Source organism: Enterobacter sp. 6722112 (assembly GCF_058661685.1).
Window position 1 is genome coordinate 55,082 of record NZ_JBZWGR010000004.1, and the last position, 47,688, is coordinate 102,769.

General features: G+C 47.3%; 48 protein-coding genes and 2 pseudogenes (1 of these 50 running past the window's edge). 12 read left to right on the plus strand and 38 right to left on the minus strand.

Going from position 1 to position 47,688, the window contains the following annotated elements:
- From AC4OVU_RS00705 to AC4OVU_RS00775, 15 genes are all read right to left on the minus strand, one after another.
- Nucleotides 1-1,121, minus strand: the 5' portion of a protein-coding gene (locus tag AC4OVU_RS00705) for a glycosyltransferase family 4 protein (protein WP_491928578.1). The gene continues 28 nt to the left of window position 1, outside the view; the window shows 1,121 of its 1,149 coding nt (coding positions 1-1,121); the start codon lies at nt 1,119-1,121; its stop codon lies beyond the left edge, outside the window.
- Between the two features lie 8 nt (nt 1,122-1,129).
- Entirely contained in the window at nt 1,130-2,137 is a 1,008-nt protein-coding gene (locus AC4OVU_RS00710) for an NAD-dependent epimerase (protein WP_159197265.1), read from the minus strand.
- Nucleotides 2,138-3,259: a glycosyltransferase gene (locus AC4OVU_RS00715; RefSeq protein WP_159197266.1), complete on the minus strand. Its 1,122-nt coding sequence runs from the start codon at nt 3,257-3,259 to the stop codon at nt 2,138-2,140.
- A 326-nt stretch (nt 3,260-3,585) separates the two neighbouring features.
- Entirely contained in the window at nt 3,586-4,143 is a 558-nt protein-coding gene (locus tag AC4OVU_RS00720; protein WP_491928579.1) for a serine O-acetyltransferase, read from the minus strand.
- Entirely contained in the window at nt 4,130-5,080 is a 951-nt protein-coding gene (locus AC4OVU_RS00725; protein WP_159197268.1) for a WaaS/CpsH family glycosyltransferase, read from the minus strand. Before AC4OVU_RS00725 ends, AC4OVU_RS00720 begins: the two co-directional genes overlap by 14 nt.
- Nucleotides 5,080-6,039, minus strand: coding sequence for an EpsG family protein (locus AC4OVU_RS00730; RefSeq protein ID WP_159197269.1), 960 nt, complete (start codon nt 6,037-6,039; stop codon nt 5,080-5,082). The genes AC4OVU_RS00725 and AC4OVU_RS00730 overlap by 1 nt, the downstream gene beginning before the upstream one ends.
- Nucleotides 6,036-7,454, minus strand: a complete 1,419-nt coding sequence (locus AC4OVU_RS00735; RefSeq protein WP_159197270.1) for an oligosaccharide flippase family protein — start codon at nt 7,452-7,454, stop codon at nt 6,036-6,038. Before AC4OVU_RS00735 ends, AC4OVU_RS00730 begins: the two co-directional genes overlap by 4 nt.
- 8 nt (nt 7,455-7,462) lie before the next feature.
- On the minus strand, nt 7,463-8,008 hold the full coding sequence (gene rfbC, locus AC4OVU_RS00740) for a dTDP-4-dehydrorhamnose 3,5-epimerase (protein WP_159197271.1): 546 nt from the start codon (nt 8,006-8,008) through the stop codon (nt 7,463-7,465).
- A gap of 6 nt (nt 8,009-8,014) precedes the next feature.
- Complete coding sequence (rfbD, locus tag AC4OVU_RS00745; RefSeq protein WP_491928580.1) at nt 8,015-8,887, minus strand: dTDP-4-dehydrorhamnose reductase; 873 nt, start codon at nt 8,885-8,887, stop codon at nt 8,015-8,017.
- A gap of 12 nt (nt 8,888-8,899) precedes the next feature.
- A complete protein-coding gene (rfbA, locus tag AC4OVU_RS00750) occupies nt 8,900-9,769 on the minus strand; it encodes a glucose-1-phosphate thymidylyltransferase RfbA (protein ID WP_159197273.1) in 870 nt (289 codons plus the stop codon).
- Nucleotides 9,766-10,836 carry a dTDP-glucose 4,6-dehydratase gene (gene rfbB / locus AC4OVU_RS00755; RefSeq protein WP_159197274.1) on the minus strand — a complete coding sequence of 357 codons (1,071 nt, stop codon included), beginning with the start codon at nt 10,834-10,836 and terminating at the stop codon, nt 9,766-9,768. Before rfbB ends, rfbA begins: the two co-directional genes overlap by 4 nt.
- A gap of 223 nt (nt 10,837-11,059) precedes the next feature.
- The gene (locus AC4OVU_RS00760) at nt 11,060-12,019 is read right to left on the minus strand and encodes a polysaccharide biosynthesis tyrosine autokinase (protein WP_252404820.1); all 960 of its coding nucleotides are present in this window, start codon (nt 12,017-12,019) and stop codon (nt 11,060-11,062) included.
- A gap of 7 nt (nt 12,020-12,026) precedes the next feature.
- Complete coding sequence (locus AC4OVU_RS00765) at nt 12,027-13,166, minus strand: ISAs1 family transposase (protein ID WP_491928581.1); 1,140 nt, start codon at nt 13,164-13,166, stop codon at nt 12,027-12,029.
- 93 nt (nt 13,167-13,259) lie between these two features.
- Nucleotides 13,260-13,889, minus strand: a complete 630-nt coding sequence (locus tag AC4OVU_RS00770) for a hypothetical protein (protein ID WP_491928582.1) — start codon at nt 13,887-13,889, stop codon at nt 13,260-13,262.
- 155 nt (nt 13,890-14,044) lie between these two features.
- Entirely contained in the window at nt 14,045-14,401 is a 357-nt protein-coding gene (locus AC4OVU_RS00775; RefSeq protein WP_491928583.1) for an ISAs1 family transposase, read from the minus strand.
- Nucleotides 14,402-14,772: 371 nt separating this feature from the next.
- On the opposite strand from AC4OVU_RS00775, the gene AC4OVU_RS00780 reads away from it, so the two are divergent.
- Both AC4OVU_RS00780 and AC4OVU_RS00785 read left to right on the plus strand, forming a co-directional pair.
- Nucleotides 14,773-15,752, plus strand: a protein-coding gene (locus tag AC4OVU_RS00780; protein WP_252256598.1) for an IS5-like element IS5 family transposase whose coding sequence is annotated in 2 segments (ribosomal slippage) — nt 14,773-14,944 and nt 14,944-15,752 — 981 coding nt in all. Because the reading frame shifts where the segments join, the coding sequence is not laid out codon by codon here.
- A 169-nt stretch (nt 15,753-15,921) separates the two neighbouring features.
- Nucleotides 15,922-16,227 carry a hypothetical protein gene (locus AC4OVU_RS00785; protein ID WP_000534920.1) on the plus strand — a complete coding sequence of 102 codons (306 nt, stop codon included), beginning with the start codon at nt 15,922-15,924 and terminating at the stop codon, nt 16,225-16,227.
- 1,205 nt (nt 16,228-17,432) lie between these two features.
- On the opposite strand, the gene AC4OVU_RS00790 is transcribed toward AC4OVU_RS00785, so the two are convergent.
- Together AC4OVU_RS00790 and sopA are read right to left on the minus strand one after the other, a co-directional pair.
- Nucleotides 17,433-18,404, minus strand: coding sequence for a ParB/RepB/Spo0J family plasmid partition protein (locus tag AC4OVU_RS00790; protein WP_097502826.1), 972 nt, complete (start codon nt 18,402-18,404; stop codon nt 17,433-17,435).
- Nucleotides 18,404-19,570 carry a plasmid-partitioning protein SopA gene (sopA, locus tag AC4OVU_RS00795; RefSeq protein ID WP_491928584.1) on the minus strand — a complete coding sequence of 389 codons (1,167 nt, stop codon included), beginning with the start codon at nt 19,568-19,570 and terminating at the stop codon, nt 18,404-18,406. The genes AC4OVU_RS00790 and sopA overlap by 1 nt, the downstream gene beginning before the upstream one ends.
- A 740-nt stretch (nt 19,571-20,310) precedes the next feature.
- Between sopA and AC4OVU_RS00800 the strand changes: the two genes are divergently transcribed.
- A complete protein-coding gene (locus AC4OVU_RS00800; RefSeq protein WP_097502825.1) occupies nt 20,311-21,321 on the plus strand; it encodes a RepB family plasmid replication initiator protein in 1,011 nt (336 codons plus the stop codon).
- A 952-nt stretch (nt 21,322-22,273) separates the two neighbouring features.
- On the opposite strand, the gene AC4OVU_RS00805 is transcribed toward AC4OVU_RS00800, so the two are convergent.
- Together AC4OVU_RS00805 and AC4OVU_RS00810 are read right to left on the minus strand one after the other, a co-directional pair.
- Entirely contained in the window at nt 22,274-23,254 is a 981-nt protein-coding gene (locus AC4OVU_RS00805; RefSeq protein ID WP_000019403.1) for an IS5-like element IS5 family transposase, read from the minus strand.
- 259 nt (nt 23,255-23,513) lie between these two features.
- Nucleotides 23,514-23,801 carry a hypothetical protein gene (locus AC4OVU_RS00810; protein WP_491928585.1) on the minus strand — a complete coding sequence of 96 codons (288 nt, stop codon included), beginning with the start codon at nt 23,799-23,801 and terminating at the stop codon, nt 23,514-23,516.
- Nucleotides 23,802-24,122: 321 nt separating this feature from the next.
- On the opposite strand from AC4OVU_RS00810, the gene AC4OVU_RS00815 reads away from it, so the two are divergent.
- From AC4OVU_RS00815 to AC4OVU_RS00825, 3 genes and pseudogenes are all read left to right on the plus strand, one after another.
- The gene (locus tag AC4OVU_RS00815; RefSeq protein WP_197377785.1) at nt 24,123-24,827 is read left to right on the plus strand and encodes an IS6-like element IS26 family transposase; all 705 of its coding nucleotides are present in this window, start codon (nt 24,123-24,125) and stop codon (nt 24,825-24,827) included.
- 53 nt (nt 24,828-24,880) lie between these two features.
- Nucleotides 24,881-26,356: pseudogene (locus AC4OVU_RS00820) on the plus strand (Tn3-like element Tn5403 family transposase); the annotation flags it as partial.
- 409 nt (nt 26,357-26,765) lie between these two features.
- Complete coding sequence (locus tag AC4OVU_RS00825) at nt 26,766-27,506, plus strand: phosphoribosyltransferase (RefSeq protein WP_006687066.1); 741 nt, start codon at nt 26,766-26,768, stop codon at nt 27,504-27,506.
- A gap of 326 nt (nt 27,507-27,832) precedes the next feature.
- On the opposite strand, the gene AC4OVU_RS00830 is transcribed toward AC4OVU_RS00825, so the two are convergent.
- From AC4OVU_RS00830 to AC4OVU_RS00880, 11 genes are all read right to left on the minus strand, one after another.
- Nucleotides 27,833-28,123: a hypothetical protein gene (locus tag AC4OVU_RS00830; RefSeq protein WP_243644927.1), complete on the minus strand. Its 291-nt coding sequence runs from the start codon at nt 28,121-28,123 to the stop codon at nt 27,833-27,835.
- Between the two features lie 363 nt (nt 28,124-28,486).
- Nucleotides 28,487-29,491: an IS110-like element IS4321 family transposase gene (locus tag AC4OVU_RS00835; protein WP_080491134.1), complete on the minus strand. Its 1,005-nt coding sequence runs from the start codon at nt 29,489-29,491 to the stop codon at nt 28,487-28,489.
- Nucleotides 29,492-29,569: 78 nt separating this feature from the next.
- Nucleotides 29,570-30,127 carry a recombinase family protein gene (locus tag AC4OVU_RS00840; RefSeq protein WP_003100847.1) on the minus strand — a complete coding sequence of 186 codons (558 nt, stop codon included), beginning with the start codon at nt 30,125-30,127 and terminating at the stop codon, nt 29,570-29,572.
- On the minus strand, nt 30,121-30,492 hold the full coding sequence (locus AC4OVU_RS00845; protein WP_003100853.1) for a hypothetical protein: 372 nt from the start codon (nt 30,490-30,492) through the stop codon (nt 30,121-30,123). The genes AC4OVU_RS00840 and AC4OVU_RS00845 overlap by 7 nt, the downstream gene beginning before the upstream one ends.
- Complete coding sequence (locus AC4OVU_RS00850) at nt 30,489-30,989, minus strand: hypothetical protein (protein WP_003100856.1); 501 nt, start codon at nt 30,987-30,989, stop codon at nt 30,489-30,491. The genes AC4OVU_RS00845 and AC4OVU_RS00850 overlap by 4 nt, the downstream gene beginning before the upstream one ends.
- A complete protein-coding gene (locus tag AC4OVU_RS00855) occupies nt 30,986-31,312 on the minus strand; it encodes a hypothetical protein (protein ID WP_003100858.1) in 327 nt (108 codons plus the stop codon). The genes AC4OVU_RS00850 and AC4OVU_RS00855 overlap by 4 nt, the downstream gene beginning before the upstream one ends.
- A gap of 254 nt (nt 31,313-31,566) precedes the next feature.
- Nucleotides 31,567-31,923: a cupin domain-containing protein gene (locus tag AC4OVU_RS00860; RefSeq protein WP_003465043.1), complete on the minus strand. Its 357-nt coding sequence runs from the start codon at nt 31,921-31,923 to the stop codon at nt 31,567-31,569.
- On the minus strand, nt 31,913-32,314 hold the full coding sequence (locus AC4OVU_RS00865; protein WP_001293886.1) for a HepT-like ribonuclease domain-containing protein: 402 nt from the start codon (nt 32,312-32,314) through the stop codon (nt 31,913-31,915). Before AC4OVU_RS00865 ends, AC4OVU_RS00860 begins: the two co-directional genes overlap by 11 nt.
- Nucleotides 32,311-32,601, minus strand: coding sequence for a nucleotidyltransferase family protein (locus tag AC4OVU_RS00870; RefSeq protein ID WP_001247892.1), 291 nt, complete (start codon nt 32,599-32,601; stop codon nt 32,311-32,313). Before AC4OVU_RS00870 ends, AC4OVU_RS00865 begins: the two co-directional genes overlap by 4 nt.
- A gap of 125 nt (nt 32,602-32,726) precedes the next feature.
- Entirely contained in the window at nt 32,727-33,431 is a 705-nt protein-coding gene (locus AC4OVU_RS00875; protein WP_001067855.1) for an IS6-like element IS26 family transposase, read from the minus strand.
- 77 nt (nt 33,432-33,508) lie between these two features.
- Nucleotides 33,509-33,925 (minus strand): hypothetical protein, encoded by a 417-nt coding sequence (locus AC4OVU_RS00880; RefSeq protein WP_001142362.1) that lies wholly within the window; start codon nt 33,923-33,925, stop codon nt 33,509-33,511.
- Between the two features lie 534 nt (nt 33,926-34,459).
- On the opposite strand from AC4OVU_RS00880, the gene stbA reads away from it, so the two are divergent.
- Nucleotides 34,460-34,846 carry a plasmid stabilization protein StbA gene (stbA, locus tag AC4OVU_RS00885; protein WP_001039464.1) on the plus strand — a complete coding sequence of 129 codons (387 nt, stop codon included), beginning with the start codon at nt 34,460-34,462 and terminating at the stop codon, nt 34,844-34,846.
- Nucleotides 34,847-34,985: 139 nt separating this feature from the next.
- On the opposite strand, the gene AC4OVU_RS00890 is transcribed toward stbA, so the two are convergent.
- The 4 genes and pseudogenes from AC4OVU_RS00890 to ltrA form a co-directional block, all read right to left on the minus strand.
- A complete protein-coding gene (locus tag AC4OVU_RS00890; RefSeq protein WP_020956880.1) occupies nt 34,986-35,954 on the minus strand; it encodes an IS5 family transposase in 969 nt (322 codons plus the stop codon).
- A 1,106-nt stretch (nt 35,955-37,060) separates the two neighbouring features.
- Nucleotides 37,061-37,369 (minus strand): annotated as a pseudogene (locus AC4OVU_RS00895) (replication initiation protein); the annotation flags it as partial.
- Nucleotides 37,370-37,378: 9 nt separating this feature from the next.
- A protein-coding gene (locus AC4OVU_RS00900; RefSeq protein WP_223811526.1) for an IS1 family transposase occupies nt 37,379-38,076 on the minus strand; the annotation gives its coding sequence in 2 pieces (ribosomal slippage) (nt 37,379-37,827 and nt 37,827-38,076; 699 coding nt in all).
- A gap of 151 nt (nt 38,077-38,227) precedes the next feature.
- Nucleotides 38,228-39,715, minus strand: a complete 1,488-nt coding sequence (gene ltrA / locus AC4OVU_RS00905; RefSeq protein ID WP_023300763.1) for a group II intron reverse transcriptase/maturase — start codon at nt 39,713-39,715, stop codon at nt 38,228-38,230.
- 405 nt (nt 39,716-40,120) lie between these two features.
- Between ltrA and umuD the strand changes: the two genes are divergently transcribed.
- Together umuD and AC4OVU_RS00915 are read left to right on the plus strand one after the other, a co-directional pair.
- Entirely contained in the window at nt 40,121-40,552 is a 432-nt protein-coding gene (gene umuD, locus AC4OVU_RS00910; RefSeq protein WP_000776034.1) for a translesion error-prone DNA polymerase V autoproteolytic subunit, read from the plus strand.
- Nucleotides 40,552-41,823, plus strand: coding sequence for a Y-family DNA polymerase (locus AC4OVU_RS00915; RefSeq protein WP_004118291.1), 1,272 nt, complete (start codon nt 40,552-40,554; stop codon nt 41,821-41,823). Before umuD ends, AC4OVU_RS00915 begins: the two co-directional genes overlap by 1 nt.
- An 81-nt stretch (nt 41,824-41,904) precedes the next feature.
- Here the strand turns inward: AC4OVU_RS00915 and AC4OVU_RS00920 are convergent, their stop codons facing one another.
- Nucleotides 41,905-42,879, minus strand: coding sequence for a ParB family protein (locus tag AC4OVU_RS00920; protein ID WP_000064120.1), 975 nt, complete (start codon nt 42,877-42,879; stop codon nt 41,905-41,907).
- The gene (locus AC4OVU_RS00925; protein ID WP_000368714.1) at nt 42,879-44,084 is read right to left on the minus strand and encodes an AAA family ATPase; all 1,206 of its coding nucleotides are present in this window, start codon (nt 44,082-44,084) and stop codon (nt 42,879-42,881) included. Before AC4OVU_RS00925 ends, AC4OVU_RS00920 begins: the two co-directional genes overlap by 1 nt.
- A 414-nt stretch (nt 44,085-44,498) precedes the next feature.
- Here AC4OVU_RS00925 and AC4OVU_RS00930 point away from each other — a divergent pair, with 414 nt between their 5' ends.
- Nucleotides 44,499-44,768, plus strand: a complete 270-nt coding sequence (locus tag AC4OVU_RS00930) for a hypothetical protein (protein ID WP_000339857.1) — start codon at nt 44,499-44,501, stop codon at nt 44,766-44,768.
- A 356-nt stretch (nt 44,769-45,124) separates the two neighbouring features.
- Here AC4OVU_RS00930 and AC4OVU_RS00935 read toward each other — a convergent pair whose 3' ends face one another.
- A complete protein-coding gene (locus AC4OVU_RS00935) occupies nt 45,125-45,991 on the minus strand; it encodes a replication initiation protein (protein WP_004118283.1) in 867 nt (288 codons plus the stop codon).
- Between the two features lie 534 nt (nt 45,992-46,525).
- Here AC4OVU_RS00935 and AC4OVU_RS00940 point away from each other — a divergent pair.
- Nucleotides 46,526-46,630: a hypothetical protein gene (locus AC4OVU_RS00940; protein ID WP_032409716.1), complete on the plus strand. Its 105-nt coding sequence runs from the start codon at nt 46,526-46,528 to the stop codon at nt 46,628-46,630.
- Nucleotides 46,631-46,758: 128 nt separating this feature from the next.
- The gene (locus tag AC4OVU_RS00945) at nt 46,759-47,016 is read left to right on the plus strand and encodes a hypothetical protein (protein ID WP_491928586.1); all 258 of its coding nucleotides are present in this window, start codon (nt 46,759-46,761) and stop codon (nt 47,014-47,016) included.
- A gap of 57 nt (nt 47,017-47,073) precedes the next feature.
- On the opposite strand, the gene AC4OVU_RS00950 is transcribed toward AC4OVU_RS00945, so the two are convergent.
- A partial coding sequence (locus AC4OVU_RS00950) for a site-specific integrase (RefSeq protein WP_491928587.1) occupies nt 47,074-47,688 on the minus strand: 615 nt, incomplete at its 5' end.

The following is a 47,688-nucleotide window of genomic DNA, read 5'->3' on the forward strand; positions in this document are numbered from 1 at the left end:
TCTTTATCTTCCAAACATTCTTTGACCGCATTAAGGTATTTATGAATCACTATCTGCTCATCAAACTCACGTTCAATCTTCAAGCGACTTTGACGCCCCATATCTAAGCGTTGCTCATGAGTCATTTGAATCATTAATTCCAATTTTTCAGCCAAGCTCTCTGTACTGCGTAACTCACACAGGTAACCGTTTATGCCATCATCAACAGTTTCGCGGCAGCCAACATTATCGGTAGTTACAATAGGTTTGCCCATAGCTCCGGCTTCAAGCAACGACTTAGGAACGCCTTCGCGGTAGAAGGATGGCAATACAATACAATCAACTTTCGCGATATCCTCTTCAACGCTATCAGATACGCCAAGGTAATTCACAATACCCTCATCAACCCATGCTTGCATTTCAGATTCGGTGACAGCTGACGGATTATTTACTCCAACAAAACCGAGTAGTTGAAACTCAACACCGAAGCCATACTTAGCTTTAAGTGTTCTAGCAGCGTCGACGTAATGCCCAATACCTTTGTCATAGAGCATACGAGCAATTAATAAAAACCGGACAACGCCATCGTCAGCAGTTGACTGAAGAGTAAAACGAGTTAAATCTACACCAGAGCCTGGTAACCTATCGGTAATCGAAACATCTGCAAGTTTGTTATCTAAGAATAGCTTCCTATCATCTTCATTTTGGAAGAAGATCTTATCGGCTTTGCGTTGACTAACTTTGTAAAGAAAACGAGCTAACTTTGCAGTAATGGATTCATTAATGAAAACCATACCCAAACCAGCAATATTGTTCACTGATTTAGACCCGACAAAATGCCCAGCTAACGTACCGTATATGTTGTTCTTAGGAGTGAAGTTAAGTAACACATCAGGTTTCACACTCTTAAAGATTTTAATAAAGGAGAAGAACGTACCGATATCTTTAATCGGATTTGTCCCACCTTGGTCAATGTCGATATTACAAAACCCAGCTCCTAATGCTTCGAGCTTTGGTGAATAATCGTCTTTAGGAGCTATCGCCACAACGTTATAACCAGCACCTAGCAATGCTGTTATTGTATTTCTCCTAAAATTATATAAATACCAACTAGTATTCGCTGAAATCGCAACCGTTTGCATTTTACTACCTAAACCTTATAAAAATCGCGATACCATTCGACTAAGGATTGAACACCTTGTTTCAAACCAACTTGTGGTTTATAACCAGTCGCTTCGAATAAATCAGAGGTTTCCGCATAAGTCTTATACACATCACCAGGCTGCATTTCTCGGAAATTCTTTTTCGCCTCAATACCAAGAGCAGATTCAATTTCCGAGATAAAGTCCATAAGGTTGACAGGGCTGCCGTGGCCAATATTGTAAACAGAGTATGGAGCAGAGCTAGAAGCAGGTGTACCAGACTCAACCGTCCAATCATTATTTCTTTTAGGGATAACATCTGAAATTCGTACGATACCTTCAACAATATCATCGATATACGTAAAATCACGCCACATATCGCCATTGTTGTTTATATCGATTGTGTCGCCCTCTAATATCTTCTTCGTGAAAATAAAAGGTGCCATGTCCGGACGTCCCCATGGACCGTATACCGTGAAGAAACGTAATCCGGTTGTAGGAAGGTCATACAAGTGAGAATAAGAGTGCGCCATTAACTCGTTTGATTTTTTAGTCGCTGCATACAAAGATACGGGATGATCAACAGTATCACTTGTTTCAAATGGAGTTTTTTGATTTAAACCGTAAACAGAAGATGAAGATGCATAGACTAAGTGTTTAACTTTTGAATTACGGCAACCTTCTAGGATGTTCAAATGACCAACTAAATTAGAATCGGCGTAAGCCATAGGGTTTTCTATTGAATACCTGACACCCGCTTGCGCTGCTAAATGAATTACACAGTCGAAGACGTTGTTTGCAAACAAATCAGCAACAGCCTCTCGGTCAGAAATATCCATCTTAATAGACTTAAAACGATTATTCTTCTTTAAATTCAGCAATCTAGCTTCTTTCAGATTAACATCATAGTAATCATTAATATTATCTACCCCAACAACAGTAACACCTTTACTTAAAAGTGCTTCGATGGTTTTAGAACCAATAAAACCTGCCGCACCAGTTACTAAATATTTCATCTAATTCACCATTAAATTTTTATACTTTTCAATAATATTATTTTTTTCAAGAGACTTTATTAAAAAACTTTTTTCAGCCTTATTAATAGGTGGTTTATTTGTTACACAGTAATTTATTGCTGATGATATAGAATCAGTTGAATCATCACCTAATAAAAAACCCAAACCATATAGTTCACCATAAGGAAATTCATCAATTTTATTTTTTGAATAAAAGCAACTTAATACTTCTTTTGGTCCTGTTTTACAATCTAGATGTATTGGATAGCAATTCAGACTAATTGCTTCTATAAGAGCATTTGGAAAACCTTCAGAAAGAGAGGCCGAAAGATAAAAATCACAGTTTTTATAGTATGGATATGGGTTCTGTACTTGACCTAAAAAACTTACTCTATCTTCTATCTTTAATTCTTTAGCTCTTTGTTCACAATAATCGAGTTCATCACCATCACCCAAAAAAATAAAATAAACATTATTCCTAACATTAGGAATAGCCTCGATTATAGATGATTGATTTTTAGTCTTATGAAAACGCCCAACTATTAATACATAAACTATATTTTCATTAAAGAGCAAAGGTTGAGCATCATCAAAACCAGACAATTTCAATATATTTTTATAATCTATAGCATTATAAATTACGGATCCATGTTTTAGATTAAAATTACCCTCATATTCATTCTTCATATCTAACGACTTATAGGTATGAAAGTTAGAGTGCTTTAACAAATGCCGAATCAAAAATGAATGGAAATAACCTACTTTTTTGTTACCACCAAACTTAGACTCAAAAGATACACAGTGAGTACATATAGTTTTATACTTAAGAAAGAAAGATGAAAAAACATTCAAGTAATTGGCCCAGAACAGATGGCTATTCACTGTTGTTATTTTCTCTTTTCTGACTATCTGTAAAAGTTTAAAAAAAGCTTTTAATAAATCAAAAGGGAGAAAGCTTTTCTTGTCTAGTAAATTTACCTTCCGAGTGGTATTTACACAATTAAACTCATCAGGCCATATTTTTATAAGTAAAAATTCTTCTTTAGAATTATTAATTAGATTTGCGACAACGCGCTCAGCACCACCATTTCTGAGATCATTAATAAAAATTGCTTTACTCATTGTTTTTAAACCTAATTTTTATAAATACAAATTTAAATTTATTGGATTTATTTCTAGTACTTCGATTCATACTCTTAGCATTATAAATATATAAATATATAAATATATAAATATATAAATATTTTTTAGTAAAAAAATATTTATATCAACTTCAGTACCATACAGTATGTCCAACAATAGATAATAAATATAAACTAATAAAAGTCGACACAACAACGTACTACCTTTAATAGTTTCAAGATTAATTTTATTGCCACGTTATGAACAGACATTAAATGACAATTTATGAGATATCATTTACAAATTCATTAAAAATATAGACCAAATCATGAATCAAATAAAAACGGATTTTTAATATAGTCTTCCACTTTTAAAGTGCTACTTAATTCCCTTCCAGGGACTCCTGCTATAACAGAGTTATCAGAAATATTTTTCACAATAACGGAACCAGCCCCAATAATAACATTGCTTTTTATATCAACACCTTCAACAATACATACATTAGGTGACACATAAACACTATCAGCTAACCTTGCAGCATTCTTCTTTACAGAACCAATAGTTGTGAACTGACAAAAATTACAATTATCACCAATAACTGCTGTCCCATTAATCACCACATACCCATGTGGAATAAATAGGCCATAACCAATCTTAACCGAAGATGAAATTTGTATTCCTGTTTTTTTACTTAAACCTGACTTTATGAATTTTGCAATAGTTGATAGAAAAACACTTTTAGATTTGGACAATCTATACCAGAAAATATATCTAAAGAAGCAATTTTTAAAATATAGCTTTGTTAAGGACTTTAAATCTTTTCTCCCTATATACCGATAAGCATCACTAACTATATACTTTCTTATTTCATTAAAATTCATCATTTAACATCTTTTTGTAAACACTACGAGGACTATAGGAAGCAATAACATGATCATCTATTTCAACAAAAGGACTAGATAAGAAAACTTCTAAATCATTATTGTTGATTTCATCCCCATCATTAATAACCATAATATTGTCAGGGTTATAAAATTCTTCGCTTTTAATATAAATATTATTTGTAATTAATTTTTTCTTAGCCACCTGAGCCTCAAGAGCTCTCATAGTCAACCCGCTTTGTCCTTGCTGAACAATATCTATTATTATTCTTGACCTAAGAATTCGCTTCAAATGTTCGTTGTAACTAACATACTCATAAGTTTTATTTTTCTTATGAAGCCTCAGTACCTTATGTAAAACATTTGGCCTCTGTTTTATATCTATTAAGCATCGATAACTTCCAATTTTAGTTGACAAGCCATCAAGTATATTCCTTCGTCCTTTATCTAAACCGAGAAAGTAAAAATCATATTCTACTTTTTCTTTATATACATTATTGATTAAAAAATCATAGCCAGAGCAATATTGATTATAGAACTTCAATCCAAACTTTAAGCAGTTATCATAATCGAAAGAAAAAATATCAAAGTTACGTTCCGACAGTAACTTTAAAACAGAAGTGTCCTTTATGATGTTTCTCAAAACAACAGCTATATTTTTAAACTTTTCATTTTCATCAAATATAATTAATAAATTGAGGCTAATTAAATTATCATCACAAATTAGGTAATCAGCGTTTATACCTTTCAGTTTTAACCTATAGTATATAAAAAGTAATTTATTAAACACTTTTGGTGATATATTTTTTACGCGAAGCAATATACTTCTTAGAGAATCAGGTAATTTCACATGATATACAGTATATTCATCTCTTAGTGCATTTATATCGAGCATTGAATAATCTGTAGTATACCCAATAACTATTAACTTTTTTTTCATTAAGCCTTTCCTGTTAAAACTGCATCCCATAAGCTCAAATCTATATTACGATATAAAAGAGGTATTATATACAAAACTATAGATACACTATAAATTAATATATTTATTAAAGTTAGTTGAAATCTTACATTACAAATCAAGAATAGTATTAATAATTGAGCCACTTGTAAGTAACGACTCGCAGCTATTACAGTTGGGTATACAAAGCCTATTGACATTGCAACTAATGAAAGCGCCACTATACATAATTTTTTATTAAAGGGATCCTCGTTGTCATTAAACATAGATAATAGAAGTACTGAAAATAAAGTTAAAATACAAGGAGCAAGAGCAAAAATGGTTCCTGAATTGTTGATATATGCATCAGTGTTTTTGAAAAGCGAAAGTACCGGCTTTGACAAGAAAGCTATTATCATTAAACATATAAAACTAAACGGAGATGTTGTCTTTATTATCTTTTCTGAAATAGATAAAGAAAGAATTATTGGTAGCAACATGGAAATATGAGAAAAAATAGAAAACAAACCAAAAAGTAACGCCATCCATTTATTTTCTTCCGATATGTATTTCATACATATTAAAAGAAACATTAATCCTAACAATGCCCTTATTGCAGCAAAGTCTAAACTAGGTGACAAAAATAATATATACAGTATTGTAAATGTAATAACTCGGTGTATTTTTTTAATAAAAAATAGCTTTGCGAAAAAAGCGATAGATGCGATAACTAAGAAAACATTAACTATTTCTTGATCGTTATTAGGAGATATAGTATGTACAATAAGACCAAAGATTGGATCTTTTGCAATTAATAACTGTTCTTGCAAAGTATTTTCAGTCATAATATGATTTATCATTAACACATATTGTTCATAATCAAACCCCCCTCCCCTGTACCCCGAATAAAGAGCTAGCATAAAGAACATGATTAATGATAAAAATATATTTACTGTTTTCATTTGATATTCACTATATATTTTTTAAATATATACTCTTTAACGCCCATCACATTAAAAAACACCAAAAGGGAAGAGTAAACAAAAACCCCAACTCCAACTTTCAACAGCAAGCTAATAATTTTACTATCAACAACAATACCACTGACAATATAAAACATAATTAATGCTGATACGACAATGCTACAAGTGTCGTTTATTTTAATTGGCGGTAGTTTGTAAACTAAACTGCCAATAAAAATACATCCAACTAGATATGTAGCATATGAAAACAATGAAGCATACGCAGCACCTATAATACCAAACATTGGAATTAAGACGTAGTTTAAAATGATACAAGTTAAGGCTGAAATAATAACCGCTAAACTTTGCATTCCAGTTTTCTCTGAAAGATGAAATGCATAATCAAAATAAGCCGATTTTAGAGCAGAAAGAAACAATGCACCCAATATTATCGGAAGAAGTTGAATAACATACTCATAGTACTGCATATCAATAAAAAGATATGTAACTTCTGACCTTACCGATATAAGACCTAACGCTACAGGAATAGTGACACCGATAACAATTAAAAAAACATCTTGAAGTTTTTTATTTGCTAATTCTTTGCTTTTAGAAAAAGCATCTATGACTATAGGGTATGTCGCTAAGTTTAAAATACCGCATATTGTGATCAATAATAATTGAGCCAAATCATAAGTTACAGAAAAATAACCGACGTAAATCTCACCCATCAACTCATTTAAAATAAATTTCCCTGATGAATTTATAATAAATATCATCAAAAATGTTAGTGTAAGAGGTAGTCCATAACGTAATATTCGTTTTAAAAGGTTTAAATCCAAATATTGTACATTAGTGTTTTTCCATATTTTATAATTATTCATAACACTAATTATCTGACTAAGAACAAGTGTAACAATAATAGCGCGACCATCATAACCCAAATATAAGCCAACTCCACCAAGTAGCACTGCAAGTATATTTTTAGCACCTAATGAAATAGTATATGATTTTGGGTCAAACAATGAATTATTCAACTTTTGGTTCAATTCAAACCAAGCGATAGTTATTGCTAAAACACCAACATAGTTTACAAAAAAGGAATAGTCACTAATATAAGATAAGCCTAAATTCGCTATCAGTAGAAAAATAGATATAACAACAAAAGAAACAAGTATTGTTGTTATCATTTTTTTCTTGTCTTGTTCATCTTTAATCGCAGGAATATATCTACCTACAGATACATTCAACCACTGAAAGAATATTAAACTAAGTCCTACACTTATCGACAAGGATAATGAATATAAACCATATTCTTCAGGTGAAAGATACTTAGTGAATAATGATATAGATAAAACGGTGGTTATAGCTGGGATAATTTTAGAGACAAAATATTTGGAAATGTATTCAAACATAAGTTTACCTAAAACTTGGGAGCATCGATAAAACTCAGTCCATTTTTATCTTTTTCTGATAAATGAACAGCAGATGATAAAGGCCAATCAATCCCAATTTCGCTATCATTCCAAATAATCGAATACTCAGCTGCTGGATTATAGTAATCAGTGCATTTATAGGTAAACTCAGCTTCGTCACTAGTAACATAAAAACCATGGGCAAACCCTTCTGGTACCCAGAGTTGGCGTTTATTTTCCGCCGAAAGGTAAACACCAACCCATTGTCCAAATGTCCGGGAATCTTTACGAATATCAACAGCCACATCAAATACCTCACCCGATATAACACGAACCAACTTACCTTGCGTGTTTTCTGTTTGGTAATGTAAGCCGCGTAAAATCCCTTTCTTAGACTTGGAATGGTTATCCTGTACAAAAGTGGTAGGATTTCCAGTCACTAATTCTTCAAATTTCTTCTGTTGCCAGGTTTCCATAAAAAAGCCACGCTCATCACCAAATACAGTGGGCTCAATGATTTTGACGTCCGGAATTTTTGTATCAATAACTTTCATAATTTACTACTTATAAGCTTGAATATTTTCTAATGCAGCGTTCCAGTCACTTGGCATAATACCGAACTGATTTTCTATATTTCTGCAATCGAGTCGTGAGTTTGCTGGGCGTTTAGCCGGTGTTGGGTAAGCAGAAGTTGGGATAGACGATAGTTTAGGCTGTTTATTCAATACACCTTTACTTTCTGCCAGATCAAATATTTTAGCTGCAAAGTCATACCAACTCGCATAAGGCATTCCAGAGAAATGATACGTGCCCCATTTTGGCTGCTGCCCTTGCTCAATGAACTCAATCATTGCAATGAGTGCATCTGCTATATCACCCGCATAAGTAGGCCCACCAAATTGGTCTCCCACAATGCTTAACTCATCACGCGTCTGAGCAAGACGAAGCATGGTTTTTACAAAATTATTTCCGTGCTCACCAAATACCCAAGCGGTTCGTAAAATAAGATGCTTAGGGCAACTCTGTGTAACTGCTAATTCACCAGCTAACTTACTTTTACCGTAAACACCTTGAGGCGCTGTTAGGTCGGTCTCTAAATATGGTTTCTCACCTTCCCCATCAAACACGTAATCTGTTGAGATGTGCAATATCACTGCATCAGCTTTTTGCGCCGCTTCAGCTAAATATTGTGGACCATCTCGGTTGATTGCATTGGAAAGTTCTACTTCCTCTTCCGCACGGTCAACCGCCGTATGCGCCGCCGCATTAATGATATAGTCAGGCCTAAAATCAGAAACTATCTTAATAACCGCTTGTTTATCAGTAATATCTAACCCTTCGTGATCAAGTTCTAAGATATCCGCTTTATTTTTCAAACGCTCAGTAAGACAATGTCCTACCTGGCCATTGCATCCGGTGATAAGAACTCTCATTATATTCCTTAACTACTTGATCAAAGAGTTTAAATACTGGCCATAACCATTCTTTAACATTGGCTGTGCCAGAGACTCTAATTCAGAGTCACTCAACCAATTATTTCGCCATGAGATCTCTTCTAAGCAGGCAACTTTTAGGCCTTGAACATTTTCAAGAGTCTGAACAAATGATGAGGCTTCATGTAGGCTACTGTGAGTACCAGTATCTAACCAGGCAAAGCCTCGACCAAGTAATTCAACATTAAGTGAGCCATCGTTTAAGTACATTTCATTTAATGTTGTAATTTCTAACTCTCCGCGGGCGGACGGCTTAACTTGCTTTGCCAGCTCAACCACTCGGTTATCGTAAAAATATAACCCTGTAACCGCATAATTAGATTTAGGAACAGCTGGTTTTTCTTCAATTGATATCGCTTTCATATTTTCGTCAAACTCGACGACACCAAAGCGTTCTGGATCTTTCACCTGGTAGCCAAATACTGTCGCTAGCCCTTGTGAAGTCAACTCTCGGGCACGGTGCAATTGTTGACCAAACGACTGGCCATAGAAAATATTATCACCTAATACTAAACAGACTGAGTCATCACCGATGAACTCTTCACCAATAATGAAAGCCTGAGCCAAACCGTCTGGGCTCGGTTGGACCGCGTATTGCAGATTAATCCCAAAGTCGCTGCCATCACCTAGCAGACGTTTAAAGCTGTCCTTATCTTCTGGAGTCGTAATAATTAGAATGTCTTTAATACCGGCCAACATTAATGTTGAAAGCGGGTAATAAATCATCGGCTTATCGTAAACCGGTAATAACTGCTTCGACACACCACGGGTAATTGGGTACAAGCGAGTACCTGAACCACCGGCTAAAATAATCCCTTTCATTCTTGTTCTCCCGACCCCAAACGCTCACGACTGTATGAACCATCTAGTACGCGGCTCCACCACTCTTTATTATTTAGGTACCATTCGACGGTTTTACGAATACCCGACTCGAAAGTCTCTTCCGGTTTCCAACCTAATTCACGTTCGATTTTTTTAGCGTTAATTGCATAGCGAACATCATGTCCAGGTCGGTCGGTTACGTAGGTGATGAGATCTTGGTATTGCACCACACCTTCCGGTTTGGTTGGGACTAGCTCTTCCAATAGTGAACAAATCGTCTTCACGACTTCAATGTTCGCTTTTTCGTTATGACCACCGATGTTGTAAGTTTCACCTACTTCGCCTTCCGTGGCGACTTTGTAAAGTGCACGGGCATGATCTTCGACAAATAACCAGTCACGAATTTGCATACCATCGCCATAAACAGGCAAGGCTTTCCCATCCAATGCATTTAGAATCATTAGAGGGATCAGTTTTTCTGGGAAGTGGAAAGGACCGTAGTTATTTGAACAGTTCGTCACGAGGGTTGGTAATCCATAGGTGCGTTGCCATGCACGAACTAAATGGTCACTCGACGCTTTCGATGCAGAATAAGGAGAGGAAGGAGCATAAGAAGTGGTTTCGGTAAACAGGTCGTCCGTTCCTTCTAAGTCTCCGTAAACTTCGTCAGTGGAGATATGGTGGAAGCGAAATGCTGATTTACGATTAACGCCAAGCTTATTCCAATATGCTCTGGCGGACTCTAGAAGGGTATAAGTGCCGACAATATTCGTTTCGATAAACGCAGCAGGGCCATCGATAGAACGGTCAACATGAGATTCTGCGGCCAAATGCATGACAGCGCCTGGCTGGTGTTTTTCAAACACCGCATCAAGCGCATTTCGATCACAAATATCGACTTGCTCAAATGCATAACGTTCGCTGTTTTCTACTGAAACTAATGACTCTAAATTGCCTGCATAAGTTAATTTATCAACGTTAATAACACTGTCTGACGTATTATTAATGATGTGTCTGACCACTGCAGATCCTATAAAACCTGCACCACCGGTTATTAAAATTTTCATGTTGTCTCTTAGTTATTTTATTTAAAAGCCTGAACAATTACGAAGATTTCCCATTCGAAAATTGTTTTTATTCACTATTCCATCTCAGACTCTAGCCAAGTCTGAGACGGTTTTATTCGTTTTGAGACAGTCAGTTTTCACTAACTATCTGTAATTTATTGATTTAGCCTATTTTGGCTACCCTGCCCCAATAGGCCCCTTTTTTTTCTTCTTCTGTATTTTCTCAGCTCTCGCTTTTGTATGAATAGTTGTAGTAACCGTAACCGTAATAACTCAATGCTTTCTTCTCGGTCGCGTTCAGAATCACACCTTTAACTTCAATGCCCGATTGCTCAAAACGGTTTCGAGCAACATCAATTTCTTTCACGGTATTCATACCAAAGCGTGCCACCATCAGTGTTGTGCCAGCCAATGCACCCACAATACTTGGGTCAGTCACCGCAAGTACTGGCGGCGTGTCGACAATCACCAAATCGTAGAGTTCACTCGCCCATTCCATTAACTCTTTAAAGCGCGGATGCATGAGTAATTCAGATGGATTTGGCGGCACTTGACCACGCGTCATGATGTCTAGATTGTCAACTTGAGTAGTCTTAATTGCCTCATTTAAACCTATCTTGCCACATAAAAAATCAGATAAACCATTTTCCCATGCCAAACCAAAGGGTTGGTGCAGGTTACCTTTACGCATGTCGGCATCGATCAACAGTACTTTTTGCCCTGTTTTGGCCGCAACGGCCGAGAAGTTCGTCGACACAAAGGATTTACCAATCCCTGGCGCCGGGCCAGAGATCATCAACACATTATTCTTCGCTTCCATCATGGCAAAGTGAAGGCTCGTGCGTAAACCACGTAACGCTTCGACGGAAAGGTCTGCGGGGTTGGATTCAGCAAGCAATGTTAGTTCTTGATTCTGTTTGCGATGGCGCTTGAGTTTGTTAGACAGCTCAAGCTGTAGGTTCGATTTGGGCACACTGGCATAAACAGAAAGGCCAATTTGTTCGATGTCATCGGGGTTTTCCACACCGCGATGTAACGCGGCTTTCACTAAAACAAAGGCTACACTCAGCATGCCGCCAAGTAGCGTCGCGAGTACTACAATTAACGCTTTTTTAGGTTTCACGGGGGCCGCGTATGCTTCCGCACGATCCAATATCCGCACATTGCCCACGGTGCCCGCCACGGAAAAATCATGAACATTCCCGTAAATAAAGGCTTCCCAGAACCTTCAAAAGGTACTCCGGATCCATCGCGCACATCGCTCTTTTGTGTTTAATACTCGCTTTTAGTGTCGTTTCACTTTTTAGCATGTTTAAACACATCTGTCTGATCCTTGCGAAATTCTCTGCTCGTTCTTCCGCTCGTTTACGGCAAGCATCTTCACCAAATGCAGTATCCAACATCCAATGCATCGACTCGACTAACCAGTGCGAGCGTGAAGCATTTAACAATTCTTTAGCACTGAGCGCTTTCGAACTAATATAATATCGCACCGTTACTTCTGACTCTTGGGCCACTGCTGATTCTTGTCTAATCGATACCACAATTCCCATCGTTTTTAGCCCTGGCCAATCAAACTCAAGATCGCCCAAAACACTTAAATCTTCATTCACTAAAGCCAGTCGTGTTTCCTGTCTGCCTCGCGATTTTTCTTGGGTACTGTAAGAATCACCATCATGTTTTTGCAGCATGCTCATATCAAAATAGTTATCAAAAGCTTGCTCAAGTCGGCCTTGATTTCCTTTCACGGCCAGCAAGTAATCAGCGTTTTTTTCAAGGATCTTTTGCGCGATTTTCTTTTGGCATCCCATCGCATCAATTGTGACTAAACAACCCGATATATCAAGCAGTTGAAGCAACTCAGGGATAGCGGTTATCTCATTGGACTTCTCGTAAACTTTATGTTGTCCAAGGCACACGCCATTCTCTGTCGCAAACGCATTAACCATATGGATAGCACCAAGCCCACGGGAATCATCATAAGAGCCACGCACGGTTTTACCGTCTATGGCGATCACTTCACCGTCCGTCAGTTCACAGCAGGATTTCATCCATTCGATAAAACACTTTTGTAAGCGTGTCGCGCTAATCATTCCCATCACTCTTGCAATGGTAATGGCAGAGGGAACACCATGACTAAAATCACCAAAGCGTTTGAGAAAATCTAACCATCTAGTGCCGTAAAGATGGATAGCTTTCCAGTCATCTTGACCGGAAAGCACCGCGCAAATTGTTAACAAAATGATATCAGTTAACTTGTGCTCGACTTTACCTTGTTGGCGATAATCTGGGATGGCATCGAAATACATAAATGGGTGCTGGTTACTCATCGTTGGACCTCCAATTTGTCTATGGAGGTATTAGAAAACACTGAAAATGATCTACAAATCGATCATCGGATAATTGATTGTTGTGTGATAGCGCTAACTCATAAAGTTCAAAATTTGAGAACCTGCTACACTACGAAGCCTGTAAATACGGGCATGTTCATGAATTTTCCCTGCTTCCGTGAGGCTGTGTTTGACATTTGGCAGATTATCTTTCAGAAACGCTAAGCTTTTTTCAGCCTCTGCTGACTTGCGCTCAACATTTTGTAGAAAATAGTTTTGCGCAATGTCATTCAGTATTCCTGTAATTTCACCTCTGTTTTCACCGGTAAAACTGAGTTCCAAAATACCGGTTTGCTTGCCTCGTTCACTCACAGATAAGTTTTGCTTCAACCAATCTATGGCATCAAGAGGACTGCGTTTGCGAATCGAAAATTCAAAACCGTCTTTCGCGTTCAAATCCGTGACAAATAATTCAACTCCATCCTTTTTCACCAGTTCTCCCGCTTGCCCTTCAAGAACCAACTTGTCATTACGAAGTAGTTGATAAGATTGAGCACCGCTATCGAGCACCAAGATAGAAAAACGATCGTCTTCGACTTGGCGAGGAATAGTAAAACGACTCACGTTCACAACATTGCGTTCACCTGTTAAACGCGCAAGCCCCTTTCCCAGCACTGGGATATATTCAGGAGTTACGACGGTAGTTAGGGAAGGTGCGAACAAGTTCCTGATATGAGATCATCATATTCATCCGGAGCGCATCCCAGAGGGACATCATGAGCCATCAACTCACCTTCGCCGATAGTGAATTCAGCACTAAGCGCCGTCAGACCCGAAGTTTGCGGGAAAAAAATCGGCCCAGATCCGCGAAATTTTAATCAGCGAGTCAGCTTGGGAAGAAATGACCTGCTTATTCGCACCTTCCCTAAGGATTTTTCTCGCCGAATATCATTACACCAACGAACGAAACACAATGAAAACTCATCTGGATCAATCAAACCCACTATTCGCGCCAAAGTATCGTGACTAGGCACACCAGAAGAGTAGTCACTAAACTTACGAAACCAGGTTAAATTTTCCTCACCAAAGCCTTCGATTTCATCCCAAGTCTTCATTCCGCACAGCATCGCTGTCACCACCTGGAATATCACTTCAAAGAAATTATAGGTCGATTTTCTTGTCTGACGAGTATCACTCAATATGCTAAAATGCTCTTTAAATTCGCTGTAATCCATATTCGTCTTATCCTGCTTTATCTTTAACAGTATAAGATCACGCCAAGATCGCTAATTCAATCTATTTCTGAAAATTTTATCCCGAAATTCGATTAAAAGGTGCGTCAATAACATGCGCGGACCGTGATCCCTTGAAGAATCTGTTTAGCAAAGCTACCGCCCTACGTTGTACACGCATGATCGGAGCGAATTAATATTCTGTTTTTATGTGGCAGAGATTATGCTCGGATGGTGTATGGATATCAACCACAAAAGCGGCATGAAGTGCTGAAATTAATCAACCCATCTATCAACAATAATTAAGGAAGGTGCGAACAAGTCCCTGATATGAGATCATGTTTGTCATCTGGAGCCATGGAACAGGGTTCATCATGAGTCATCAACTTACCTTCGCCGACAGTGAATTCAGCAGTAAGCGCCGTCAGACCAGAAAAGAGATTTTCTTGTCCCGCATGGAGCAGATTCTGCCATGGCAAAACATGGTGGAAGTCATCGAGCCGTTTTACCCCAAGGCGGGTAATGGCCGGCGACCTTATCCGCTGAAACCATGCTACGCATTCACTGCATGCAGCATTGGTACAACCTGAGCGATGGCGCGATGGAAGATGCTCTGTACGAAATCGCCTCCATGCGTCTGTTTGCCCGGTTATCCCTGGATAGCGCCTTGCCGGACCGCACCACCATCATGAATTTCCGCCACCTGCTGGAGCAGCATCAACTGGCCCGCCAATTGTTCAAGACCATCAATCGCTGGCTGGCCGAAGCAGGCGTCATGATGACTCAAGGCACCTTGGTCGATGCCACCATCATTGAGGCACCCAGCTCGACCAAGAACAAAGAGCAGCAACGCGATCCGGAGATGCATCAGACCAAGAAAGGCAATCAGTGGCACTTTGGCATGAAGGCCCACATTGGTGTCGATGCCAAGAGTGGCCTGACCCACAGCCTGGTCACCACCGCGGCCAACGAGCATGACCTCAATCAGCTGGGTAATCTGCTGCATGGAGAGGAGCAATTTGTCTCAGCCGATGCCGGCTACCAAGGGGCGCCACAGCGCGAGGAGCTGGCCGAGGTGGATGTGGACTGGCTGATCGCCGAGCGCCCCGGCAAGGTAAGAACCTTGAAACAGCATCCACGCAAGAACAAAACGGCCATCAACATCGAATACATGAAAGCCAGCATCCGTGCCAGGGTGGAGCACCCGTTTCGCATCATCAAGCGACAGTTCGGCTTCGTGAAAGCCAGATACAAGGGGTTGCTGAAAAACGATAACCAACTGGCGATGTTATTCACGCTGGCCAACCTGTTTCGGGCGGACCAAATGATACGTCAGTGGGAGAGATCTCACTAAAAACTGGGGATAACGCCTTAAATGGCGAAGAAACGGTCTAAATAGGCTGATTCAAGGCATTTACGGGAGAAAAAATCGGCTCAAACATGAAGAAATGAAATGACTGAGTCAGCCGAGAAGAATTTCCCCGCTTATTCGCACCTTCCTTAAGCCAATGTTAAGGAACAATATGGGTAGCAAAATCGCAGGTGTGGTTTTCTTATACTTCGCTGTCTGGGGAATGGCTTCAGTGATTGAATTGCAGTACTGGCGTAACGCTGATACCTATCCTGTCTGGCTGACAAAACATCTCCGGATCTCTCCTGAAAATAACGACAAGAGCCTGATAAGGATAGAAATGGAAACCTTTGACAAGGTATGTGGTGATAAAAGGGGCCTCCTTGCCGTCACCCAAAAACAAAACGGTATGTTTATGCGCTGTGATGATTCCCCCGGTTTTTTTTCATGGTTCAGTGGCGTTTACAAAGTCAATTAATCAGATAACGTGTTGCACTTTCAATATGTTACCCACATGGTTATCCCCCGTTACTGTGGGTAATCAATATATTGTGTCTCTGGCAGCTGCTTTTCCTACCATATGTTGTCCCTGCCCGTTCTATTTTGTGATCGGACAGTGTGAAAAACGACATCACAGTGGAGACGCTGCTGACGGGATGATGTTCATCCAGGGTCGTAAGATCGGCCGATACTGGTTACCCGCCGGACGAAGGGCCGGCCAACGCGCAGCGTCGGTAGCTGGCTTTAAAAATGCTGGCGGAAATTTAAAGATGAAGCCGCATACTCTGCGAAATTTTGCAAATTTCACTCAACATGCTTCGTTCAGATCCCAACAGAGCTTTCACCATCGCCTGTAACAGCCGTCCTGCTGCGTGATAACTCCGCTCAACGGGTTGCTGGCGACAAGCCAATACCTGTTCGTGACAGGCATTGATTGAACCGTTGTCCCTAACTAATAATGTGCCGACGATGCAGGTGGGGCCGTGGTCCCAGGGAGATAACCTGACCGGCGATACAGGTGGGACCGTGGTCCCAGACAGATAACCTGACCGGCGATACAGGTGGGACCGTGGTCCCAGGCAGATAACCTGACCGACGAAGCAGGTGGGACCGTGGTCCCAGGCAGATAAGCTGACAGACGATGCAGGTGGGACCGTGGTCCCAGGCAGATAACCTGACTGGCGATACAGGTGGGACCGTGGTCCCAGGCAGATAAGCTGACAGACGATGCAGGTGGGACCGTGGTCCCAGGCAGATAACCTGACCGGCGATACAGGTGGGACCGTGGTCCCAGGCAGATAAGCTGACAGACGATGCAGGTGGGACCGTGGTCCCAGGCAGATAACCTGACCGGCGATACAGGTGGGACCGTGGTCCCAGGCAGATAAGCTGACCGGCGATACAGATGGGACCGTGGTCCCAGGCAGAAAAGCTGACCGGCGATGCAGGTGGGACCGTGGTCCCAGGCAGATAACCTGACCGGCGATACAGGTGGGACCGTGGTCCCAGGCAGATAAGCTGACCGACGACGCAGGTGGGACCGTGGTCCCAGGGAGATAACCTGAGCGGCGATACAGATGGGACCGTGGTCCCAGAGAGAATATTCAGGCCAGTTATGTTTTCTGGCCTGTGAGAAAGGAAATGAAGTAAAGGGAGATCACCGTAGACTAAAGCGTGTCCGCATCAGACTCCTGGTTTCTCAAGCTCCTTAAGAATGGCTTCTATTTTCTCTATACACTCCGCAGGAATGCGGGACCTATCCAGGTTAAGCACCATTTTATCGCCCTTATACAATGCTGTTGCCCCTGGAGCAAACTGATGACGTGAGCTCAGATTAACTCTTGATGCGGGAGATTGTTTCAGTACGGATGTTAAAAGACTAATGACCTCTTCAGCTTCAAAGATTAGTCCCGCTTTCTTCTGATCGTGGAGAGTCTCAGCCTGCTGCTTCAGTAATTCTTCTTTATCTGCAAAAGCCTTCTGAAGGGCTTCACCTGACCGGGCAGACAGTTCTCCAGGATGTGCAAACAGGGCAACAACGGATTTAGGCAATTTGGCCGTATTGATACAGCGGGTAATGATCTTACGAGAGATGTTTTCCGCATCGGCAAGCGCAGAAATATTTCCTGCAAACTCATTCTGCAGCCGGCTTGTATAACGCAGGCCACGTTCATAAGCACTCGTCGGCCGATAATCGTTACCCAGTCGGGACAATGCAGCCATCTGCTCATCGTCCAGTTCACCAACCAGAACGCGATAATCACTTTCCGTCAGGATTGCGGCTTTACGGCGACGGCTGCCGTCGGCAATTTCTATGACATCAGAAACCCGGCGGCCGAAAGCTGGAGTCTGCTGACCGGTCAGTAAAAATGAAGGAATGAGATCATCCAGAGCATCTTCGGTAAGTAGTTCCTGATCGCGCTCATTGCCTGACCATACGCGTGAAGCGCTCTCAACAGAGTCTCCCCGGAGCACCTCAAGGGTAAATTTCACTTCCCGTCCACATACCGGAAGAGAGATTGCATTACCGCGGGCCATAGCACCCACGCGCGCAATTAATGAATCCACCATCGGCGCGGCCGGCGCCGGTGATGAAGTATCTTCAGTCGATTGAGTATATGTGGTATGTCTTGGAATGACAGGAGCACGCTTCATTATCTAATCTCCCAGCGTGGTTTAATCAGACGATCAAAAATCTCATTGCAAACAGGCTCCCAGATAGAGAGGGCATTACGCCAGGCACCGGTTGAAGAACGTTGATCAATAGCCTGTTCAAAAACGGTTCTCATACGGATCTGACCTTTACCGACTTCATCCGTTTCGCGCACAACATTTTTAAGGACCATGCTTCCCCAGGCATCCCGAATTTGTTCTTCCATCCACGGGGACTGTGAGCCATTATTATTACTGTATTTGGTAAGCAGAATACGGACATCTGGCTCGAAGCCTTTAAGATCCACGTTCTTAAGCAGGTCACGAAGCATATCGAAAAACTGCAGTGCGGAGGTGTAGTCGAACAGCTCTGCCGGAGTAGGGACAATCAGAACATCAGCAGCGCATACAACATTTATCGTACCGATACCAAGGTTGGGTGCACTGTCGATAACTATCACGTCATAATCATGAGCGACAGTTTCAATGGCCAGACGGAGCATCAGGTGCGGGTCAGCAGGTAATTTGCCTTCGTCAAATTTCCCCATCAGCTCGGTTTCAATGCGGTGCAGTGCCAGACAGGACGGGATGATATCAAGGCCAGGCCAGCAGGTGGGCTTTATAGCGTAGCTGGCGTCATCCTTTTCCCCAAGATAAAAGGGCAGGAGAGTGTCCTCAGCATGAATATGAAGATCGGGCACCCATCCGTGATACATAGAAGCAGTTCCCTGTGGGTCATTGCCTTCAACAAGCAGAACACGGAGTCCTTTCAGAGCAAGATCCTGAGCCAGGTGAACGGATACTGAGGTTTTGTAAACACCACCTTTGTGAGCTGCAACGCCAATCACCGGCGGAAACGCATCTTCAGCACGGCGCAGTCGTGTACCAAATACATCCCGCATGTGATTGATTTGTTCGATGGTATAACCAACGCGTTGCTCAACTCTCCCACGGGTTTCCATATCAGGGTGCGGCAGCCGGCCAGCTTTCTCGGCATCCCTGATAGCCTGAGATGACACGCCAACTAAATCTGCCGCTTCACCAATCCTCCAGCGCCGGGTTATTTTCCGGGCTTCCGGACTGTCATCATTAAACTGTGCAATGGCGATTGCTTTCGTCATTTCATGACCAACACTTATGCACTGGTTGAGTGTATCCATGAGTCCCATACTGAACATCCTTTAATCATCACTTTGCATTATTTTATTAAATCTTGGAATTTATTGCAAAGCAACAATAAAATCGCAAAGCACACGAAAAAGTGCAAAGTGAACCACATTGGGTAATGAAAGAACGCAGGGGATTACAAAAGAGTACATACCGCAGTCAATATTAATCACTGCCGCTCGCCGCAGTAAGCGATCTCACACAGTGAGAAAGCGGCGAGGAAGCGGAAAATCACAGAACTCACAGATTGCACGTACGTCGGGTTGCTAAAGATGACTCGGGATCAGCCAGTTATAATGAAATTGACTGCGGTATGTAATATATTGACTATGGTATGATGCTTACCGCATCTGTAGGAAAGACGACTCAGCATACCGCAGTCAATGTTTCATTGTTGTACCTGTAGATTTCAATCTTCCAGAGCGTATTCAGGAAAATCAGGCCAGGGTTCTGGATATCTGGTGTGGCGCTTCCGGCCTTGTATCTGGGTTATTCATGGTCTCGATCCAATAATTGATCCCAAGGAGATCATAGTGAGATCCAAAAGAGATCCCCGGATCGCTCCAGCATGCGCTGTAACTGGCTTTAACGTCTGTCTGGATCGACTGCGGAATGTAAAATGTTGACTGTTATATGCATAATCTAATACTGTGATATGCAACGGTATTTACTGAGGTATGTATATCCGTTGACTGCGATACGTATTACTACATCCTTTTGTGGATAACCGTTGAGGATCAAGATGACGAGCGAAAATAATAGCTTACTTCTGAACCTTCAGGAAGTTGATAAGACAACCGGTGAAGTTGTTAAGCTGGATGTCAACAGCACCAGTACCGTGCAGCCAGTAGCGCTCATGAGACTCGGTCTCTTCGTCCCAACTCTGAAATCAACAGGGAAGAGCAAGGCGAACCAGAAAAACGTTACAGACGCGACTGAGGAGCTTGTACAGCTGGCCATTGCCAAAAGCGAAGGATACACTGACGTTAAGATCACCGGTTCGCGTCTTGATATGGACACGGATTTTAAAGTCTGGCTGGGGATAATTCGCTCCATGTCGGAGTATGGGGTAAAAAGTGACACCCTGGAACTGTCGTTCGTCGAATTCGTTAAGATGTGCGGATTTGATTCCCGTCGTTCAAACAAAAAAATGCGCGATCGCATCAGTAATTCCCTGTTTAAACTCGCCTCGGTTACGCTGAAGTTCCAGAGCGAGACCAAAGGATGGACCACCCATCTGGTGCAGTCAGCCTATTATGACATCAACGAGGATATCGTTGAGATCAAGGCTGAACCTAAGCTGTTTGAGCTTTACCACATGGACAGAAGGGTACTGCTGCGGCTGAAAGCCATTGACGCCCTGCAGCGCAAGGAATCAGCCCAGGCGCTTTATACCTACATCGAAAGTCTTCCCCAGAATCCTGCACCTATTTCCATGAAACGGATGCGTGGCCGGCTGAATCTCACCTCAAATGTCTATACGCAGAACCACACGGTGCGTAAGGCGATGGAGCAGCTGCGGGATATTGGTTATCTGGATTACACCGAGTTTAAACGTGGCCGAGCCACCTATTTCAGCGTGCATTATCGCAACCCCAAACTCATCAGTAGTCCTGTGAAGGTTCCGCGCAAAGAGGAAGAAGAGAAGGCGCCAGAGCAAAATTATGACGAAGTCATTAAGGCGCTGAAGGCTGCTGGCATCGATCCTCTTAAACTGGCTGAAGCCCTCTCAGCGATGAAGCCAGAAAATTGACTGCGATATGCATATCATGACTGCCGTATGCCGCTAAGGACATTCCATTGACTGTGATATGCATCACGCATACCGCAGTCAATATTTATTCTCTATCATGTCTGCCCGGATCGAACAATATTGACTGTCATATGTGATTTCGGGTCATGATACGCAGATATTGACTACGGAATGCGGGTTTAATGGGGGTAATCCCTGGTCTGTTCACCATTCCATGGGGGATAACATGCCACAGTCAATTTTTCAGTAACGCTCTATATCCCTTACGAAAATCTCAATCGGGTGCTGAGACGGTCATGTTACCTGACGGTATCCGTTCCCCTGTGTACTGCAGGTTTAGCCCGGCAGGATGAGACTGCAGCTGTCTGTATAACCCGGCGCCAGCTTCACACTGTTAAATGCGATCAGGAAACGGGAGCCGAATGGCAGAAAGGTGTTGGCTAGAGATGGTGAATGACTTTCGCCGTTAACGGGATGATTTGCTGAGCTTCCAGGAAAAAACGCACCGTGGGATGCACGGGCAGAATGCCTGCATTTTGCCCTGTCTTGACTGCGGTATGTTGATGCCAGCAGAATTGCAGGTCACCGGGTAAGGGGTCCGCTTGGAAAACGGAATCTATGGTCACTCCCGTTTTTGCAACACCGATTTTGACGATAAATTGGCTTGCTTGAATCTATCCGGCGTCTGAATGGGATTTTATTCCCGCGCCTCGATGAGTTCCGCGCCTGATGAACCTCCAGAAAATATACGGCTTCAATGAGCCTTTCCGTTTTACAGGTTCCTCAACAGGCCGGTGGGCCGTTAGGGAAGGTGCGAATAAGCGGGGAAATTCTTCTCGGCTGACTCAGTCATTTCATTTCTTCATGTTTGAGCCGATTTTTTCTCCCGTAAATGCCTTGAATCAGCCTATTTAGACCGTTTCTTCGCCATTTAAGGCGTTATCCCCAGTTTTTAGTGAGATCTCTCCCACTGACGTATCATTTGGTCCGCCCGAAACAGGTTGGCCAGGGTGAATAACATCGCCAGTTGGTTATCGTTTTTCAGCAACCCCTTGTATCTGGCTTTCACGAAGCCGAACTGTCGCTTGATGATGCGAAACGGGTGCTCCACCCTGGCACGGATGCTGGCTTTCATATATTCGATGTTGATGGCCGTTTTGTTCTTGCGTGGATGCTGTTTCAAGGTTCTTACCTTGCCGGGGCGCTCGGCGATCAGCCAGTCCACATCCACCTCGGCCAGCTCCTCGCGCTGTGGCGCCCCTTGGTAGCCGGCATCGGCTGAGACAAATTGCTCCTCTCCATGCAGCAGATTACCCAGCTGATTGAGGTCATGCTCGTTGGCCGCGGTGGTGACCAGGCTGTGGGTCAGGCCACTCTTGGCATCGACACCAATGTGGGCCTTCATGCCAAAGTGCCACTGATTGCCTTTCTTGGTCTGATGCATCTCCGGATCGCGTTGCTGCTCTTTGTTCTTGGTCGAGCTGGGTGCCTCAATGATGGTGGCATCGACCAAGGTGCCTTGAGTCATCATGACGCCTGCTTCGGCCAGCCAGCGATTGATGGTCTTGAACAATTGGCGGGCCAGTTGATGCTGCTCCAGCAGGTGGCGGAAATTCATGATGGTGGTGCGGTCAGGCAAGGCGCTATCCAGGGATAACCGGGCAAACAGACGCATGGAGGCGATTTCGTACAGAGCATCTTCCATCGCGCCATCGCTCAGGTTGTACCAATGCTGCATGCAGTGAATGCGTAGCATGGTTTCCAGCGGATAAGGTCGCCGGCCATTGCCCGCCTTGGGGTAAAACGGCTCGATGACTTCCACCATGTTTTGCCATGGCAGAATCTGCTCCATGCGGGACAAGAAAATCTCTTTTCTGGTCTGACGGCGCTTACTGCTGAATTCACTGTCGGCGAAGGTAAGTTGATGACTCATGATGAACCCTGTTCCATGGCTCCAGATGACAAACATGATCTCATATCAGGGACTTGTTCGCACCTTCCCTTACACTCATGATTAACCCTCTTCAATTTTATTTTGCTGAGAAATGTAGTTATAAAGTTTCATAGCCGTAAAGATGAGATTAGCAAAATCAGGATGCCACATAACACATCACATGATTTATGCCCGCCAGTGACTAAATATTTCTCAACGAGGTGCTGTATAATAAAGGATATTCCGGAACTGAGCGCATTCAGTCTTTCTGAATAATTAAACGTGAATAGACAGTAGCTTTACCCGGATCCATCTGGGAAGTCGATGCCATTTGATCGCTTACTTGCACAATTTTCCAGCCTTGTTTTGCCAGTTCAGGAAGAGTACCTTTGACGCCTCCCCCGCAGGTGAAAACGGTACTGTCATTAATATCTTGCCGACCGCTTGCCAAAGCACTGACTTCAGGCGAACCACAAAAATGCGCTTCTCCGGCAACAACCGATGCGCTCATACTCAGTAAGGCCGTAACAATTAATGTCTTTTTCATTTTCCTCTTCTTTGTGATGGTTAACTCCGCCAGAAAAATTAATCTTAATGCATGATCTATTTATAAGTCCAGACGCTATATTAATTTGGAAATCGTAAGTCTGAGTCTCCATAAGCTGGATTGTGTCAGGTTTGGCTTAAATCCATTTTTAGCCAACTGATGTTCCGTTGGTTTGACAAGTTTAAAGCCAGCTTCTGTGAGACATGTCACCTTTTCAGCGCAGGGTAAGGACCCTGTCATTTCAGTCAGCATAAAAGAGGCACTGTTGCAAATAGTCGGTGGTGATAAACTTATCATCCCCTTTTGCTGATGGAGCTGCACATGAACCCATTCAAAGGCCGGCATTTTCAGCGTGACATCATTCTGTGGGCCGTACGCTGGTACTGCAAATACGGCATCAGTTACCGTGAGCTGCAGGAGATGCTGGCTGAACGCGGAGTGAATGTCGATCACTCCACGATTTACCGCTGGGTTCAGCGTTATGCGCCTGAAATGGAAAAACGGCTGCGCTGGTACTGGCGTAACCCTTCCGATCTTTGCCCGTGGCACATGGATGAAACCTACGTGAAGGTCAATGGCCGCTGGGCGTATCTGTACCGGGCCGTCGACAGCCGGGGCCGCACTGTCGATTTTTATCTCTCCTCCCGTCGTAACAGCAAAGCTGCATACCGGTTTCTGGGTAAAATCCTCAACAACGTGAAGAAGTGGCAGATCCCGCGATTCATCAACACGGATAAAGCGGCCGCCTATGGTCGCGCGCTTGCTCTGCTCAAACGCGAAGGCCGGTGCCCGTCTGACGTTGAACACCGACAGATTAAGTACCGGAACAACGTGATTGAATGCGATCATGGCAAACTGAAACGGATAATCGGCGCCACGCTGGGATTTAAATCCATGAAGACGGCTTACGCCACCATCAAAGGTATTGAGGTGATGCGTGCACTACGCAAAGGCCAGGCCTCAGCATTTTATTATGGTGATCCCCTGGGCGAAATGCGCCTGGTAAGCAGAGTTTTTGAAATGTAAGGCCTTTGAATAAGACAAAAGGCTGCCTCATCGCTAACTTTGCAACAGTGCCTTCGCGCCGCTATGGTGACCTCAAGCAGGTACTGGTGCCGATGATCGCGGCGCAGGAAAATGCAAAACTGGCCGTGCCTTCCAACCCACAGGATTGGCTGGCAGACAGAAAGGCGCGACTCACGATCGCTCTTAAGCGGCTGGCCCGGGCTGCCCGTAACGGCACTATTCCGCACGGTAGCATAGAAGATGGAACGTTGCGGATCGACAGGTTGACAGCAGACGTGCCGGATGGTGCCGAGGCACTCATACTGGATCTGTATCGCCGAATGCCGTCCGTTCGGATTACCGACATGCTGCTTGAAGTTGATGCAGCCCTTGGTTTCACAGATGCGTTTACCCATCTGAGAACCGGGGCTCCATGTCGCGACCGGATCGGTCTGCTCAACGTCCTGCTCGCTGAAGGGCTCAATCTGGGCCTGCGTAAGATGGCGGAAGCTACAAACACGCATGATTACTGGCAGCTCTCACGCCTTGCCCGCTGGCATGTTGAAAGCGAAGCCATGAACCAGGCATTGGCAATTGTGGTGGCCGCGCAGGGTAAACTGCCGATGTCACGCGTCTGGGGGATGGGCACGTCAGCATCGAGCGATGGTCAGTTTTTCCCGACAGCGCGGCATGGCGAAGCCATGAACATGGTCAATGCCAAATATGGTTCTGTTCCCGGCCTCAAAGCGTATACTCACGTAAGCGACCAGTTCGCGCCATTCGCTTGTCAGTCGATCCCGGCGACCGTGAGCGAGGCACCGTATATTCTCGATGGACTACTGATGAACGAGGTCGGTCGCCATGTTCGCGAACAGTATGCCGATACAGCAGGATTCACCGACCATTTGTTCGGAGCCAGTAGCCTGCTCGGCTACAATCTCGTTCTGCGAATCAGGGATCTGCCATCGAAGCGGTTGTACGTATTTAATCCCGATACGACCCCCAGGGAGTTACGCAAGTTGGTAGGTGGAAAAGCCCGGGAGGATCTTATCGTTGCGAACTGGCCTGATATTTTCCGTTGTGCCGCGACGATGACCGCTGGCAAAATCAGGCCCAGCCAACTCCTGCGCAAGCTCGCTTCTTACCCACGACAAAACAACCTTGCAGTTGCGCTTCGTGAAGTTGGTCGTATTGAACGGACCCTTTTCATTATTGAGTGGATCCTGGATACGGACATGCAGCGGCGTGCTCAGATCGGTCTTAACAAGGGAGAGGCCCACCATGCGCTCAAAAATGCGCTCCGTATCGGGAGGCAGGGGGAAATTCGCGATCGCACGACAGAGGGGCAGCACTACCGAATCGCTGGGCTCAATTTATTGACTGCGGTGATCATTTACTGGAATACCGTCCATCTTGGTCATGCCGTCACGGAGCGGCGGAACGAAGGGTTGGATGTTCCCCCTGAATTTCTTCCCCACATATCCCCATTGGGCTGGGCGCACATTCTACTGACTGGCGAATATCTTTGGCCCAAGGAACCGAAAGCTTAGGGTGTCATTTCGCCCTCAGCCGGAACCGACCCCTTTTAGAGGGTATGGCTTAGCAGGGTAAGGGATGGATTGACGATCCCTATTGATCCACGACCGGCTTCGCCGGGCTTCGTCGGCCTACCAGCCCAGGAATATGTAAGCCTGGCGCACCGACTTTCATGCGCTAACGCGCATACAGTGGACTGGCTGCGCCCTGCTCACCACTCATGACACCCTCTTTCAGGTTGGAGTCAGTTTGGGTATAGAAAAATTTTGTGCGTTAAGTGCATTATCAACTTTAGGATCTGTTATCCCTCTCATAGAGTTTGCCTACGAAACGTTTTATCAATTAACATTCGGCTATGCCTTACTGGCACATTTATAAATATCAATTATCGACCGTATGCGGCCGACTTATAACGGAGTTTACGTGGGCTTTGTCGTTGACGCTGGTAATAGATTGGTTACGGTCGACCACTCGCATAATAATTTTTGTATCACTACGCCCCAGGGAAATCCGGCTGAGATCACCTTCGGAACGTTAAAGGTAACGTCTATATTCTCGCGAACGAAGGGTAAGCGCGACATCAGCGCCCCCGGCGATAATAGTCCTATGTTGTATGTGTTGAAGGGACTTCACAACTTACGTACACGGCGGCGCGACATTGGCATGTTACATGCCAGTTTCCGTGAAATTCTACCAACATACGTAAATGGTGGCTTTCAGTGGGATTGGATTGTTTCGTTACCTTCATCGAGCCCGGTTTGTAGCCGCTTTGCTGAACGGGTTTACAAACTCACACAGCAAGGCGTTTGCCAGCATAACGCGCTAGTTAAAATAACCGCCGTTGAGGTGCTACGCAGTGTCGACGCTTTGCATATTAAAGCGACGGATAAAACCGTACTTAAGACAGATATTTTCCGGTTTATAAGCACTTATGGCGAAGAAGCACCCTTTCAAATTAAATCAATTCGCCGAGTTAAGCTGCGTAAACATATCAACCCGCTAACATGGGGGCGTGTATGGGCTACACCGCCGCCTAAAGGGATTCTGCTTATCGATGACATGGTAACTTCAGGAGCCTCTTTGGTGAACGCTGAGGCGATATTAAAGCACCGCTATCCACTGGCGCGCATCGAGGCTCTCACTCTGTTTGGATCATCTAAGTGACAACCGGTTGTGGTTGCAATATGCCCGATGAGATATTATTATACTATTGTGGTTGACGAGATCGTCAGTCACAGAGCTGGTATGAGCGGCCTAGCTCTATAAATTATATAACGTCGCCCGCGCTGCGCGTGTGTAGCCTGGCTGTAAGAGCCAAGATTCACTTCTTAGAGAGCGGCTGAGACAACTAGCAGGTTGTAAAATTGCTGTAATGGTGAAGGGCGTCCGACAGGACGCCTTTTGTCGTTTATGAGCCAATTAAAAGCCCCCGCTGATTCTGTTTCTCACAGAACGTACGATGTCCTTTAATTGACCCTCAAACCTCATCTTTAAAGTCCCTTTTTTTTCTCCTGCGTGATTTTACCGGCAGCCATCTTGGCCTTGCGGGCGATACGCTGCTCTATTCTGCGTATTTTTACGCTGAATCCGTCATGGTACCTGAGTTTTTCCTCAATGCGTTTTTCTCTGTCCCTGTGTTCAAAAGAGGGGGGTGACAAGCGGTAGGCTGAACGCAGCTCCCGTGAGAGTTCCACGGCCTTAAATCCCAGCAACGAAAAAATCTTTTGCCGCGTGGCGTAAAAACCATCGCCCGAGCCGTCATCATCCTCATTTGCTTCCATCAGTGCTCGGGGCGTGTCGTTTTGCAGGCTTACAATGGCGCGCACTCTGTCACTGATGCTGAGGGGCAATAACTCTTTGTTAGGTAGGGGTCGTCTCAGAAAACGGAATCTATGGTCACTCCCGTTTTTGCAACACCGATTTTGACGACAAGTTGGCTTGCTTGAATCTATCCGGCGTCTGAATGGGATTTTATTCCCGCGCCTTGATGAGTTCCGCGCCTGATGAACCTCCAGAAAATATACGGCTTCAATGAGCCTTTCCGTTTTACAGGTTCCTCAACAGGCCGGTGGGCCGTTAGTATCATCAATATCAGTATTCGCAAAACCAGATCAGTAATTCTTTAAACCGGTGTATTTCTGCCGTTATGCTACATAAGTTTGCTGTCGTGCCGTTAGGGCCCAGGCTATTCTGGCCAGCTTGTTTGCCAGAGCACAAGTGACGACAAAGTTGCTTTTCCGGCACAGTAAATCCCTGACCCAATCGGCCAATTTGCCAGACTGGTGTTCCAGTTTTTGTATGAATACCCTGGCACATTGAACCAACAAAGTTCGGATCTTTTTATTACCTCGCTTACTAATTCCCAGCAATGTCGTCCTACCTCCCGTGCTGTACTGCCGAGGTACAAGCCCTGTTGCCGCCGCAAAGTCACGGCTGCTGGCGTACTGCTTCCCGTCGCCAATCTCAGTTGAAATAGTACTCGCTGTCAGTGTTCCGACGCAGGGAATGCTCAGCAAGCGCTGTCCAACCTCATCTTCGTCCAACTTTCGTTTCAACTGGGATTCCAAATCTTTAATCTGCTCAACAAGATAGTGATAATGCTGTTGTAATTTCAGCAATAACTGGCTGAGGTAAAGAGGCAAACTATTATCCTCAAGAATGGTACTCAGTCGGCTAATAACGGCAGCTCCTCGGGGAACGCTAATGCCAAATTCCAGCAGAAAAGCATGCATTTGATTGGTTGTTTTTACCTTATCCTGAACCAGGGATTCACGGACACGATGCAGAGCCCGCATTGCCTGCTGAGATTCCGTTCTGGGCTGCACAAAACGCATAGACGGACGCGATGCAGCTTCACAAATAGCTTCGGCGTCGACAAAGTCGTTTTTATTGCTTTTAACGAACGGGCGGACAAATTGTGGTGATATCAGCTTTGGGGAATGCCCCAACTCTTCCAACTTGCGTGCCATAAAGTGAGAACCGCCACAGGCTTCCATTGCGATGGTTGTAGCGGGGCATGTCGCCAAAAATTCGATCAACTTTGGCCGGGTAAATTTTTTACGGTAAACAGCCTTCCCGCGATGATCCTGGCAATGAATATGGAAAGAGTTTTTACCCAGATCGATACCAATGAGCGCAATGTTTTCCATGATAGTTCTCCGAATGAAAGCCTGTCCTCAGCATAATACCGGGAAGGAGGGAGTGACCATCTCATTAAATAAAGCACGCTAAGCGTGCGTGGAGGCTGGCACCCAGCGGTACAGCGTCGGAATGGACACGCCGAGGTTCTTGGCCACGTCCTTGGGCGGCACCCCGCTGGCCAGCAGCTTCTTGGCCGACTCGATCTTGCTGTCGGTCATCTTCGGCTTGCGGCCGCCTTTGCGGCCGAGCTGCTTGGCGACTTCCAGCCCGGCGCGGGTGCGCTCGACGGTCAGCTCGCGCTCCATTTCGGCAAGGCTCGCCATGACGTGGAAGAAGAACCGCCCGGATGGTGTGCCGGTGTCGATGGAGTCGGTGAGGCTCCTGAACTGGACACCGTGCTTGTGCAGATCGCCGACCAGATCGACCAGTTGCTTGACCGACCGGCCCAGCCGGTCGAGCTTCCAGACGACCAAAGTATCGCCTTCGCGCAGCATTTCGAGCGTCTTGGCCAAGCCAGGCCGGTCTGCCCGCGTGCCACTCACCTTGTCCTCGAAGACCTTTTTACATCCGGCCTTGCTCAAGGCTTCGCGTTGCAGCTCCAGGTTCTGATCCTGCGTCGAGACGCGCGCATAGCCAATCAACATGGCTTGTCTCGCGCCCGGTCGATGCGTTCCTGCATCGCCTGCATCACTTCTTCGTGGGTGTACGATCTGGCGTTGGCGTCGGTGGCTTGCCGCAGGGCTTCCTCAACCTCGCGCGTCATCCGCTCGTAATCCTCCGGCCACAGCGCTTGCTCCATGCGCAGCGACGCCTGACCCAGCAGGTGCAGCAGGCTGAACAGCCGCATGTCGTTGGTGGCGACGATGCGCTCCCGAATCTGCTCCTGAATAGCTTCGCTAGCCCGATGCGCTTGTGGTGTGGCAGTCCCCTCGTAGTCAGCGGGGAATTCCGCTTCCTCGGCAATCCTTGCCCAGGCGCTGGCCAGCGCCTCGATGGTTGACGTGCTCATTTCCGCCGCTCCTGTGCTCTTTGGCGAATCAACCGGCCAAGGGGCCTCGACGCGAAAACCAGCAGCATCACGCCTATCGGATACCAGGTCGAGAAGACCACCAAGGCATCGAAGGCTGGCCGTCCGGTGTTGGTAGGCAGTACGGCGGTCACAGCCATCAACCCGCCGACCGTCCAGATGATGCGCCACACGTAGGGCATCACGCGGGGCACGTAGCCGTCATCGAAAGCGGTCTGGTAGTAGCGGCGCAGGCCGCGCTCGGCAAGCGCCTGGCGCTGCCGCTCCGACAGCGCATCCGTCCGGCCATACCAGCGCCGGAATGGTGGACAGCGCAGCAGCAAAGGGGTGAAGAGGATCATCACCGCCACGATCGCGACACCCCACGCCATGACGGCGCCGGCATCGGGCCGCTTGGCGTTCTCGATCACGGGCGCGAAGACGCCCGGAGCACCGATCATCCAGAACAGCGCAATGTGCTGATGGAAGGAGAGCTTCATTTGCTCATCCACTTGCGCAGCAGGCGCTTTTTCAGGGAGGCGCGTTCTTGCGGGTTGCGTCCCTTGTGATTGGCGATGCGATCCGCCGTGGCGGCCTGGCGCTTGACGGGCCAGTAGGAGCGGCCATCCTTGCCCATCGACCAGACGCTGCTGGCCTGGTTTTCCAGCAGGGGCAGATGGGCGCTCAGGGCTTCGGGCGACGCGCTGGTCAGCGCCGTGCGCTCACGGGTGCGCCAGCGCTGATGCCAGAGCTTCTTGTCCTCGCGCTCGCTGCCGCAGGTCGTGTGCCCGACGATGGGTGTTTTGCGGCGGCTGCGGCTCATAACGTAGTGGTCTCCAAGAACATTCAGGACTGATCCCAGGCGTCGATGGTCAAGACCTGATCGGCAGGACAGGCGGCTACGCGGTCGGGAACTGGATGGTGTTCAGTCTCATGCCGACCCCATTCGATTGATCGCGTCGCTTGCGGCACGCTGCGACGCAAGGAGGTTTGCGACCTGGTTTAGCAGCCGTGTCCGCTGCATGTCTGTTACCTATCTCCCCGACCGCTCATTGGACCAACTCCAGAGATTGGGCTCTATCGCTCAGCCAATACGAAACCGGCATTGGCTGATGCCACAACCGAGACGAACACAAATGGCTCGGTACCTGTATTTCGCGCCCCGTGCACTTGGCCCGGTCTTGCCACGGCTATCTCACCTTCCCTGAGGGCACGAACAATCCCATTGCCCTGAAAGTAATCAGCCATTCCCGACAAAACAGTCCACGTGTCTTGGCCGTGAGGATGAATGTGAGCCGCAATTTCCTGCCCGGGATGGACATGCCAAACCACGATAATTGAGTCTCGGGTTTCAAGCACAACGGAACGAATAGGCTCGCCTTCGGACGGCTGAACATACTCGGCTACAGAAAATATTCTCGATTCAACAGTCATCGGAGATCCCTCTTTCACAGTTGTCGTTACGGTCTTCATCGTCGGCATCCTGACGCACGGCGGGCAATTGCTGGAGCAACGCCGGCAGCCATTCCTGTACCGTCTCCCACACCACATCGAGGTTGATGTCGAAATAGCCGTGAGCCATGCGATTACGCATATTGCGCATGCTGCGCCACGGCACGTCGGCATGCGCCTGGGTGAACTCGACGTAGCCATCCATCACCTTTGTGGCCGCCTCGCCGATGACGATCAGGCTCATGATGACGGCCTGCTGGGTGCGCTTGTCGGCCAAGAAGTCGTCCTTGGCCATCCCTTCCACGAAGCTGCGCGCATCGGTTGCGGCCTGCTGAATGTGGTCGAGGTAATCGGGCAGGCGGTTCTCGCTCATATCGGTTGCGCCTCCGCGAGCACCTTGGCCCGGAACTTCGGCGGCAGGTCGCCGGGAGTCAGCAGATCGACGTCAACGCCGAGCAGCGATTTCAGTTCTTCTTCCAAATCGCCCAAGTCCAACAACGTGGCACCGGGCAGCGCATCGACCAACAGGTCGAGGTCGCTGCCATCCCGGTCGGTGCCATGCAGCACCGAGCCGAAGACGCGCGGGTTCGCGGCGCGAAAGCGGCCTACCGCTTCACGCACTGCGCTTCGCTTCATGTCAAGCACAACAGACGGTCGCATGCGCATCCTTTCTTATCGAAACTCGTTGAGATGATATGCAATCAAGAATAGAATTTCAAGAACTATTTTCGAGGGCACTGTTGCAAAGTTAGCGATGAGGCAGCCTTTTGTCTTATTCAAAGGCCTTACATTTCAAAAACTCTGCTTACCAGGCGCATTTCGCCCAGGGGATCACCATAATAAAATGCTGAGGCCTGGCCTTTGCGTAGTGCACGCATCACCTCAATTCCTTTGATGGTGGCGTAAGCCGTCTTCATGGATTTAAATCCCAGCGTGGCGCCGATTATCCGTTTCAGTTTGCCATGATCGCATTCAATCACGTTGTTCCGGTACTTAATCTGTCGGTGTTCAACGTCAGACGGGCACCGGCCTTCGCGTTTGAGCAGAGCAAGCGCGCGACCATAGGCGGGCGCTTTATCCGTGTTGATGAATCGCGGGATCTGCCACTTCTTCACGTTGTTGAGGATTTTACCCAGAAACCGGTATGCAGCTTTGCTGTTACGACGGGAGGAGAGATAAAAATCGACAGTGCGGCCCCGGCTGTCGACGGCCCGGTACAGATACGCCCAGCGGCCATTGACCTTCACGTAGGTTTCATCCATGTGCCACGGGCAAAGATCGGAAGGGTTACGCCAGTACCAGCGCAGCCGTTTTTCCATTTCAGGCGCATAACGCTGAACCCAGCGGTAAATCGTGGAGTGATCGACATTCACTCCGCGTTCAGCCAGCATCTCCTGCAGCTCACGGTAACTGATGCCGTATTTGCAGTACCAGCGTACGGCCCACAGAATGATGTCACGCTGAAAATGCCGGCCTTTGAATGGGTTCATGTGCAGCTCCATCAGCAAAAGGGGATGATAAGTTTATCACCACCGACTATTTGCAACAGTGCCCTCTATCGTCCATTTCAGCGCTCCTTTTTTGGTTCCCAGACTTTATAGCCGTTACGTTCAACCTCTGCTTTTGCCGCTTTGGTTTTACCCGGTTCTGCTATCGAACGTAGGAGGATCAGCGTTTCAATAGCGAGTGATTCATGCAACATCATCTGTCCTGCCGGTGGGAATGTTACGCCAGATAGCGTTTCGGTTATTGCCTTCAGCTCATCGCGCAGTGAGCCAAAATCCGCATCTGAAGCACGGTCAAAAAGGTAATCCAGTTTGCGATTTACGTCGCTCAGCTGGTTGGTAACTATTTTCAACCCGGACTCCAGATCACCTGGGCCAGCTTCAAGGCAGCGCCGCAAATACTCTGACCGATTACCACCTGAAACCAGGTCTATATAGGCCAAAAGTTCATCTGATACTTTTGCGGTTATTGTTGGCATTCAGTCCTCACTTTGTGCATTTTTTAAACGAAAAAAGGGTGTCTAATACGGTGAAATCATAGTATTACCAAAGTAATAAATAAAAAATTCTTTAAATCAGTAAGTTAGATTGGATTTGTAATACCTGGGTAATACCGCAGCATGGCTAAATTTTGTTTTTTTGCTTTTAAATCAGTGTGATAGCGTGATTTATCACGCTGCGTTAGGTGTATAGCAGGTTAAGGGATAAAAAATCATCTTTTTTTGGTAGGGCGATCTCCGTAGGTTAAGGGGCATTTGGCTAAAAAGCGTCCTATTCTTTGATGGTCATGCTTGCATGACCATCTGAGCAACCAAAAACTACAGATAAACTACAAAAAACGTTTTGCCTTAGTGTTGTAAGACTACAAATAGACTACAATAAAACTACAAATAAACTACAAAAAACGTGACAGACTACAAATAGACTACAATAAAACTACAGATAAACTACAAAACTCGATTGACCCCTTCTTACGAGTGTTGTAGAGTCATTTTCATACAACGGAGGGGGTTATGAATAAACCAGCAGATCTGAAACCCCGCAACTTATCGGCTGCTGTCAGATTGCGCCTAAATGAAATCGAGAACTGGCTGGACAGAGGGCTAACGCGGCATGAAATTGCTGAAATCCTCGACAGCGAATACAGCTTTTCGGTAACAGCCAAAGGGCTTGAGATGGCACTGTATAGAACGCGGCAAAACCGAAAAAATGTATTGCACAATACGCATGATAAGAGTAGCGCGAAGGGTGCAGCGGAAAGTGTATTGCACAATACACAACCGTCTGAGCCTGAAGTGCAGGAAAGTAAAAAAGCAGAGAGTCCCGGCATTATTGATAAAGAATTCTTCAAGAAAATCGGTGAGAATTTCGACCCTAAGAAGTTCAACAAAAAATTCTGAGGTGATTTATGAAAGTAGCGGTAATTAATTACAGTGGCAGTGTTCGTAAAACCTTAATTTCATCTTACCTGTTAGCCCCGCGCGGCTTTGTTGAATAAATCAGATTTCGGGTAAGTCTCCCCCGTAGCGGGTTGTGTTTTCAGGCAATACGCACGCTTTCAGGCATACCTGCTTTCGTCATTTTGTTCAGCGCTCGTACCAGGGCCATAGCCTCTGCAACCTGACCATCGTAGTCACGCAGTGTCAGTGAACCTCCGAACAGCTGTTTTACCCGGTACATCGCCGTTTCCGCTATCGAGCGACGGTTGTAATCTGTTGTCCATTTCCACCGCGCATTACTCCCGGTCAGCCGCTGATTCGCAACAGCACGGTTACGGTCTGCATATTCACCGGGCCAGTAACCCGCGCCTTTTCGGGGCGGGATAAGCGCGCTGATTTTCTTACGCCGCAGTTCATCGTGACAGAGTTGGGTGTCGTAAGCGCCGTCTGCCGATGCTGCCCTGATTTTTCTGTGAGTCTGCCGGATAAGACCCGGGAAGGCTTCTGAGTCCGTCACATTGTTCAGCGACAGGTTTGCACAGATGATTTCATGTGTGTTGCTGTCAACTGCCAGATGCAACTTTCGCCATATACGACGGCGTTCCTGGCCATGCTTTTTGACTTTCCATTCGCCTTCACCAAAGACCTTCAGCCCGGTGGAATCAATCACCAGATGCGCGATTTCACCCCGGGTGAACGTTTTGAAACTGACATTAACCGACTTTGCGCGCTTGCTGACACTGGTGTAATCCGGGCAGCGCAACGGAACATTCATCAGTGTAAAAATGGAATCAATAAAACCCTGTGCAGCCCGCAGGGTCAACCTGAACACGCGTTTAATGACCAGAACGGTGGTGATGGCGAGATCAGAATAGCGCTGAGGTCTTCCCCGTGATGAAGGCGTTGCCGACTCATACCAGGCCTGAATAGCTTCATCATCCAGCCAGAAAGTTATGGAGCCACGGTTGATGAGGGCTTTATTGTAGGTGGGCCAGTTGGTTATTTTGAACTTTTGCTTTGCCACGGAACGGTCTGCGTTGTCGGGAAGATGCGTGATCTGATCCTTCAACTCAGCAAAAGTTCGATTTATTCAACAAAGCCGTCTGTGTTGTAAAATGGCGCCGAAAGCCCGGCGTAGCCGGTTGCCGGGCTATAAATTCTGCCACCCTACCCCCTGCCCTGATTAGCCTTAACTCGCGAACAGCAATGAAGAAGTCAAAGTAATCCCTTTTAACCCCGGTGAGCGGGCTTTACGGCGTTTACGACGTAAAGGGCGTGATTTCCGGGGCCTAAGCGGCGGCAGCTTGCTGCTGACGCTTAGGGGGATGTTCATCAACTATTTCAGCGACACCAGGGAACTTAACACGGTAGCTGCAAAGCCCTAATCCCGCTCACCGCCACGCAGCTGCCGTACGTCCCCCACGGGGGTGCGCAGTGCTGCGCGCGGGAACGGCGGCCCGTCTGCGGGACGCGGCGCCGTACTGCGCGTTAGCGGCCGCACGCGGCCGGTTACGGGGGACACTCCGCCATACGACCAGCGACCCGCTGAGCTGCACAATCCACAGATAACACAAGCTACATACATGTCGATATGGGAATCGGCCCACCTTGCCGGGCGCCGGTGCCGTGTGGAAATCCGCCCACCTTGCCGCGCGCCGGTGCTGTGTGGGAATCCGCCCACCTTGCCGCGCGCCGGTGCCGTGTGGGAATCCGCCCACCTTGCCGCGCGCCGGTGCCGTGTGGGAATCCGCCCACCTTGCCGCGCGCCGGTGCCGTGTGGGAATCCGCCCACCTTGCCGGGCGCCGGTGCTGTGTGGAAATCCGCCCACCTTGCCGCGCGCCGGTGCCGTGTGGGAATCCGCCCACCTTGCCGCGCGCCGGTGCCGTGTGGGAATCCGCCCACCTTGCCGGGCGCCGGTGCTGTGTGGAAATCCGCCCACCTTACCGGGCGCCGGTGCTGTGTGGAAATCCGCCCATCTTGCCGGGCGCCGGTGCTGTGTGGAAATCCGCCCACCTTACCGGGCGCCGGTGCTGTGTGGAAATCCGCCCATCTTGCCGGGCGCCGGTGCCGTGTGGGAATCCGCCCACCTTACCGGGCGCCGGTGCTGTGTGGAAATCCGCCCATCTTCATGACAAAAATTTGTCAAATGACAGGCTCATGTGTGCTGATTTATGTCAGACGGGATTTTGCTTATCAATTATTGAGAACAGAAATTTTCCTGAATCATCAATACTATACTTAGCAAGTAAAGGTGTTTTCTCATTTATCTGCTTGAGTGCAGGATCAAGGAAAGATCGTTTCAACTCTGCCAAGTTCTTCTGCTGGGATTCCGGTAAGACGAAACGGTCATTTAACCAAGCATGAGTAGTAACCCATAAGCCTGAAGATTTGAATTGAGCAAGACTTTCATAAAGGCGGATCGTCCGGGGATTTCGAAGACTGCCACAATCGCGGAGCGAGTAGGTGGTGAACTGGTTGGTAATGACTCCAACTTACTGATAGTGTTTTATGTTCAGATAATGCCCGATGACTTTGTCATGCAGCGCCACCGATTTTGAGAACGACAGTGACTTCCTGCCCAGCCTTGCCAGATGCTGCCTCAGATTCTGGTTATGCCGCTCAATTCGCTGCGTATATCGCTTGCTGATAACGTGCAGTTCTCCCTTCAGGCGTGATTCATAAAGCGGCCAGCCATCCGTCATCCATACCACGACCTCAAAGGCCGACAGCAGGCCCAGAAGACGCTCCAGCGTGGACAACGTGCGTTCACCGAATACGTGCGCCACAACCGTCCTCCGTATCCTGTCATACGCGTAAAACAACCAGCGCTGGCGTGATTTAGCGCCGACATAACCCCACTGTTCGTCCATTTCCGCGCAAACAATGACGTCACTGCCCGGTTGTATGCGTGAGGTTACCGACTGCGGTCTGAGTTTTTTAAGTGACGTAAAATCGTGTTGAGGCCAACGCCCATAATGCGGGCGGTTGCCCGGCATCCAACGCCATTCATGGCCATATCAATGATTTTCTGGTGCGTACCGGGCTGAGAGGCGGTGTAAGTGAACTGTAGCTGCCATGTTTTACGGCAGTGAGAGCAGAGATAGCGCTGATGTCCGGCAGTACTTTTACCGTTACGCACCACGCCTTCAGTAGCTGAGCAGGAGGGACAACTGATGGAGATGGAAGCCACTGGAGCACCTCAAAGACACCATCGTACACTAAATCAGTAAGTTGGCACCATTATCCGGCAGGCGATCTGGATTATCGTCACGCTGTTAAATATGTCGCGGTAGGGATACCCGTTACCGGATACCCCCCGCACAGATCCCGGCGTGCGCGATTTACGCACCGGGCTCCTGCCTCGGGTGTCTGGCGGTGAACCGCTCCACAGGCCATGGATGAAGAACCCGAACCCTTGGTAGCCATGCGGCTGCCAGTTTGTTTGCTTTCGTCCAGGTCGTATCATCCTTCTGGCTCCTGCGCCTGAGCGCCCGGCGCCAGAGGTTTGTTACGTGTGTCCTGAACTTCTGCATGGTGGGGAAGTTGCCCGGTACCGAGTGATAGTTCAGGTATCCCTGAACCACTCTCCTGAGCCATTTTCCCTGTTCGGGGATTGAGTAATGCCAGCGCCTTCGCAGACCGTCTTTGATGGCTTTCAGAGTTGCCGTCATCCGATCCCGGCGGGTCTTTCGTATCAGCATGAACCTGCCGTTGCGATCTTTCCCGCTGATGTGCGTGAACCCGAGGAAGTTGAACGTTTCTGGTTTGCCTTTTCCCCTGATGGCACGGTTTTCGGCAGCGAAGCGGCCGAACTCCATCAGACGGGTTTTCTCCGGGTGAACCGTGAGTCCGAACTCCCTCAGTCTGCGCTGCATGGCTATACGGAAGCGCCGGGCATCGTATCGTTTGTCGAACCCGATGACGATGTCATCGGCGTATCTGACCATTACCACATTGCCTGTGGCATAGCGACGTCGCCACTGATGCGCCCACAGATCGAAGACGTAGTGGAGGTATATGTTTGCCAGCAGCGGTGAGATGACCGCACCCTGTGGGGTGCCTTCCTCCGTTGCTCGCCATTGACCCTCCTCCAACGTCCCGGCTGTGAGCCACTTACGTATGAGCCTGATTACGCTCCGGTCGCCGATCCGATGCTCTGTGAACCTGATCAGCCATTCGTGGCTCACCCTGTCGAAGAACTGACTGATGTCGGCATCCAGTACCCAGTTTACGTTAGTGCGTACCAGCCCTGTGGCCAGTGCGTCCAGTGCATCGTGCTGGCTTCGCCCGGGTCTGAACCCGTATGAGAACCCCATAAAGTCGTTTTCATAGACTGCGTTCAGGATTTTCACCAGCGCATACTGGACGATCTTGTCCTCCAGCGAGGCGATGCCGAGCGGGCGTTGTTTTCCATCCGCTTTTGGGATGTAGTGACGCCTGCCGGGCTGCGCCCTGTAGCTGCCCTGATGTAGCCTCCGGTGCAGATCTGTTATGTTGTTCTTCATGTTTCCGGCGTAGTCCATCCACCTGATGCCATCCACTCCGGCGGCCGCTTTCCTGCTCAGGGAGAGGAATGCGGCTTCCAGTGCTTCGACTGTCAGCAGGTGGAACAATGCTGTAAACCGTTCTTTCTTCCGCTGCTTCGCAGCTTCCCGCACGCGTGACAGCCTCTGTGACATGCTTTCCCGGCTCTGTGTCCGGCGCATGTGTGGCTGTTCCGCGTTCCCCTTGGCCCCGCTCCTTCGCTCCACTGACTCCGCTCCTTTCGGGTTGTTCGCCTGCTTCGCCGCTACTATGAGCGAGTCCGACTTCTCCTCTCCGTACATCACCGGCTATGACTCCTCGTCTTCCCGGTGCGGGCCGTCTCCGACACTGGCAGATGGTCAGAGGGGAGATCTCCCGGTTCCCGCGTAGAGATCGTATTGACATGCCAGGGTCTCAGACCCCGCCGGGTCCATGTGGCACTCGCAGTATCGCACCCTATGATGTTGCCTTCCGTTAACAGTACAACGTCGGCACCCGGTAATTTAATATACATTTCGTGGCTCAATGGCTGGCCTGTCAACACCCCTGTCAACGCTTCGCCCCATACCTCGCGGTATGCAACGCATGACTCGGGGACCTTGTGGATTGCTGGTCCTTCAATGGTCGGGGACTTTCACCCCTTGATCTCTACCGGTCTCCCGGCGAACACTGTATGTATAACCAGTAAAATTAGAGTGTCAGGAGGAAAGATGAAACTACAACTTTTCAGCACCGGGAAAGAACTCCCGCCACAGGCCCATCCATTGTTTGCCGATCTGGCCAGCTGCGGTTTTCCCAGCCCTGCTGCTGACTATGTCGAGTCCGATCTGGATCTCCATGATTACTGCATACGGCATCCGAGCGCGACGTACTACCTGCGTGCCAGCGGAGACAGCATGGCCGACGGCAGTCTGTACAATGGCGATCTGCTGGTTGTGGACAGTGCTGAAAAGCCGCGGCACGGCGATATCGTTGTCGCCAGCATGCAGGGGGAGTTTACGGTGAAACGGCTTCTGCTGACGCCGCGACTGACGCTGCAGCCCATGAATGCCTCCTGGTCGCCGATTTATCCTGATCCCGACGAGCTGGATATCTTTGGCGTCGTCACGCATATCATCCACCGCCCGAGGGAGATGTACTGATGTTTGCCCTGGCCGATGTGAACAGCTTCTATGCCAGCTGTGAACGTGTTTTCCGCCCGGATTTGAAAGGAAAGCCGATAGTCGTCCTGAGCAACAACGACGGGAATGTAATCGCTCGCAGTGCCGAGGCGAAGCCCTGGATCAAAATGGGAACTCCGTGGTTTCAGATAAAAAACGAAAGATACCCGGAAAAAATATATGCGTTTTCAAGTAATTATGAACTTTACGCCTCGATATCGGCGCGCGTGATGAACTGCCTGGAGGAACTGGCCCCCAGGGTGGAACAGTATTCAATTGATGAGATGTTCCTCGACCTGACCGGCGTGGAGCACTGTATGGGGCTTGAGGACTTCGCCCGGCAGCTGCGTCAGCAGGTGTATGACTGTACCCGCCTGACCATTGGCGTGGGCGCCGGACCAACGAAAACCCTCGCAAAATCAGCCCAGTGGGCCTCAAAAGAGTGGAAACAGTTTCATGGCGTACTCGCTCTGACCAGGGGAAATCCGCAAAGGACGCGGAAACTGCTTTCACTGCAGCCGGTTGAAGAAATCTGGGGGGTGGGTAACCGTATTGCACGCAAGCTAAATGTGCTGGGCATAAAAACCGCGCTCGATCTGGCTCTGACGAACCCGGCCTTCATCCGCAAAAATTTTTCTGTCGTCCTTGAGCGAACGGTACGGGAACTGAACGGGGAAAGCTGCCTTTCGCTTGAGGAAGCCCCTCCGACGAAACAGCAAATTGTCTGCAGCCGCAGTTTTGGCGTGAAGATCACGGAGTACGAGTCACTCCGTCAGGCTATCTGTCAGCACGCAGAGCGGGCCTCTGAAAAACTGCGTAAAGAGCACCAGTATTGCCGGCATATTTCCGTTTTCATCAAAACGTCTCCGTTCGCCATTAAAGAGCCTTACTACGGCAACGTGGCTACGGAAAAACTTCTTACACCCACTCAGGACACCAGGGACATCATTGCAGCCGCTACAACGGCTCTGGAGCGTATCTGGAGGGATGGGCACCGGTATGCCAAAGCCGGAGTTATGCTGAATGACTTCACCGGCTCCGGAGTTTCGCAGCTGCAACTGTTCGACGAACGCCCGCCACGCCCTCACAGTGCTGAGCTGATGAGGGTTCTGGACGGGATCAACAACTCAGGGCTGGGTAAAGTATGGTTTGCGGGGCGGGGTATGGCCCCGGAATGGCAGATGAAACGGGAGATGCTTTCTCCTGCTTATACGACACGATGGTCAGATATTCCTGCAGCGAAACTGGCGTGAAACTATGGCGATTTCACCGTGAAATTCTCAACCTAAACTGCCTAATTACAATAAGTTAGATGTGAAATCGCCATGGCGAAATTATTGACTCAAATTTCTGTCAAGGACTTCGTTGATAGCCTTGTCCAGTTCATCCTGAATCACTTTTGACATACGGCTAAACTCATAAGTCAGCGTGCGCCCTTTCACACGCTTACGCGCGAACTTGTCCTTTTCTTCAAAAGACCAGAGTGGGGAAACCACTGACTTTTCCTTGGGAGATGGATCTATCAATGCCTGAGATGCCTGAGAAATCAGCTTCAGAATACTGGCTTTCTGTTCGTCTTCTGGTCGCTCGCCATCACTCAAAATTGCATCGAGCTGAGCTGATACAGACTGAATGAGTTCTTCAGGCGTTAATCCCTTTTCACCGAGTTTTTCATTAACTTCTAAAAGAAGTTTATAATCACTAAACGATAGCTCCGACTGAACCGGGAACAGAGAAATTAAGTCTTGCGGTACGGCCGCCGCCTGCAGCGCCCTGGTAACTTTAGCCTGAGATAATCCCTCCAGTTCAGCAATTTCCTTTTGATTAAATCCGGACTCTTTAAGAGCGATCAATCTCAGACCAATCTCCCGAAGATTATGTTCTTTAGCTGTCTGGATATCTTTAGCCAGTTGGCGAGCTTCATCAGCTGATAAATGTTCTTCGGTAACCATTACATCAAGGCCTGTACGGACAAAAATTGCTGAGGCTCGCCGTCTTGAACCATCCAGTATCTCAATCCTTTCACTTTGCTTAATACCAATACAGGGAAAGAACTGCTGAAACTTAATCGTCTGGATAATGGATTTCAGAGACTCCCTGGTCAGTGCAAGTTGATCTCTTCCATTGTTTTCCTGGTTTACGAAGGTCTTACTTTCAACTTCAGATGCAGGCACCCGAACAAACCTGAACGTTACCTTCCTGCCGGTTTTTAAGGTAAATACCTGACTTCTACCGGTGTCAGCCATTTCGAGCATTGACGCCTGAGTATTTAACTGTCTGCCGATGGTTTTTCTTTTCTCATTCGACATCACATACCTCCGTTAGTACGAATGAACTCGATGCGATCAAAGACTGCCTTCGCAAAGTCTTCCGCTGCTGATTTTGCGCTTTTTAGTGCCTCTGTACTTCCATCATAGGTTGCTGGATTTGCTGAAATAACTGTGTCAAAAGTCTCCCCACAACGTTCGAAACCATCCAGTCTTGGCAGAACCATGTCTAGCATATCGGCACCGAAAACCTCTTTGGCCTGACTATGGCAAATTTTGTGATCAGACTTGTTCAGGATCTTGGACATGAAGCCGACATTACCGATGAGATTGCAGGTGTGCCCATCCATTTCGATGGAATCTATGAGGGCAGGGAGGCTGGCCACAAACTTCAGGGAAGAATGAAAATCAACCGTCGCCGGTGGAAGAGGGGTCAACATCAGGTCTGCCGCCCCAATGCAGTTTTTCAGGAACGCATCAAGGTGAGGACCACTATCAAGGAAAATAAAGTCGTAGTCATGCTGGAGCTTGTCGATAATGTTCTCTTTAAGCACCGCATGAATATTTTTCCCTGGCAGATGTTCTTCACACAATCCCTTCCAGCCTTCAGCAAGGAATGCATCGTCAATGGAAGCGGGGATTACATCAACACCAGGGATAATAGACGGTACTATAAAATCGGAAAGTAATTCTTCACGAGACACGTTCTGGAGCATGGCCTGAGCAGCCGTATTTTCAACCAAGCCCACTGAATTCTCATGGCTCAGGAACATTGTCAGAGATGCCTGCGGATCGAAATCGATGGCCAGAATACGCAGGTCTTCGAACAGAAGCTGAGGATGAGCTCGAAAAGCATGTGATAATGAAGCGGTAGAAACTGTCTTGGAACCACCACCTTTAAGATTACATACAAAAATCGTAAAGGCTTTATCGAAGCGATCCCTGTACTTCGGTACTTTACGATGGTTATACAGATCGATGACATTCTGAATCGTCATCGCGTATTTCATCGTATTACCAGAAGGTTTCTTTTTAAAAATGTAGCCACCGGCTTCCATTTCGGACACAGCATACTCAACACTGCCTTTACTGAGCTTAGGCAGCTTATACAGAGCGGCTTTGCTGTATTCCTGATAGAACTCGGTAAGCTTCAATTCCTCTTTTTGCTGTCGGATACTTTCGCTCAAAGATGTCAGAAGCTTACCTGCACGTGTAGCGACTTTCCGTAACTGCTCAATATTGTCCATTTATCACCTCATGACGTTTTTTGTCATTTTGAACAAAAAGTGTCATGTTGCAAGAAAAAAATCATATTGTTTTGATTTCGCTCTCAACAGAAGGGGGATGAAGCTCGACGGGCGTGCTACTAAATCACACTGCAGCAACACGCAGACGCACTTTTGACCATCAACAGCAACTCATACAAAAGGGCTTTGAGAAAGGTATTCAACTTGCAAGACAGGAGAGTCATTCAGAAGGATTCTGATTTTAGTTACGACCAGTGCAATGCTGAGCCTTATGTATCAGCGCTCGCCGCAGCCATGTAACCGAGCGTAGCGAGCGAACTGGCGAGGAAGCGAAGAGGAACCGTTCCGGCAGATAGCTCTTACGCTCAGCACAAGAAGAGTTTTCCATCCTCTGTGGGAAACAGGTCAACTTTAATGGACGCTCCGGACTATGGGAAACAGGTCAACTTCGCGGACGGCCCGGACTATGGGAAACAGGTCAACTTCACGGGCGGCCGGGAGTGTGGGGAACAGGTCAACTTCGCGGACGGCCCGGATTATGGGAAACAGGTCAACTTCGCGGGCGGCCGGGACTGTGGGAAACAGGTCAACTTTGCAGACGGCCCGGACTGTGGGAAACAGGTCAACTTCGCGGGCGGCCGGGAGTGTGGGGAACAGGTCAACTTCGCGGACGGCCCGGACTAAGGGAAACAGGTCAGCTTCTCGGACGGCCCGGACTATGGGAAACAGGTCAACTTCTCGGACGGTCGGGAGTGTGGGAAACAGGTCAACTCCGCGTACGGCCCGGACTGTGGGAAACAGGTCAACTTTGCAGACGGCCGGGACTGTGGGAAACAGGTCAACTTTGCAGACGACCGGGACTGTGGGAAACAGGTCAACTCCGCAGACGGCCCGGACTGTGGGAAACAGGTCAACTACGCAGACAGCCGCGATTGCGGGAAACAGGTCAAGTTAGGCAAGCACTATGGGAAACACAGCAAGTTCAGTATCCCCCCATATGTCAGCAACAAACTAAGGGGGGAGGAAATAAAAATTACAGACTATTGTTTTTTATCAAGAAAATTAAACAGCAAGCGACCATCTTCTTCAGTGGTATATGTTACCTTTAATGGCGTCTTCTCATTAATTTTCTTCAGAGCAGGTTCCAGGAAGGTACGCTTCATTTCAGCAATATTGTTTTTCTGCGAGGCAGGGAGCATAAACCTTTCACATAACCAGTCATGTGTGGTGATCCAGACACCAGTGCTCCGGAACTGACACAGGCTTTCATAAAGCCGGATGACACGAACACTATTAAGCTGGCCACAGTCATAGAGAGAATAGGTAGTGAACTGGGAGGTTAAGCCGACCAGGAATGGCATGACCTTGTAGTTAAATTCAATCTGCCAGGAACCCCGGCCTCGCTTCATTCCTGCTTCAGCCAGCCACGGACGTTTAACTTCTTCAAACTCACCTTCTTTTGGATAAAAGGTAACCGTTGATTCGCCCAGAGCATTTACCCCAGCCTTCACATCACGACTGGCGACAGACGTAGCGACATTGAAGTATTTGACGTAATCGGAAACGCTGATTTTGAAGAGCGGCAATACGTCAGAGTCATCTTCCTGGCTGTCATTAAAATAGGCCTGCATGAGGCATAACCACAGCACACGTTTTGCCTGAAGAGGCAGGTAATATGCAGCTTCGGTCAATTCGTTAGATTGCTTTATACTGGCGCGTTTTTTAAACGTTTTAGTAGCTGGCAAGAGTGCTTGAGTATCCATTTCAATGCCTATGGGTAAATTTTTACCCACCCATAATGACAGTGAAAACAGAAATTGCAAGCTATCGCGATACTTATCCACCGGAAAAATCTGCACTTTATCCACAAGTGGATAATTGAGAACTGAACTTGACCTCTTTCCCATAGCTTGTTGATGCGTATCCCATAGCTTGTTGACACAAAACCCACTGATACGTGATTAATTTCCCATATTATGTTTACCAGTTGCCCATACAGGCCCCCTCTCAGGCCGCACTGTACGCGGCTTTCAGGCTCCCTAAAAGATGTAAAATAAAGAAAAAGAATAAAAAAGTACTTTATAAAAATATGCCCGTGGATAAGTGGATAACCCCGAGGGGAGGTGATTTTTCAGGCATTGAGCGTAAGCAGAATTTATAAGTTTTGTTCCCTGGTGCTTCCTCGCTCACTCGGGGCTTCGCCCTGTCGCTCGACTGCGGCGAGCACTGCTGGCTCGATCATATCCGTGGCCGGAAGATACTACTCCTCCCCCGAGTCGCTCTCCAGAGCCGGCTACAGCGAGACAACCCGCACGAAGATTTCTATCGTCCCTGCAGACATATTCGAATCGTTTTTATTAACCCTGGCTTCCGTCGTGACAGAACACTACGTCCTGTAAAAGGGGGACTAAGGCCCCTGAATCACACACCTGAAATTAATAATGCGGAGTTTTACGATAATGTCATTGCTGGAAACTTTCCTGACCGCTTCTCAGGGGGCAACAATCCTGTTCCTTGCCATGCTGATCTACTGGCAAAAGCGATAAATCCAAGCGGGCTGGCCTTTGGCCAGCTTCGCTGTATAAGGGGAAAAATGCGGCATATCCAGACATTTCACTAGGCAATTTGAATTCAGATATCTATGCTTGGGATCCGGTCAACAGGAGGTAACAAGATGAAACTTGAAACTATACAGATAGATAATACCGTAAGGAGTGGTCTTAATTCTTTCACTGACGGGGTGATTATTCGTGATACAAAGGTATTGATCACGCTCAATCTCCCGGATGGACAGAAAACCACTATTGAGGGGGAATGGCGGCATATGTCGGACGCCAACAGGTTGTCAGAACGTATTACGATGCTTCAGCATGCGATCTATGAGCAGTATGAGGAATACAGAGGAGATATTCCCGTCAGCTGGTCCAGATAACGTCTGACAGACCTCCCCGGCGAGCAGGACGTTCGCCAGCATCATTCTCCTAAGTACTTAAATATTCCCTTTCAGCATGGCTACCGCATCCGCTTCGGGCATCTGAAACTGAACTCGATGCCGCGCAGCAACATCAAGTGCGAACACCTTCGTATAGACTTCCGTCGAGCTAATCGATTTGTGGCCCATCAGGCTCTGCAAAACCTTCAGTGGTATGCCGGCATACAGCATATGCATCGCGTAGGAGTGGCGGAACGTATGCGGGGTGACCGGCACCGAGAATGTCACCCCGTCGACGGCGGCCGCTTCAACCGCTTCGCCAATCCAGGTCCGTACTGTCCGGTCGGTGATGTCCCAGATGCGGGCTTTCTCTGTTCTGCCGGTACGCTTGTTGCGTCTTTCCAGCGGAATTTTCAGGGTGGCCACCATCATCTGCAGCTGGCTGACGTAGTGGTGATCGGAAAGCGGAACCAGACGATGAGCCTGGCTACCGGCGGGAGCTCGGCCGGCTGTCCTGGCCGCTTTTTCGGTGCGCTGCTTAAGCGTGGCCAGCTGCACGAACGGATACGGTGGCACCAGCGAAAAATCCCCCCGGGTCAGCGCCAGCGCCTCGTTGATACGTGCGCCGGTGTTCCAGAGGGTTGCCAGCAGCATCTTGCGGTGCAAATCGGG

Excerpts from the sequence above, each read along its gene's own strand:
- AC4OVU_RS00875 (WP_001067855.1), bottom strand. The coding sequence starts at position 33,431 with ATGAACCCATTCAAAGGCCGGCATTTTCAGCGTGACATCATTCTGTGG.
- AC4OVU_RS00860 (WP_003465043.1), bottom strand. The coding sequence starts at position 31,923 with ATGACTGTTGAATCGAGAATATTTTCTGTAGCCGAGTATGTTCAGCCG.
- AC4OVU_RS00810 (WP_491928585.1), bottom strand. The coding sequence starts at position 23,801 with ATGAAAAAGACATTAATTGTTACGGCCTTACTGAGTATGAGCGCATCG.
- AC4OVU_RS00925 (WP_000368714.1), bottom strand. The coding sequence starts at position 44,084 with ATGGACAATATTGAGCAGTTACGGAAAGTCGCTACACGTGCAGGTAAG.
- AC4OVU_RS00725 (WP_159197268.1), bottom strand. The coding sequence starts at position 5,080 with ATGAAAAAAAAGTTAATAGTTATTGGGTATACTACAGATTATTCAATG.
- AC4OVU_RS00855 (WP_003100858.1), bottom strand. The coding sequence starts at position 31,312 with ATGAGCCGCAGCCGCCGCAAAACACCCATCGTCGGGCACACGACCTGC.
- AC4OVU_RS00715 (WP_159197266.1), bottom strand. The coding sequence starts at position 3,259 with ATGAGTAAAGCAATTTTTATTAATGATCTCAGAAATGGTGGTGCTGAG.
- AC4OVU_RS00765 (WP_491928581.1), bottom strand. The coding sequence starts at position 13,166 with ATGAGTAACCAGCACCCATTTATGTATTTCGATGCCATCCCAGATTAT.
- AC4OVU_RS00815 (WP_197377785.1), top strand. The coding sequence starts at position 24,123 with ATGAACCCATTCAAAGGCCGGCATTTTCAGCGTGACATCATTCTGTGG.
- AC4OVU_RS00790 (WP_097502826.1), bottom strand. The coding sequence starts at position 18,404 with ATGAAGCGTGCTCCTGTCATTCCAAGACATACCACATATACTCAATCG.
- AC4OVU_RS00930 (WP_000339857.1), top strand. The coding sequence starts at position 44,499 with ATGGACGCTCCGGACTATGGGAAACAGGTCAACTTCGCGGACGGCCCG.
- AC4OVU_RS00920 (WP_000064120.1), bottom strand. The coding sequence starts at position 42,879 with ATGTCGAATGAGAAAAGAAAAACCATCGGCAGACAGTTAAATACTCAG.
- AC4OVU_RS00720 (WP_491928579.1), bottom strand. The coding sequence starts at position 4,143 with ATGATGAATTTTAATGAAATAAGAAAGTATATAGTTAGTGATGCTTAT.
- AC4OVU_RS00865 (WP_001293886.1), bottom strand. The coding sequence starts at position 32,314 with ATGAGCGAGAACCGCCTGCCCGATTACCTCGACCACATTCAGCAGGCC.
- AC4OVU_RS00945 (WP_491928586.1), top strand. The coding sequence starts at position 46,759 with ATGAAACTTGAAACTATACAGATAGATAATACCGTAAGGAGTGGTCTT.
- AC4OVU_RS00915 (WP_004118291.1), top strand. The coding sequence starts at position 40,552 with ATGTTTGCCCTGGCCGATGTGAACAGCTTCTATGCCAGCTGTGAACGT.
- AC4OVU_RS00710 (WP_159197265.1), bottom strand. The coding sequence starts at position 2,137 with ATGAAATATTTAGTAACTGGTGCGGCAGGTTTTATTGGTTCTAAAACC.
- AC4OVU_RS00940 (WP_032409716.1), top strand. The coding sequence starts at position 46,526 with ATGCGGAGTTTTACGATAATGTCATTGCTGGAAACTTTCCTGACCGCT.
- AC4OVU_RS00730 (WP_159197269.1), bottom strand. The coding sequence starts at position 6,039 with ATGAAAACAGTAAATATATTTTTATCATTAATCATGTTCTTTATGCTA.
- AC4OVU_RS00870 (WP_001247892.1), bottom strand. The coding sequence starts at position 32,601 with ATGCGACCGTCTGTTGTGCTTGACATGAAGCGAAGCGCAGTGCGTGAA.
- stbA (WP_001039464.1), top strand. The coding sequence starts at position 34,460 with ATGAATAAACCAGCAGATCTGAAACCCCGCAACTTATCGGCTGCTGTC.
- AC4OVU_RS00805 (WP_000019403.1), bottom strand. The coding sequence starts at position 23,254 with ATGAGTCATCAACTTACCTTCGCCGACAGTGAATTCAGCAGTAAGCGC.
- rfbD (WP_491928580.1), bottom strand. The coding sequence starts at position 8,887 with ATGAGAGTTCTTATCACCGGATGCAATGGCCAGGTAGGACATTGTCTT.
- rfbA (WP_159197273.1), bottom strand. The coding sequence starts at position 9,769 with ATGAAAGGGATTATTTTAGCCGGTGGTTCAGGTACTCGCTTGTACCCA.
- AC4OVU_RS00840 (WP_003100847.1), bottom strand. The coding sequence starts at position 30,127 with ATGTTGATTGGCTATGCGCGCGTCTCGACGCAGGATCAGAACCTGGAG.
- AC4OVU_RS00835 (WP_080491134.1), bottom strand. The coding sequence starts at position 29,491 with ATGGAAAACATTGCGCTCATTGGTATCGATCTGGGTAAAAACTCTTTC.
- AC4OVU_RS00845 (WP_003100853.1), bottom strand. The coding sequence starts at position 30,492 with ATGAGCACGTCAACCATCGAGGCGCTGGCCAGCGCCTGGGCAAGGATT.
- AC4OVU_RS00775 (WP_491928583.1), bottom strand. The coding sequence starts at position 14,401 with ATGGATTACAGCGAATTTAAAGAGCATTTTAGCATATTGAGTGATACT.
- AC4OVU_RS00850 (WP_003100856.1), bottom strand. The coding sequence starts at position 30,989 with ATGAAGCTCTCCTTCCATCAGCACATTGCGCTGTTCTGGATGATCGGT.
- rfbC (WP_159197271.1), bottom strand. The coding sequence starts at position 8,008 with ATGAAAGTTATTGATACAAAAATTCCGGACGTCAAAATCATTGAGCCC.
- umuD (WP_000776034.1), top strand. The coding sequence starts at position 40,121 with ATGAAACTACAACTTTTCAGCACCGGGAAAGAACTCCCGCCACAGGCC.
- sopA (WP_491928584.1), bottom strand. The coding sequence starts at position 19,570 with ATGGGACTCATGGATACACTCAACCAGTGCATAAGTGTTGGTCATGAA.
- AC4OVU_RS00880 (WP_001142362.1), bottom strand. The coding sequence starts at position 33,925 with ATGCCAACAATAACCGCAAAAGTATCAGATGAACTTTTGGCCTATATA.
- rfbB (WP_159197274.1), bottom strand. The coding sequence starts at position 10,836 with ATGAAAATTTTAATAACCGGTGGTGCAGGTTTTATAGGATCTGCAGTG.
- AC4OVU_RS00830 (WP_243644927.1), bottom strand. The coding sequence starts at position 28,123 with ATGGAAGCAAATGAGGATGATGACGGCTCGGGCGATGGTTTTTACGCC.
- AC4OVU_RS00800 (WP_097502825.1), top strand. The coding sequence starts at position 20,311 with ATGACGAGCGAAAATAATAGCTTACTTCTGAACCTTCAGGAAGTTGAT.
- AC4OVU_RS00935 (WP_004118283.1), bottom strand. The coding sequence starts at position 45,991 with ATGGGAAAGAGGTCAAGTTCAGTTCTCAATTATCCACTTGTGGATAAA.
- AC4OVU_RS00785 (WP_000534920.1), top strand. The coding sequence starts at position 15,922 with ATGGGTAGCAAAATCGCAGGTGTGGTTTTCTTATACTTCGCTGTCTGG.
- AC4OVU_RS00735 (WP_159197270.1), bottom strand. The coding sequence starts at position 7,454 with ATGTTTGAATACATTTCCAAATATTTTGTCTCTAAAATTATCCCAGCT.